At 56.6% G+C, this 57671-nt stretch carries 48 protein-coding genes (1 of these 48 only partly in view); 34 read left to right on the forward strand and 14 right to left on the reverse strand.

Annotated elements, in window-relative coordinates:
* The 3 genes in view from O4G22_RS03570 to O4G22_RS03580 are tightly spaced (at most 37 nt apart) and all read left to right on the forward strand, a layout consistent with a single transcriptional unit that may run on beyond the window.
* Positions 1-337, forward strand: the 3' portion of a protein-coding gene (locus O4G22_RS03570) for a S1C family serine protease (protein ID WP_306702186.1). 1238 nt of this gene lie to the left of the window's left edge; 337 of the gene's 1575 nt are visible here — the last part of the coding sequence; its start codon lies beyond the left edge, outside the window; its stop codon occupies positions 335-337.
* Between the two features lie 5 nt (positions 338-342).
* Positions 343-1923, forward strand: a complete 1581-nt coding sequence (locus O4G22_RS03575; protein WP_031930419.1) for a S1C family serine protease — start codon at positions 343-345, stop codon at positions 1921-1923.
* A gap of 37 nt (positions 1924-1960) precedes the next feature.
* On the forward strand, positions 1961-3124 hold the full coding sequence (locus tag O4G22_RS03580) for a 3-dehydroquinate synthase (protein ID WP_287687027.1): 1164 nt from the start codon (positions 1961-1963) through the stop codon (positions 3122-3124).
* 530 nt (positions 3125-3654) lie between these two features.
* On the opposite strand, the gene O4G22_RS03585 is transcribed toward O4G22_RS03580, so the two are convergent.
* The 4 genes from O4G22_RS03585 to O4G22_RS03600 all read right to left on the reverse strand — a co-directional run bounded on the left by O4G22_RS03585 (position 3655) and on the right by O4G22_RS03600 (position 7535).
* Positions 3655-4440, reverse strand: a complete 786-nt coding sequence (locus O4G22_RS03585) for an ATP-binding cassette domain-containing protein (protein WP_306702187.1) — start codon at positions 4438-4440, stop codon at positions 3655-3657.
* Positions 4441-4973: 533 nt separating this feature from the next.
* Positions 4974-5852: a translation elongation factor Ts gene (tsf, locus tag O4G22_RS03590; protein WP_031930425.1), complete on the reverse strand. Its 879-nt coding sequence runs from the start codon at positions 5850-5852 to the stop codon at positions 4974-4976.
* A 29-nt stretch (positions 5853-5881) separates the two neighbouring features.
* On the reverse strand, positions 5882-6577 hold the full coding sequence (gene rpsB / locus O4G22_RS03595; protein ID WP_012419726.1) for a 30S ribosomal protein S2: 696 nt from the start codon (positions 6575-6577) through the stop codon (positions 5882-5884).
* A 238-nt stretch (positions 6578-6815) separates the two neighbouring features.
* Positions 6816-7535: a hypothetical protein gene (locus O4G22_RS03600; protein ID WP_306702188.1), complete on the reverse strand. Its 720-nt coding sequence runs from the start codon at positions 7533-7535 to the stop codon at positions 6816-6818.
* A gap of 323 nt (positions 7536-7858) precedes the next feature.
* On the opposite strand from O4G22_RS03600, the gene kdsA reads away from it, so the two are divergent.
* From kdsA to O4G22_RS03650, 10 genes are all read left to right on the forward strand, one after another.
* A complete protein-coding gene (kdsA, locus tag O4G22_RS03605; protein ID WP_249851591.1) occupies positions 7859-8674 on the forward strand; it encodes a 3-deoxy-8-phosphooctulonate synthase in 816 nt (271 codons plus the stop codon).
* Complete coding sequence (locus O4G22_RS03610) at positions 8671-9150, forward strand: hypothetical protein (protein ID WP_306702189.1); 480 nt, start codon at positions 8671-8673, stop codon at positions 9148-9150. Before kdsA ends, O4G22_RS03610 begins: the two co-directional genes overlap by 4 nt.
* Positions 9151-9162: 12 nt before the next feature.
* Complete coding sequence (locus O4G22_RS03615) at positions 9163-10122, forward strand: LptA/OstA family protein (RefSeq protein WP_306713935.1); 960 nt, start codon at positions 9163-9165, stop codon at positions 10120-10122.
* Positions 10119-10865, forward strand: coding sequence for an LPS export ABC transporter ATP-binding protein (lptB, locus tag O4G22_RS03620; protein WP_102739924.1), 747 nt, complete (start codon positions 10119-10121; stop codon positions 10863-10865). Before O4G22_RS03615 ends, lptB begins: the two co-directional genes overlap by 4 nt.
* Before the next feature lie 20 nt (positions 10866-10885).
* Positions 10886-11770 (forward strand): haloacid dehalogenase-like hydrolase, encoded by an 885-nt coding sequence (locus tag O4G22_RS03625; protein WP_012419732.1) that lies wholly within the window; start codon positions 10886-10888, stop codon positions 11768-11770.
* A gap of 25 nt (positions 11771-11795) precedes the next feature.
* Positions 11796-13178, forward strand: coding sequence for a UDP-N-acetylmuramate:L-alanyl-gamma-D-glutamyl-meso-diaminopimelate ligase (gene mpl / locus O4G22_RS03630; protein ID WP_306702191.1), 1383 nt, complete (start codon positions 11796-11798; stop codon positions 13176-13178).
* 24 nt (positions 13179-13202) lie between these two features.
* Entirely contained in the window at positions 13203-14522 is a 1320-nt protein-coding gene (locus O4G22_RS03635) for an OmpA family protein (protein WP_306702192.1), read from the forward strand.
* 84 nt (positions 14523-14606) lie between these two features.
* The gene (locus O4G22_RS03640; RefSeq protein WP_306702193.1) at positions 14607-16616 is read left to right on the forward strand and encodes an ATP-dependent helicase; all 2010 of its coding nucleotides are present in this window, start codon (positions 14607-14609) and stop codon (positions 16614-16616) included.
* Between the two features lie 838 nt (positions 16617-17454).
* Positions 17455-20589: an autotransporter outer membrane beta-barrel domain-containing protein gene (locus O4G22_RS03645; protein WP_306702194.1), complete on the forward strand. Its 3135-nt coding sequence runs from the start codon at positions 17455-17457 to the stop codon at positions 20587-20589.
* Between the two features lie 336 nt (positions 20590-20925).
* Positions 20926-21672, forward strand: a complete 747-nt coding sequence (locus O4G22_RS03650; RefSeq protein ID WP_290489514.1) for a PEP-CTERM sorting domain-containing protein — start codon at positions 20926-20928, stop codon at positions 21670-21672.
* A gap of 168 nt (positions 21673-21840) precedes the next feature.
* Here O4G22_RS03650 and asnS read toward each other — a convergent pair whose 3' ends face one another.
* The 4 genes from asnS to O4G22_RS03670 all read right to left on the reverse strand — a co-directional run bounded on the left by asnS (position 21841) and on the right by O4G22_RS03670 (position 25873).
* The gene (asnS, locus tag O4G22_RS03655) at positions 21841-23208 is read right to left on the reverse strand and encodes an asparagine--tRNA ligase (RefSeq protein ID WP_343125171.1); all 1368 of its coding nucleotides are present in this window, start codon (positions 23206-23208) and stop codon (positions 21841-21843) included.
* Between the two features lie 108 nt (positions 23209-23316).
* Entirely contained in the window at positions 23317-24597 is a 1281-nt protein-coding gene (locus tag O4G22_RS03660; protein ID WP_290489510.1) for a C39 family peptidase, read from the reverse strand.
* Positions 24598-24827: 230 nt separating this feature from the next.
* Entirely contained in the window at positions 24828-25145 is a 318-nt protein-coding gene (gene trxA, locus O4G22_RS03665; protein WP_012419743.1) for a thioredoxin, read from the reverse strand.
* Between the two features lie 38 nt (positions 25146-25183).
* Positions 25184-25873: a hypothetical protein gene (locus tag O4G22_RS03670; RefSeq protein ID WP_306702195.1), complete on the reverse strand. Its 690-nt coding sequence runs from the start codon at positions 25871-25873 to the stop codon at positions 25184-25186.
* A 188-nt stretch (positions 25874-26061) separates the two neighbouring features.
* On the opposite strand from O4G22_RS03670, the gene O4G22_RS03675 reads away from it, so the two are divergent.
* From O4G22_RS03675 to O4G22_RS03700, 6 genes are read left to right on the forward strand one after another with little or no spacing between them, the layout of a single operon-like run.
* On the forward strand, positions 26062-26742 hold the full coding sequence (locus tag O4G22_RS03675) for a hypothetical protein (protein WP_290489505.1): 681 nt from the start codon (positions 26062-26064) through the stop codon (positions 26740-26742).
* Positions 26743-26757: 15 nt separating this feature from the next.
* Positions 26758-27942: an HlyD family efflux transporter periplasmic adaptor subunit gene (locus O4G22_RS03680; protein WP_295980068.1), complete on the forward strand. Its 1185-nt coding sequence runs from the start codon at positions 26758-26760 to the stop codon at positions 27940-27942.
* A 19-nt stretch (positions 27943-27961) separates the two neighbouring features.
* Positions 27962-29188, forward strand: coding sequence for a prenyltransferase/squalene oxidase repeat-containing protein (locus tag O4G22_RS03685; RefSeq protein ID WP_297404657.1), 1227 nt, complete (start codon positions 27962-27964; stop codon positions 29186-29188).
* A gap of 3 nt (positions 29189-29191) precedes the next feature.
* Entirely contained in the window at positions 29192-30445 is a 1254-nt protein-coding gene (locus O4G22_RS03690) for a prenyltransferase/squalene oxidase repeat-containing protein (protein ID WP_306702196.1), read from the forward strand.
* Positions 30442-31587: a glycoside hydrolase family 43 protein gene (locus O4G22_RS03695; protein WP_306702197.1), complete on the forward strand. Its 1146-nt coding sequence runs from the start codon at positions 30442-30444 to the stop codon at positions 31585-31587. The genes O4G22_RS03690 and O4G22_RS03695 overlap by 4 nt, the downstream gene beginning before the upstream one ends.
* A gap of 20 nt (positions 31588-31607) precedes the next feature.
* Complete coding sequence (locus tag O4G22_RS03700) at positions 31608-32081, forward strand: hypothetical protein (protein WP_297667561.1); 474 nt, start codon at positions 31608-31610, stop codon at positions 32079-32081.
* On the opposite strand, the gene O4G22_RS03705 is transcribed toward O4G22_RS03700, so the two are convergent.
* Positions 32078-32497 carry a hypothetical protein gene (locus O4G22_RS03705; RefSeq protein ID WP_094136761.1) on the reverse strand — a complete coding sequence of 140 codons (420 nt, stop codon included), beginning with the start codon at positions 32495-32497 and terminating at the stop codon, positions 32078-32080. The two genes, O4G22_RS03700 and O4G22_RS03705, sit on opposite strands and share 4 nt — an antisense overlap.
* A gap of 151 nt (positions 32498-32648) precedes the next feature.
* On the opposite strand from O4G22_RS03705, the gene O4G22_RS03710 reads away from it, so the two are divergent.
* The 7 genes from O4G22_RS03710 (at position 32649) to O4G22_RS03740 (ending at position 41322) form a co-directional block, all read left to right on the forward strand.
* Positions 32649-33572 carry a LysR substrate-binding domain-containing protein gene (locus O4G22_RS03710; RefSeq protein ID WP_306713937.1) on the forward strand — a complete coding sequence of 308 codons (924 nt, stop codon included), beginning with the start codon at positions 32649-32651 and terminating at the stop codon, positions 33570-33572.
* Positions 33573-33690: 118 nt separating this feature from the next.
* On the forward strand, positions 33691-34713 hold the full coding sequence (locus tag O4G22_RS03715; protein WP_297404645.1) for a YeiH family protein: 1023 nt from the start codon (positions 33691-33693) through the stop codon (positions 34711-34713).
* A 377-nt stretch (positions 34714-35090) separates the two neighbouring features.
* On the forward strand, positions 35091-36164 hold the full coding sequence (locus O4G22_RS03720; protein WP_306702199.1) for a pyridoxal-phosphate-dependent aminotransferase family protein: 1074 nt from the start codon (positions 35091-35093) through the stop codon (positions 36162-36164).
* A gap of 329 nt (positions 36165-36493) precedes the next feature.
* On the forward strand, positions 36494-37747 hold the full coding sequence (locus tag O4G22_RS03725; protein ID WP_306702200.1) for a DUF1015 domain-containing protein: 1254 nt from the start codon (positions 36494-36496) through the stop codon (positions 37745-37747).
* A 19-nt stretch (positions 37748-37766) separates the two neighbouring features.
* A complete protein-coding gene (locus O4G22_RS03730; RefSeq protein ID WP_290489488.1) occupies positions 37767-39338 on the forward strand; it encodes a 3-phosphoglycerate dehydrogenase family protein in 1572 nt (523 codons plus the stop codon).
* A 144-nt stretch (positions 39339-39482) separates the two neighbouring features.
* Entirely contained in the window at positions 39483-40532 is a 1050-nt protein-coding gene (locus O4G22_RS03735; RefSeq protein WP_306713938.1) for a hypothetical protein, read from the forward strand.
* A gap of 106 nt (positions 40533-40638) precedes the next feature.
* Entirely contained in the window at positions 40639-41322 is a 684-nt protein-coding gene (locus O4G22_RS03740) for a 7-carboxy-7-deazaguanine synthase QueE (RefSeq protein ID WP_306702203.1), read from the forward strand.
* 93 nt (positions 41323-41415) lie between these two features.
* On the opposite strand, the gene rho is transcribed toward O4G22_RS03740, so the two are convergent.
* Together rho and O4G22_RS03750 are read right to left on the reverse strand one after the other, a co-directional pair.
* Positions 41416-43398 carry a transcription termination factor Rho gene (gene rho, locus O4G22_RS03745; protein WP_306702204.1) on the reverse strand — a complete coding sequence of 661 codons (1983 nt, stop codon included), beginning with the start codon at positions 43396-43398 and terminating at the stop codon, positions 41416-41418.
* 51 nt (positions 43399-43449) lie between these two features.
* Positions 43450-44205 (reverse strand): YebC/PmpR family DNA-binding transcriptional regulator, encoded by a 756-nt coding sequence (locus tag O4G22_RS03750; RefSeq protein ID WP_290489483.1) that lies wholly within the window; start codon positions 44203-44205, stop codon positions 43450-43452.
* 537 nt (positions 44206-44742) lie between these two features.
* On the opposite strand from O4G22_RS03750, the gene O4G22_RS03755 reads away from it, so the two are divergent.
* Complete coding sequence (locus tag O4G22_RS03755) at positions 44743-46161, forward strand: cation diffusion facilitator family transporter (protein ID WP_290489481.1); 1419 nt, start codon at positions 44743-44745, stop codon at positions 46159-46161.
* Between the two features lie 151 nt (positions 46162-46312).
* Here the strand turns inward: O4G22_RS03755 and O4G22_RS03760 are convergent, their stop codons facing one another.
* On the reverse strand, positions 46313-48058 hold the full coding sequence (locus tag O4G22_RS03760) for a cation:proton antiporter (protein WP_290489479.1): 1746 nt from the start codon (positions 48056-48058) through the stop codon (positions 46313-46315).
* 507 nt (positions 48059-48565) lie between these two features.
* Here O4G22_RS03760 and O4G22_RS03765 point away from each other — a divergent pair.
* Positions 48566-49228: a hypothetical protein gene (locus O4G22_RS03765; RefSeq protein ID WP_306702205.1), complete on the forward strand. Its 663-nt coding sequence runs from the start codon at positions 48566-48568 to the stop codon at positions 49226-49228.
* A gap of 60 nt (positions 49229-49288) precedes the next feature.
* On the opposite strand, the gene queA is transcribed toward O4G22_RS03765, so the two are convergent.
* Positions 49289-50278: a tRNA preQ1(34) S-adenosylmethionine ribosyltransferase-isomerase QueA gene (gene queA / locus O4G22_RS03770; RefSeq protein ID WP_306702422.1), complete on the reverse strand. Its 990-nt coding sequence runs from the start codon at positions 50276-50278 to the stop codon at positions 49289-49291.
* A 93-nt stretch (positions 50279-50371) separates the two neighbouring features.
* Between queA and floA the strand changes: the two genes are divergently transcribed.
* The 3 genes from floA to O4G22_RS03785 all read left to right on the forward strand — a co-directional run bounded on the left by floA (position 50372) and on the right by O4G22_RS03785 (position 53013).
* Positions 50372-51421, forward strand: coding sequence for a flotillin-like protein FloA (gene floA, locus O4G22_RS03775; RefSeq protein ID WP_022197821.1), 1050 nt, complete (start codon positions 50372-50374; stop codon positions 51419-51421).
* A gap of 51 nt (positions 51422-51472) precedes the next feature.
* On the forward strand, positions 51473-52123 hold the full coding sequence (locus O4G22_RS03780) for a hypothetical protein (protein WP_306702206.1): 651 nt from the start codon (positions 51473-51475) through the stop codon (positions 52121-52123).
* 107 nt (positions 52124-52230) lie between these two features.
* A complete protein-coding gene (locus O4G22_RS03785) occupies positions 52231-53013 on the forward strand; it encodes a thiazole synthase (RefSeq protein WP_306702207.1) in 783 nt (260 codons plus the stop codon).
* A gap of 42 nt (positions 53014-53055) precedes the next feature.
* On the opposite strand, the gene O4G22_RS03790 is transcribed toward O4G22_RS03785, so the two are convergent.
* Entirely contained in the window at positions 53056-54360 is a 1305-nt protein-coding gene (locus tag O4G22_RS03790) for an APC family permease (protein WP_179218449.1), read from the reverse strand.
* 141 nt (positions 54361-54501) lie between these two features.
* On the opposite strand from O4G22_RS03790, the gene O4G22_RS03795 reads away from it, so the two are divergent.
* The 3 genes from O4G22_RS03795 to lysA are packed head-to-tail and all read left to right on the forward strand — an operon-like array spanning position 54502 to position 57632.
* Complete coding sequence (locus O4G22_RS03795; RefSeq protein ID WP_094136743.1) at positions 54502-55167, forward strand: HAD family hydrolase; 666 nt, start codon at positions 54502-54504, stop codon at positions 55165-55167.
* 59 nt (positions 55168-55226) lie between these two features.
* Complete coding sequence (locus O4G22_RS03800) at positions 55227-56339, forward strand: AI-2E family transporter (protein ID WP_143245665.1); 1113 nt, start codon at positions 55227-55229, stop codon at positions 56337-56339.
* Between the two features lie 3 nt (positions 56340-56342).
* A complete protein-coding gene (lysA, locus tag O4G22_RS03805) occupies positions 56343-57632 on the forward strand; it encodes a diaminopimelate decarboxylase (protein WP_306702208.1) in 1290 nt (429 codons plus the stop codon).
* Positions 57633-57671 lie beyond the last annotated feature (39 nt).

The raw sequence follows: 57671 nt of genomic DNA on the forward strand, positions 1-57671 counted from the left end.
CGTGGACCATGAAGACATGGTCATCATCACCAAAGTGCTGGATGATGAGGTAAACGCGCGTCTGTCCGGCTCCATTTCCAATTCCATTGTGGAAAAAATCAACGGCGTAAAGGTTAAAGGCCTTACCCACGCCTACGAACTCCTTTACCCGGAGAACATGCCGGAATACGTCGTCATCGAACTGAAAAACGGAGAGCGCCCCCTCGTCTTTGAAGGCAAGGCCATGGAGACGGCCAACAAGCGCATCTCCAAAACCTACAATATCCCGAAAAACGCCCGCCTGGACAGCGCCATTCCCGGCCGCCAGCCTGGCCGCAACACTACTCCCGCCCGTTAACCGCCATGAAAATTCTTTCCACTTTTTTCCTTGGTTCCCTGATGTTGCTCGGCGGCTGCCAGCCGCGCGAAGCCGGACGAACCGCTCCCGAACCCCAGCCTGAACAACAGACGGAAACGCCTGCGGAACAGGTGGAGGAAACGCCCGCGCCGGCCCCGCTTCCCTCCCCCACCGGCTCCATGGTCGGCATTAACGCCACCAATCAGGGCTATGCCATGATTCAGCCGTGGAGCAAGGAAAACCCGGCGTACAGCCAGGGCTTCGGCATTTATCTGGGAGACGGCAATATCCTGACGGCAGCCAACATCGTTTATTCCGCCAGCTTCGTGGAAGTGACCTCCGCGGACGGCTCCCAGACGGTTCCCGTGACCGTAACCGCCTTTGACCCGGAAGCCAATCTTGCCCTTCTGCGCCTGAAAAACGGAAAAGATGCCGCTTTTCTGGACAAACTAGTTCCCGTTGCATTGGGGAAGGCTCCCCGCCTGGGCGACAAGGTAACCTTCTGGCAATTCAATGGCGACGGCCTTCCCATCACTACCTCCGGAACCCTTCTGGCGACGGAAAGCGCCTGCCCGTTCACGAACGGGGAACCGTTCGTCCTGTATAACGTCAAATCCTCCGTCACTCCCCTGAAAGGCGGCGCAGGCAACCCCGTCATGAGGGGCAATGAACTTGTGGGCCTCAGCGCCAGCTGCGATCCCTCCGCACAGAAAGTGCTGGCCGTAACCCATACCATGATTTCCCGGTTCCTGGAACAAGCCCGGGCCGGCAATTACACCGGTTTCCCGGCGGACGGCACCCAGGTCACGGAACTGACCGACCCCGTCTTCCGCAAATTCCTGGGCCTGCCTGAAACTGGCGGCGGCTTTTACGTGGTGAAACTGCCTGTTTACGGCTCCTTCTACAAAGCCGGAGTACGTCCCGGAGACGTGGTGGAAAGCGTCAACGGCATCCCTCTGGACAGCAAAGGTTTAATTAAGGATCCCGCCCTGGGCCCCGTTTCCGCCAACTTTCTGTTCCGAGACTCCGCCAAGCCGGGGGATACCATTACGCTGGGCATCCGCCGCAAGGGAAAGGACGGCTCCAGCCAGCCCATGACGCTGGACGTCAAACTGGACAGGAGCGCCCTTGAAGGGGACTTGGTCAATCCGGCCCCCTTCATCTCCAATCCGCCCTACCGCATTTACGGAGGTCTGGTATTTGTCCCGCTGACGGGAGCCCTGATGGGAGAAATCAACAAGCTCAGCAAGAACCATCCCCCCCTCAACCTGGTGGAAGCCACTCAAAAGAAAGAGGACATACGGAAAAAAGGCGTGGATGAAATCGTGGTCTTCCTGATGGCCCTGCCCACGCAGGCTACACTGGGATACGCCCAGATGAGCCCTTCCATTGTGGAAAAAGTCAACGGCGTGCAGGTGAAAAGCTTCAAGCACCTCAACCAGCTTCTGGACCTTCCCGCTCCCGGCGGCACGCACCGCATCGAAGTGACCCAGCAGCCGTACACCATGTACATGTCCCAGAAGGAAGCTGCCAAAGCGGACCGATTCATCCAGATGAGGGCCGTTCCCGTGCTCCGCAGGGACTAGGAATCCGCGAGCCATGTTCACTTGCAGCCCTCCTGGCATGTCACTTCACACGCTGAATATCCGGCTTGATTTTCCCTACAGGACAGGCTTTACCCATGGAGCCTTCCGCCCGGAAAACGATGCTCTGGCCAGCCTGATGGAACAGAGGCCCGGAAGCCGCGTTCTCGTTCTCCTGGAAAAAGGGCTGGAACAGTTTTATCCTCAGCTTCCGGCAAACATTGACCGCTATTTTGAAAAAAATGCCGGGGTGCTGGCCTATGCCGGCTGCCGTTCCGTTCCGGGCGGGGAGGAAGCCAAAACAGGTTTTTCCGCATGGGAAACGGCCCTGCGCCACATTGTGGAAGCAGGCATTGACCGCCATTCCTATATCATAGCCGTGGGCGGCGGAGCGTTTCTTGACGTAGCAGGCTTTGCCGCCACCACCGCCCATCGCGGCATCCGGCTGTTGCGCATCCCCACCACCACCCTCTCCCAGGCAGACTCCGGAGTAGGTGTCAAAAACGGGATCAATTTCATGGGCCGGAAAAACTATCTGGGCACCTTCGCCGTTGCGTGGGCCACGCTTGACGACTTCCTGTTCCTCCATTCCCAGCCCCTCCCCCTGAAAAGAGCCGGGCTGGCGGAAGTAGTGAAAGTGGCGGTGGTGAAAGACGCCTCTTTCTTCAACTGGCTGGAAACGAACGCTTCCGCGCTGGCTGTATGCGAACGGGATGCTCTGGAATATGCCGTGGAGCATTCCGCTCTGCTGCACGCCTCGCACATTGCATGCGGAGGAGACGCCTTTGAACTGGGTTCCAGCCGTCCCCTGGACTTCGGACATTGGGCCGCCCATTACATGGAAACCATGTCCGGTTACATACTGGGGCACGCGGAGGCCGTTTCCGTGGGCATGTGCCTGGATATCCTTTATTCCGTCCGGAAAGGATGGCTGCCTGCCGCGGAGGCGGAAAGAATCATCTCCGTGCTGAAAACCCTGGAACTGCCCGTATTCCACCCCCTGCTTTCCCGCAGGACAGAAAACGGCGCCTGCGAAGTGCTGAAAGGTCTGGAGGCCTTCCGCGAACACCTCGGCGGCCACCTGACGGTACTGATGCTTACCGGAATAGGCCGGGGAAAAGACGTCCATGAGATAGACGCCGCTCTGATGGAGGAATGCATCCGGGAAATGCAGGAAGCCGCCGGATATTCCGTTCAGGAATAACAGCCCTTTCCTTGCTGCCTCCCCGTCAGAAAACAGGCAGAAGCCATCTGGCGTATCACAGAGAAATACCAGCCGGACGGCAGTATGAAAAAAACAACGACGTTTTTCCTTCCCACAATCTCCATATCCTTCTGTTCCGGCAGTTTCCGCAAGGCGGCATTATTATGTGCTGCCGGGCAGCCCATGATGCAAGCCATTTTGCGACTCCCCCTTTTTTCATAACGCGCCGGATTTACTTCTCCTCTTTCAAAAAGAAGATGAAGGAAAAAGCATGAACAGCCTGCCGGATACCTCAAAGAGAAGATCATGCCGTCAACAATGCGGAGGCAGTGGACACGATGCCCCGCTGGAAACAAATCCATTCATCGTCTTTGCAAGGCACGGGAAAACCAAACTGCCGGGAACCGCGTTCCGTTGAAAATTCAGGGAGGTTCTTCCGGAAAACCGTCCCCTTTTAAACCTGTGCGGATAACTCCGCGGGAAACGGAACTTTCCCGTATTCGTCCAAACTGACGCCGGGCCATCCCCATTTACAGACGCGGTACGGCGGCGAGAAGCGCCTGCGTATATTCGTGGGAAGGGGAAGAAAATACTTTGTCCGCCTCCCCGTATTCCACAATGCGGCCTTTGCGCATCACGGCAATGCGGTCCGCGATGTAATGGACCACGGACAAATCATGGGAAATGAATATCATGGTCAGGCTCAAGTCGCGGGCCAGGGCAATAAGAAGGTTCAGAATCTGGGACTGGATGGAAACGTCCAGCGCGGAAACGGGTTCATCCGCGATAACCAGCCTGGGTTCCGGCGCCAATGCGCGCGCAATGGCGACGCGCTGGCGCTGGCCTCCGGAAAATTCATGGGGATACTTGCGCATCAGGGAGGGGCTCAGCCCTACCTTTTCCATCAGTTCCGCCACATCATCCCTCGTCTGGGCAAAAGTTCTTTTACGGCGGCTCTGCAACGCCTCCTTTAATGTTGCATATACCGTAAAACGGGGGTTCAGGGAAGCATAAGGGTCCTGGAAAACCATCTGGAAATCCGGACGACGCTTCCTGACTTCGGATGCGGAAAGAGCCGTCAACTCTTCCCCTTCCAGAAAAATGCGGCCCTCCGTAGGCTTCTGGAGCAGCATCACCGTGCGAGACAGCGTGGATTTGCCGCAACCGGATTCACCCACCAGCCCCAGGATTTCTCCCTTTTCCACGGACAGCGACACCCCGTCCACCGCCACTACGGGGGCAAATTTGCGGGCAGAGAGCAGCCCCTGCACCGCAGGAAAGACAACGCTCACATGATCCAGTTCCAGAAAAGCCATGCCGCCACCCTAACAAGCCTTCCGATGCAAGACAAGACCCCAGCCGCGCCAGTTCCTCCAATATCAGGACATCCATGCGCACCTCCCATGCCGTTTCCCCCACAGAAAAACCAGGACCGGCAATGAACGCCAGCCCCGGCTGGGCATTTCGCATGTCTTCCGGAGCCACCCGGAGCCAGAAGAGTTCATCATCACACACGAGGCTGATAACAGCAAAAGAGGCTGTTCCCCCATTTCCACCGTCCATTGGCCTTTTTGAAGAACCACAATACCGCCAGGAAATATCAGGGATCGCACACAAGGAAAAAACATGCTCCAGCCCAAAAGCGCTCCAAAAACGGCTGCCAGGATGAAGGCCGCAACCAGCAGCAGGGCCGGAGCTTTTCTATCCCGCATATTTTGATAATCCCCTATCCGGATTTCCGGATCCTCCCTGAATCAAATTTATGGATAAATACCCCCATGGAGCCATATCAAACAAAAGAACCGTTCCCCGCAAAGGGAACGGTTCCAGAGATACTCTGACTCAGAGCTTACGCACCGAGCTGGTAGCGGACGAAGGAGGCGACGGAGATATCGTCGCCGAGTTCCTTGCCGGCCTGGTTGAGGAGGGCCTCCACCGTCATCTTTCCGGCAGGGTCCTTCACAAATACCTGGTTCAGCAGGCAGGACTGGGCGTACAGAGCCTTCAGCTTGCCGGGAAGAATCTTTTCCAGCAGGTGTTCGGGCTTGCCTTCCTGAATGAGCTGCTGCTTGGCGATTTCCTGTTCCTCGGCCACGAAGGCGGGATCCAGGCTATCGGAGCTGACGCTCTTGGGAGCGGCGGCGGCGATGTGCAAGGTCAAATCCTTGGCGAGGGCTTTGAACGCATCAGACTTGACGGTTTCTTCCTTGCCGGCCTTGATGGACAGCAGAACGCCCACTTTGCCGCCCATGTGGATGTAGGAGACCACGGCACCGATGCCGTCCGCCGTCAGGCGGGCGAATTTGCGCAGAGCCATGTTTTCGCCAATGGAGCTGCACATGGCCTTGATATATTCTTCCGTGGAGCCTTCCGCCATGGGGACTTGGAGAGCCTCTTCCAGCGTGGAGGCCTTGGAATCCATGAGAGCGTTGGCAACGTCATTCACCAGACCCTGGAACTTGTCCCCCTTGGCGCAGAAGTCCGTTTCACAGTTGAGTTCAAGGATAATGCCGGAGCAGCCGCAGGGAGCCACAGCGGCGCGGATCACGCCTTCCTTGGCGTCACGGTCGGCCTTGGCCGCAGCCTTGGCAATTCCCTTCTCACGAAGATACTTTACGGCGGCATCCATGTCGCCGTTGCATTCGTTGAGGGCTTTCTTGCAATCCATCATGCCGGCGTCCGTTTTGTCACGGAGGGCCTTGACGAGAGCTGCAGTAATTTCTGCCATAGTGTTTCTGTTCTTTCTAAATGGTTGGTTTAGGCTTCGGCGGATGCGCCCTTGCCTTCGTTGATGGCCTTGACAATGCAGTCAAGAATCAGGCGGATGGAACGGACGGCGTCGTCGTTGCCGGGAATCGGGAAGTCGATTTCCTTCGGGTCGGCGTTGGTATCAACCAGAACGCAGACGGGAATGTTCAGGCGGTGGGCCTCGCGGATGGCGATGTCTTCATGGTCGGCGCCGATGGCCACCATGGCGTCCGGAGCGCCGCCCATGTTGCGGATGCCCTGAAGGTTGCGTTCCAGCTTCTGGCGTTCGCGGTCCAGAGCGGCCAGTTCCTTCTTGGACATGCTCTTAAATTCCGGGCTCTTTTCAATCCCTTCCAGATAGACAAGGCGTTCAATGCTCTTGCGGATTGTGCTCATGTTGGTGAGCATGCCGCCCAGCCAGCGGTGGTTGACATAGTACTGACCAGTGGCTTCCGCAGCTTCGCGGACGGCTTCCTGAGCCTGGCGCTTGCAGCCGACGAAGAGGATTTTCTTATTGCGGCGGGCCAGATCAGCCAGGAAGGAGCAGGCCTTGTCCAGGCATTTTTCCGTTTCCTCAAGGTTGATGATATGGATACCGGCCTTGTCCTTGAGAAGGTACTTTTTCATGCTGGGGTGCCATTTGCGGGTTTGGTGGCCCAAATGAACACCGGCTTCAACCATCTGGTTAATCAGATCATTAATCATATATGTATGTAGGTGGCTTTCCTTGCGGCAGGAAAAGCAGTTTTTGGGGACTTCGACGCTTTTTACCCCTCCGATCCCCGTTGTTTAGTTGCGCCGAATCACGCGAGGGACGGGCAATATACTTCCCGCCCCCTCTCTTGTCAAAGCATAAATCATTGATTTACGAAACTATTCCGCCGTTCGCGGAACCTTGTCGCAAGCAAGCTCATGGAGAACTTTGCCATTTCAGCAAAATATCTTATCGCGCAGGCCCGTCAAAACCGTTCCCGGCAGGCTCTCCCATGCCCGTTTTCCAGTATTCCCGTTCCGCTTGCAAATAAAACGCACCGAACGGAGGCAGGATTTTTAACGTTTTCCCATGCCTTGCGGCCAGTTCCGGAGAGGGCATGTCCTCCCGCATATGCTTCCCTTTTCCAATCAGGAACGGCAGCACTACCACCTTTTGCCCCTTTAATCCGGGTAATACCTTTTCCACAGAAGGAAATGCGCCAAAGTATGCAAGCGCCATGTCCGTTCCTTCCGGAAGCAGGAATTTCAACTGCCGGAGGAATTGCGCCGGCTCCGGGGCAGCCTCCCTTCCCGTTACCCCGTGGGCTACCACCAGCAGGGAAGCCTCCCCCTCCAATTCCTTTTGCAAGGCGGCGGCCCTAAAACCAACACCGCCGCATCCCGCTCCCCATACGGGTTTAAAAACAAGTTCCGGATGCTGCCCGCTCCCGGCATACAGCGCACGAAGCAATTCCGGCAATGTCTCCGTCACCGTCACGCCGCTCTGCATGAAGACAGGGTAAACCCAGACTACACCATCGCCCGGAGGCAAATCCGCCGCCGTCAGGCTGCGGAAAGACCCCTGCCAGACACAGTCGCTTGAATATTGAAACTGCTCCGCCACATGCTGCCGCAATTCAGCCCCTGCTTCATCATAGGAAATAAAGAGTTTGTAAATCTTCCTGGGCATTTCGGTAAGACCACTGCGGGGGAACGGCGTTCGGAACATCCTGTCATTTATTCATGCGGAAGTAACGCATGATGGCCGTTTGTAACAAAAAGTCCGGAGGGCGGCAACTCCATACGCTTTTTTCCAATCCATGCTCCCCTCCATTTACACGCACCTATCTAAAAAATATTTACCATATTTATAACAAAATCATTATATCGAATATGAAAAGATACTTCCGGAAAAATAAACCTTCGCCTCCGAATCTCCGCGCGGAGGCAGGATAGCGGCTTGACCGAAAGGCCTGAAACCGTCATGATACAAGGACATACAGGTTTTGTTTTATGTCGTTTTACATTCAATCCGTTGAAATCGGCGGCCCTCGGCCGTTCTACCTTCTGGGCCCCTGCTCTCTGGAATGCGAATCCTTTGTATGGGAGATGGCCCGCTCCATCAAGGCCATCACGGAAAACCTGGATGTCCCGCTGATTTTCAAAGCTTCCTACGACAAGGCGAACCGCACTTCCGTCACCTCTTTTCGCGGTCCCGGCGTGCGGGAAGGCTGCCGCATTCTGTCGGAAATCGGCAGGGAGCTGAAACTGCCCGTCGTTACGGATGTGCATACGGCCCAGGAAGCGGAAATTGCCGCCGAATACGTGGATCTGCTCCAGGTTCCCGCTTTTTTGTGCCGCCAGACGGATCTTCTGGAAGCCTGCGCCAAGAGCGGCCGGCCCGTGAATATCAAAAAAGGGCAGTTCCTGGCTCCGTGGGATACCGTGAACATCGGGGAAAAAATGCGCGCCTTCGGCTGTGACGAATTCATGATGTGCGAACGCGGCACCACCTTTGGTTATAACAATCTGGTGGTGGACATGCGCTCCCTGTACTGGATGAAACAGGAAGGCTTTCCCGTCGTATTCGACGCCACTCACGCAGTTCAGAAACCCGGGGGATTGGGAGGAACCACGGGAGGAGACAGCGAGCTGGCCCCCGTGCTGGCATCCGCCGCCATGGCGACGGGCAGCATTGACGGCGTGTTCATGGAGGTGCACAAAGACCCGTCCAAAGCGCTTTCCGACGGCCCCAACCAAATTCCTCTCCACCTGCTTGAAGGAGTGCTGAAACGCCTTCAGTCCATCCACCAGGCGGTTCAGTCATGATGAAATTATTGTCCACATGCTTTTTGACGGCCGCCCTGTACGGCACGGAGGCGCAAGCGGACACCAGCCTGCCTGCGGCCACGCCTTTTGCCGGCGTAGATAAAAAATTACCTATGCTGGAGCTTCTGCCCGTAGGCCAGGTACTCCCAAAAGTCAGCCTGTCACGATATGAAGGGCCGCGCCTTTCCATGCTGCTGACGGCTTCAAGCGTGACCGTGGCCGCCCCGCAGGAAATTGCCGCGAATATCCTGAACGTGTACTTGTACGGAAAAAACAACCAGACCTCCCACCTTTTCACGAAGGCCGCCTCTTATTTTCTGGATAAAAAACTGGCCGTCTCCCATACGGAAACCACCCTCAGGGAAGAGAATCTTTCCGCCAAAGGGACCGGCCTTTACCTGAACACCAATATCAAGAGGGGCATCATTCTGGGTCCCGTTCAAACCACCATCCGCATGGCTCAACGCAACAAGTAACCATTCCTTTTTATGAAAAAACTTTCCTCCCTGCTGCTGGCCCTGGCCGGAAGCCTTGCCTGCAGCGGCGCCAACGGCGTTCCCTCCCACATTGTCCAGCCCCTGCCCAGGGAACTGGATCCCCGCCTGGAACAACCCCTCACCCCGCCTTCCCATATTGTACGCCCCCTGACGGCGGAAGAGACAGCCCGGAGGGAACGGGAACTGGCCCCTGTTCCGACCGCAGGCTTGAAGGAAGACGGGGAAAAGGCGATTCAAACATACAGCGCGCAGGAAAAAACTGTGGACGGGCGGATTCAGGAATTCCGCCAGCAGCATCAGGTTGCCGGAAATACCCCCGCCCCGGCTGCGGAAACTACTCCCTCTTCCGCAGCATCCGGCCCGGAGGAAGGCTTCCTGCAGGCCAATTCCCCAAAAGACCTGTACACCGTAGATTGTGACGGAGACTTGTACTTCGATATGGAAGAAGGCGTTCTGGTGTTCATGAAAAATGTCCGGGTGCGCAACCCCGGCCTTTCCATGGATTGTGCGGATCATCTGAAAATTTATGCGGAATTCGTGCCGAAGAAACCGGGCGACAAAAAACCCTCCGACGTCAAGAAGGAAAAGGGGAAAGAGGAAAATCAGACTCAGGTGGCTCTCCCCAACGGAGGCAATTTCGACTACAATTCCATTAAAACGGTTGCGGCTTCCGGAAATGTGAAAGCCAGTTACACCAACAAACAGGGAGAAACAAGCAACGCCCAGGCTGAAAAAATCACCTACAACGCCAAAACCGGAGAAATCATCCTGACGGGTGCCCCGGTCATCGTCACTCCGGACGTCATCGTGAAAAATCCGAACAAGGATGCTTTCATTCGGGTGTATTCCAACGGAAACATGTACGGCAGTCGCGGAACCAAGACTACGTTCCGCCACGTAGACAAAAAACTTTCCGACCGGGAAAACCAGAAAACCAGCCGCAAACCGTGAGTTCGTTCCACTCTTCTCCTTTGCTAAGCGCCGAAGGCATCTGCAAAACCTACAAAACGCGGACCGTTGTGGACCAGGTCAGCCTGAAGGTAGGCCATGGCGAAATTGTGGGCCTGCTGGGACCGAACGGCGCCGGAAAAACCACTTCCTTTTACATGGTAGCGGGTCTCGTACGCCCGGATGAAGGCCGCGTGATTTTTGCGAACGAAGATATTACGGAATTGCCGATGAACCTGCGAGCCAGGCGCGGCATGGGTTATCTGCCGCAGGAAGAATCTATTTTCCGTAAGCTTTCCGTGGAGGATAATCTTCTGGCCATTCTTCAGACCCGCAAAGACATGACTTCCCGCCAGCAAAAGGACCGCGCCGTAGAGCTGATGGACCGCTTCGGCATCACCAAGCTGCGCCGCTCCATGGCCATCCAGCTTTCCGGCGGCGAAAAGAGAAGGCTGACCATCGCCCGTGCCCTGGCTACCAGCCCCAAACTGCTGATGCTGGACGAACCGTTCAGCGGCGTGGATCCCATCGCCGTTTCAGACATTCAGAAAATCGTTATGGAACTGCGCGATACGGACGGCCTTTCCATCCTGATTACGGACCATAATGTGCGGGAAACCCTCCACATCGTGGACCGCGCCTACATTTTGTTTGAAGGGAAGGTGATCAAGCACGGTACTTCCGAGGAAATCGCCAACGACCCCATCGCCCGCAAGCAGTATCTGGGCGACCAGTTCCGCATGTAACTTTATTTTCCGTCTTTCCCATGTCCTCCCCGCAGAATACGATCGCCCTGGTTTTCGACTACGACCAGACCTTGAGTCCCTTCTACATGCAGGATCAGGCCATCTTCCCGGAATTCGGCATTTCTCCGCAGGAATTCTGGACCAGGTGCAACGCCACCGGAGAAAGAGAAGGCTGGGACGGAGAACTGATTTATATGAAAAGCCTGCTGGACGCCCTTTCCCTGGACCGCGTCAGCAACGCCCGGCTTACCCAGCTTGGAGAGCGCCTCACCTTTTACCCCGGTTTGCCGGACTTTTTTAACGCGTTCCCGTCCATGACCCTCTCCTCCCTTCATACGGATCTGGGCATCAGCATTGAATACTATATCATCTCCTCCGGTTTGAAAGCCCTGATTGACGGTTCCGCCCTGCGCCCTTATTTCAAGGCCGTATTCGGATGCGAATTCAGCGAGGAGAACGGCTACATCAATTTTCCCAAGAGAGTCATTTCCCACACCACGAAAACCCAGTACCTTTTCCGCATCAACAAGGGAATGCTGGATTACGACCAGGACGTAAACGACCACATGCCGGAAGACATGCGCCCCATTCCTTTCGCCAACATGATTTACATCGGCGACGGCCCTACGGACGTTCCCTGCTTCACCGTCATGCGCCGGAACGGAGGCCACGCCGTAGCCGTATATAATCCGGAAGATGAAACCGGCCGCAGTTTCCGCAAATGCTATAACCTGGCCTCCAATTCCGACCGCGTGAATTTCATCGCCCCGGCGGATTACACGCCCGGCAGCCATCTCACCCGCCTGCTGTCCGGCATGGTCACGGATATCGCCAACGGCATTGTGCGCCGCCGGGACCGGGCTCTGGCGGATTCCTGTATTGCGGCTCCTTCCTTTTCCAAATAAAACCCGCTCCATTCCTCTCCCCGTCATGAACAGCCATTTCCACTTTCTCGGCATCTGCGGCACCGCCATGGGCGCGGTAGCCGCCGCCATGGCCCGCCGCGGCTTTACCGTCACCGGTTCCGACGCCAACGTCTATCCCCCCATGTCCACTTTTCTGGAGGAGGAAGGCATCACCCTGTTTGAAGGCTACAAGGCTTCCAACATCCCGCCGGATGCGGACGTCATCGTCATCGGTAATGCCATGAGCCGCGGCAATGAGGAGGTGGAAGCCGTGCTCCAACGGCGCCTGCGTTACCTTTCCCTCCCGGAGACGATGAAGGAATACTTCCTGCGCGGCAAGCGCAACTATGTGGTAACAGGCACCCACGGAAAAACCACCACCACATCCATGCTGGCGTGGCTGATGGAGGATTCCGGGCTGAACCCCAGCTTCATGATTGGCGGCATTGCCCGCAATCTCGGACGCGGGGGCCGTTTTACGGATTCCGATTTTTCCGTACTGGAGGGGGACGAGTACGACACGGCGTTTTTCGACAAACGTTCCAAATTCCTGCACTACCTCCCGGAACTGGTGGTCATCAACAACATTGAATTTGATCACGCGGATATTTACAATTCCCTGGAGGAAATCAAATTGAGTTTCCGTCGGCTGACCCAGATCATCCCCCGCAACGGCCTGGCCCTGGTCAACGCGGACGATCCCAACTGCCTGGACGTGGTTAAGGGGGCCCCGTGCCCCGTCAAGACGGTGGGCTTTTCCGACTCTTCCAACATCCGTATCCTGGATGTGGAGACCTCCACGGACGGCAGCCATTTCACACTGGAAGGAACCCGGTACTACGTACCGATGATTGGAGAGTTCAACATCCACAACGCCGCCATGGCAATTGCAGCCGCACAATTTGCGGGACTGAACGTCAAGCAGCTGGCGGATTCCATGAGCCGCTTTGAAGGCGTGGCCCGCCGCCAGGAAGTCAAGGGGGTGGTCAACGGCATTTCCGTAGTGGACGACTTCGCCCACCACCCAACAGCCATCAAACAGGCAATCCTGGGCCTGCGCCAGCGCTATCCGGAATCACGCATCTGGGCCATTTTCGAACCGCGCTCCAACACCACACGCAGAAATATCTTCCAGAATGAACTGGCGTTGTCCCTCGCTACGGCGGATTTCCCTGTGGTAGCCGCCGTGGATCATCCGGACAAGGTAGCTCTGGAGGAACGCCTGGACCTCACCAAACTTTCCAACGACCTTTCCGCGCTGGGCAAGGACGCTCTGATTGGCGGCCATGCCCAGGAAATCGTCTCTGCCGTCTGCAAGAAAGCCCAGCCGGGAGACGTTATTCTGGTAATGAGCAACGGCGGTTTTGAAGGCATTCACGCCAAATTGCTGGAAGCACTGAACGCCTGACCCTTCTTCATACATCCACTTCCAATGAAAAACGCATCCACCATCACCGCCTTCATCATCAGCTTCCTGGTCGTAGGCAGCCTGGCCCTGGTTTTCCTGTTCCTTGACAATAAGGAAGAGGAACCCGCCGCCGCTGAACCGGCGGCGCAAACGGAAGTGCCGGCACGCCAGACGGTAACGCCCCAACCCACCGTCGACCCGCTTACCAAGGAAGATATCAGCCGGCAGACGGCTACGCCGCCCTCCCTGATCAATCTCAGCTCCCCCCAGACACTGGCGCAGGCAATTGCCAAAGTCATTCAGGACCGGGATGAGGACATCCTGAAATCCCTGGAAATCCAGCAGGCCGTGACGGAGAACCAGAGCCGCCTCATCCGGGAGCTCATGGCAGCCCGCCATGTACGCCTTTCCTCCCCCGGCATCACCAGCATCGGCGCGAATAACCAGGGAGCCAATCCCACAGCCAGATACACGCTCAATTTCAGCAGCGGCGCGCGCGGCTATCTGGATATGAAGCGCAATGACAAGCAACAGTGGGCGCTGGATACCCTCACTCTGCCCAGCAAGCAGGATCTGGCCAAGGACAAGGCCGCCCCCATGGCGATGAACGACCCCATGGGCGTCGTCAGCTCCTTCATGGATGCCGTCGCCAAGGCGGATTTCCGCGGGGCGCGGAAGTTCGTGGACGGGGCCAAGGTGCAGGATGCCACGGTAGCCGGGCTGTGCATTCTGTTTGAGGAAGGAGCTTTCCGCCTCCGGGAAGACGCTCCCATCAAAACAGCTTACGAAGCGCCCACCAACGCGGGGTTCTTCGTTCATCTTCAGGACGCCCAGGGCAGGAAAGCCGGCAATGTGGGTCTGACCGTGGCTAAAACGGACGGACAATGGCTGGTTGCGGAAGCTTCTCTGGACAGCATGCTGGAAGCCTATACGAAACGGCAGGGAGCCGGGGACGACATCTTCATCCCTATTGTAAAAAATCCCCAGGGCGGCGATTCCCTGGCCCTGTTCTTCGGCTTCAATGAAGATACCCTTTCCAAACGTTCCGAACGCCAGCTTCAAATCGTAGCGGAAGCGATCAAGATGGACGGCGGCAAAAAGCTGGAAATCAGCGGCCACACGGATGACGTGGGGAGCGAACGCTACAACCAGGGACTCTCCGAACGCCGCGCGGCCGCCGTGAAAGCCCAGCTCGTCCAGTTCGGCGTTCCTGCGGAAAGAATCGTCACCAGGGGATTCGGCAAATCACAACCACGCCGGACCTATTCCCCCACGGCAGATGAAGGAACAAGGGATGAAGTCCGCAAGGAAAACCGCCGTGCGGAAATGTACCTGGACTTTTAAAAAAGTAATCAAAAAGCGGAGAAGGGAGGAAGCCCCTTCCACCTTCTCTATTAACTGTTTCCCGTCAATTATCAACTAACCCTCATGGCTCGCCGATACGTCATCAGGCAGGATGCCGAGCCGGTCGCCCCCGTCTCCGGGATCGACTACCGTACGGCCCTCAACGAGGAACAGTACGCCGCCGTTTCTTCAGAACCGGGGCCGGCTCTTGTCATCGCAGGAGCCGGATCGGGAAAAACGCGCACGCTGACCTATCGCGTGGCCTGGCTTCTGGATCACGGTACGGACCCATGGAACATTCTGCTGCTCACCTTCACCAACAAGGCGGCGCGGGAAATGACGGAACGGGTGCGTTCCCTGATTCCCCTGGACTTGTCCCGCCTGTGGAGCGGCACGTTCCATTCCATTGCCAACCGCATCCTGCGCCAGCACGCGGAATACCTGGGATATACCCCGGCTTTCACGATCATGGACTCCGACGACCGCAAGTCCATGATCAAAAGCGTGGTCAAGTCCCTCAAGCTGGATGAAAAATCCGCCCGCTTCCCCAAGCCGGAAGTCCTTTCCTCCCTGTTCAGTCTGGCAGACAATGAGGGAGCCAACATCCGGGAAACGCTGGAAAACGCCTATCCCTACCTTTCCAGCCATCTGGACGCCATCCTGGAGGTGCATGGCCAATACGTAGCCCGCAAGCAGGAAACCAACAGCATGGATTTTGACGACCTGCTTCTCAACGTCGTAAGGCTCTTTCAGGAACAGGAGCACCTGCGCGCCCTGTACGGCTCCCGCTTCCGGCATATCCTGGTGGATGAATACCAGGACACCAATTACCTCCAGAGCCGCCTCATCGACATGCTGGCCCGGGAACACGGCCAGCTGATGGTGGTGGGAGACGATGCCCAGAGCATCTACTCCTGGCGCGGCGCGGACATGGAAAACATTCTCAGCTTTACTACCCGCTATCCGGCGGCAAAGACTTTCAAGATAGAAACCAATTACCGCAGCGTGCCGGAGATCCTGGAGCTTTCCAACGCGGCTATCGCCGCCAACGAAGTTCAAATTGAAAAGCAGCTCCGCTCCGTGCGCCCCACCGGGGAAATGCCTCCCGCCCTCGTCCCGCTCAATGACGACCGGATGCAGGCCAAATTTGTCGTCCAGCGCATCAGGGACCTTATTGAAGAAGGCACGGACCCCAGTGAAATAGCCGTGCTTTATCGCGCCCATTTCCACAGCATGGAATTGCAAATGGAACTGACCCGCGGAGAAATACCTTTCCGCATCACCAGCGGCATCAGGTTTTTCGAACAGGCCCATATTAAAGACGTGGTGGCATTCATGCGTTTTGTGGTCAATCCCAGGGACGAACTTTCCTTCCGCCGCATGGCGATGCTGCTGCCCGGCATCGGCCCCGGCATGGCCCAGAAACTTTGGATGCGCTGGACCGCCTGCCCGGAAAGCCGGCAGGAAACCCCTCCGGAATCCTTTTCCGCCCTGATGCTGGATTTTCCGGTCCCCGCCAAATCCAGAACGGCCTGGACGCAGCTCTGCTACACCCTGGATGAACTGGCCCCCGCCGGAAAACTGGCCGGGCCTGCCTCCATGCTCCTTTCCATCAATGAGGCCGTGTATGACGAGTACATGCAGGCCGCTTTTGACAATTACGACCAGCGCAGGCAGGACCTTCTGCATCTGGCCGGATTTTCCGAACGCTTTGAATCCACGGAGGATTTTCTCTCCCAGCTTTCCCTTCTGGGCAACACGGATGATGAAAGCGCCGCAGCGGACCTCTCCGGAGGCGCCGTCACCCTGTCCACCATCCACCAGGCCAAGGGACTGGAATGGTCTGTCGTTTTTCTGATCGGCCTGTGCGACGGCATGTTTCCACACCAGCGGGTAATTGACGACGGGGACCTGTCCGGGCTGGAAGAGGAACGCCGCCTCTTTTACGTAGGAATTACCCGCGCCAAGGATCAGCTTTACCTGACCTACCCCCGTTGGAACTGCCGCGCCCAGGGAGGAACCTTCATGCAAATGCCCTCCCGCTTTCTGGATGAATTTCCAGCCGGCCTGGTGGAGGAATGGGAGGTGGAATAATCCTGCTCTCTTCTCCCTGGCCATATCCGGGAAACGCCGGACTCTCCGTCTTCTTCCGGCGGGCCGGGAACACGCGGCGCGAAGCCTCCGAAAAGTTCTCCTTCCACCCACTTGAATTCTTACGCCTACCCCTCATCCGGGGATGTTTCCTCCTTTCCCGTAAAAAGGAATTCCCCGGTGGCCCCGCCATATTCCGAACACCCTGACGCCGCGGCTCTTACCGCCATACCCGGCAAAGCCCATAGGGGAAGGTCTCTTCCGGCTGGAATTCCCCGCCCGCATATGCGGGCCGCTTCAAAAAACAGCCTGGCCAGATTTTTATTCGCAGGGCTTCACAAGCCGCTCTCTTCATCCGGGAGATGCCCTGGCCTCCATCCTTCCCGGATTTCCTAATTAATTATATAATCTATTAGAAACAACGTATTTACCTGTCCGGCCAGCGTTGAATACGTCTCTTCCTATGGAACCGTTACCTCAGCTCCTCCTGCGCCGGCGGGAAAACGTTGCGACCGGACCATGTTAACATATTATAACAATTTTATTATCAATGGAAACAGATTAATCTTTCCAGTAAAAATGAATTGACCTGAATGTTCTTGAAATTCCTTTCCGGCCCAAGACCGCAGAATCCTGTCATGATTGAACCCTTTGAATAATAATCATAAGCAATTCATAACGAGCCATTTTAATTATTATTCTCATTAAAATTTCTCATGTCATCCCGGTGAACAGCTCGGAATGGGAATCATCTAAAACCTCGGGCGCCGTGATTGTCACGAACGCATAACCACCTAATCATTAAACAAATAAAAAAAGCATGAAATTAAGACTCCCACATATGCTGCTGGCAGCTGTCATCGCCTGCCTTGGCAGTTTTTCCATTACTACGGCAGCCGACTATACAGTCAACAGCGCCGATGAATTCGTTACTGCCTGGAACCAGGCTGCCGCTTCCAATGAAGCTTCAACCATCACGATTACGGTACCTTCCGGCTCCGACAACATCACGCTGACCCAGGAGCAACGAGCCCAGTTGAACGCTATCTCCGGAACGGGGAATGTCACCGTCCAAATGGCGGACGCCAGCAACAAACTGGTTAATTTCAATTACGATCTGGTTAACAACCAGGTCAGCTTCAACGACATCACCTTGAGCGAACCTCTGGGAAGCGACAATGACATTGTGGTGACGAATGCTTCAGCTACCACCACTATTGACGGCAGGAATATTGCCATCGAAGGTACGAATGACGCCGCCAATCCCAGGACGGTGGGAGCAACCGTCACCTCCACGAACGGACAGGTAGGCATCGGCGACAATGTTTCCATGGAAAAAGCCGTTACCGTCACTGGCCAGGCAGTTCAAACCGCAGACCCGGCAACGCCGCCGGCGGGACAAGCCTATACCAGGACGACGTACAATACTTACAATAAATCCAATGAGCGGGCCGTGGTCCTGGGCAATAACGTCACGATGCAGGATGCCGTAACGGCGACAGGCCAGATCGTAAGCGATCCGGCGTCCAAAGTTGCCCTGAACGGAGATGTGACTTCCACGGCGGGCATTGGCGCCGTAACTACGGAACAGTTTGACGCATCCGGCGCTCAGACCGGCAAAACCGTCATCGACTCCATGGATGACAGCGTTTCCGGAGGCATCATCCTTGGAGAAACCGCAGCCGGCGCCGTCACCCTTAAAACCGAGGGCGGCAATATTTCCCTGGGAGACAATTCCGTCCTGGACGGCACTGCTGTTTCCGCGGAATCCATCGACCTCAATAAAACCGTTTACAGCAATGACGACGGCAGCTGGAACACCGTCGCAAGCACGGAAAAGCTGGGCTCCATCGAAGGCAGCGTCACGCTTGGCGAAAACACGACCGTCAAGGGAAATTCCACCCTGGCGGCGGATGACAATATCGCCATTGGCAACAACAGCGTCATCACCGGCAATACCGCTGCTGACGGCGTGATTTCCGCAGGCGGCCAGATCTCCATCGGGGACGGCGTCCAGGTCCTGGACAACACCGCCTCCACCGCCGGCAAAGCCGCCATCAACCTGGCGGACGGGCAGACCCTGTACATCGGCTCCGGCGCAATTCTTTCCGGCAATACGTCCAACGGAGTTTCCGGTTCCGTGCAGGCGGGCCAGAACACCCAGATCAACGTTTATACGGACGCCACCGCCTACACGTTCATCAATGACGGCATCTCCACCGCGGCCCCCGCTCCCACGGCTGACGCCGCCCCGCTGGCTGCCGACCAGACCGTGATGACGAAGACCGGAGCGGGCACTCTCGTTTACGGCGGCGCTGAAGCCGCCGATACGTTCGGAGGAACCTACCAGCAGCTTGAAGGCAACCTGATCATCGGCCATGCCGCCTTCGGCGCCGCTGACTCCGCCACCGGAAAAGCCGGTCCCCTCCAGTCCATGGACGGCGCCGTGATGGGAACGGACGATACGGTTTACGACATTCGGACGGGACAGGTGACCCTGGCGAAGAATTCCACCATGAAGGGAGCTTCCGCCACCTTCGGAGGCGACTCCACCCTGTTGCTGAGCGACGGTTCCGTGCTGGACTTAGGCGCTCCCGCCACGTTCCAGGATAATTCCCGCGTAGGCATCCAGGTATCCGACGCCAGCGGCAACCCCGTTCCGCTCGCCCAGCTCCACAAGGGCACGGAAAGCGTGACGGCCACGCTGAACGGCACGGACATTTCCGGCCGCCTGCTGAACAACGTATTCCTGAGCACCACCATGGCTCCGGGAACGGCGGAAGGCACCACTATCATCACCCAGGACATGAAGGGCATTGACGGCCCCATGTCCGGCTACAACGGCAACGTTTACACCGTAGCGGCCGCCCTGGAAAACAACCGTTTGAACGTGGCCGCCGGTTCTCCCGCCTCCCAGTTCTACGAAAACCTGTTCCGGGCCGCGAGCGCGGATGAAGCTGCCCGCATCATCCAGTCCGTCAGCGGTGAACATGTGGTGAACTTCACCTGGGCGGCCAGCCGCACCGTGCGGAACTTCGCCGACCTGGGACGCATTCAATCCGCCGCCTCCATGGCGCGCCAGACGGAAGACACCGTTGAAGTAGTGGACGCCAAAGGTTCTCCCATCGCCCGCAAGACAATCGCCAGGGGCAACGGCAATATCTGGGTAGGCGGCATGGGCATCTGGGATGACCAGGACGCCCGCGACGGAGTTTCCGGTTACAAGTACAATGCCGGCGGTTATGCCGTAGGCATTGACTACAAGGCTGCGCAGGGTTCCCTGATCGGCATCGCCGCCGGCCAGAGCTTCGGCGACTTCAAGGACAAAACGGGCATCGGCGCCGACTATGACGTGGACTCCTTCCTGGCCATGATCTACGGACGCATGCATCCCTTCAAGGACAGCAAGTTCACGCTGGACGGCTACGGCGCTTACGGCCGCTCCCGTTTCAAGGGCGATTCTTACATGATGGGTTCCGCCGCCAACGGCAGAGCGGATGCGGACACCTTCAGCGGCGCCCTTTACGGCACCTGGACGGAACGTTTCGCGCTCGGAAAAGCCTTTGTGACGCCCTACACGGGTATTGAATTCATGACGTCCGAACTCAAGGGTTTCTCTGAAAGCGGGCCTTACGGACGCACCTTCGGCCACGCCCGGGCCCAGAACTGGACCATTCCCGTCGGCATTACGATCGCCCGCTCCTACCAGACGGACGGAGGCACCACCATCACCCCGGCCCTGACAGTAGCAGTATCCCAGGATGTGAGCCGCATGAATCCCAAATCCAATGTCTCCGGACCTCTTGGGACCTGGAATGCCCGCGGCGTCAACGTTGGCCGCACCGCATTCCGCCTGAACGCCGGCGTTGACATGATCTTCTCCAACAAGTGGGGAGCCCGCGTCTGCTACCAGTTCGAGACCCGCAACCAGCTGACCGCCCACGGCATCAACGGCGCCATCAGCTATACGTTCTAAGTAGGCAGAGCGCTTCAGCGCATGCTTTTACTTGGTTATGGTAGGCCCTTTCCCGCCCCGCGCGGGAAAGGGTTTTCCGTATATTTCCGCATCCGTTCTTTGAAATAACATTTCCTGACAAACAGGAAATTCCTTTGCGGATTCTCAATCCGGCATCTTTCTATCAGGAGTAAATATTTAGACAATGAAAAATATTATGATTAGCTCCACTCTCATATTCTCTTCTCATTCAAGTGATCATGAAATATTTCCGGCGATATGCTCCCTTCTCAGATATTTACATTGACAACGGATTGAGAATCCGTTATGTGCTCTTTTCTAAAGTATCTGCTGAATATGAAGTTATCTACATTCTGCATCTTATGCTGCCTTTCCGCGGGTCTTTCCCAAGCTGCCGTCTATGTCTGGAGCGGAGCGGCAGGAAACGGAATTTATGGAGACGCCAACAACTGGACGGTAAATGGCACGCCGAACGGCTATTTCCCGCAAAGCAGCCGGGATGAAGCCATCATCGGAGAAAATGCCGGAACGATCACCTGGTCCCCCGCCCAATCCTATTTCGGGGAAACCAGCATAGTTGGAATAGGGTCTGGAAGCACCCTGCTTTGTACCACGGGGACAGGAACGGGAGATATCAATGTTGATCTGTTCAAAGTGGAAGAGAATGCCCAATTGGTGTTTGAATCCAGCAACGCCCTCGGACTGCAACGCGACTTTACAATGGACTTCGGCGTTTTTACGGCGGAAGAACACGGTTCCTGGATTGCCACGAATCTCGCCAACTTCTGGACCAATGGAAGAACCGTCACCTTCTTCGGCACATTGGATATGCGTAAGCTTTCCGGGAGCGGAACCATTGAACTTGCTTCCCTTAAATCTTCCCAAGAGGGAGGCAATATCAACCTGGACTTGAGTAATCTGCAATTCGTCGGCAACAAGAAAATACAAGCGACCGCTGAACAGGTTACGGAGAACGACGTCACCAAGGTAGTGATCAGCTATGAAATGATTCCGGAACCCGCAACGGCCACGCTGAGCCTTCTGGGACTGGGCGGCCTGCTGCTGAGAAGAAAGAGACAGTAGCCCTTTCCGCACGTTAATTCCACCCCGGCTTATTCCCAAAGGAAAGCCGGGGTTTTCTTTTGCCGCCGCCCCGGTTCGCACGCTCCTTCCTTCTCCATTACCGCAACATTATCCTGCGGAACCGGGCAACGCCCTTCCAGACGGGGAAAATCCGTGTTCCGGGCAAGGTCAGAACTCGCAGTTCCGCGGGGTACGGGCAAAAGGCAGGACGTCGCGGATGTTGGTCACTCCGGTCACGAACATCAGCAGACGTTCAAACCCGGCCCCGAATCCGGCGTGCGGCACCGTGCCGTAACGGCGCAGATCCGCATACCAGCGGTACGCTTCCGCATTCATGCCCATGCGGCGCATGTTTTCCTCCAGAATGTCCAGCCGCTCTTCACGCTGGCTGCCGCCCACGATCTCACCGATGCCGGGCACCAGCACATCCATGGCGGTGACGGTCTTCCCGTCTTCGTTCAGGCGCATGTAGAAGGGTTTAATCTCCTTCGGGTAGTTATAAACGATGACGGGGCATTTAAAATGTTCCTCCGTCAGGAAACGTTCGTGCTCGCTCTGCAGATTGATGCCCCAGGAAACGGGGTAATCAAATGTTTTGCCGCTCTTGAGCAGGATATCAACGGCTTCCGTATAGGAACAGCGCACAAACGGCGTTTCCTTCACATGCTCCAGGCGTTCCCGCAGCCCCTTGTCCACAAAACGGGTCAGGAATTCCACTTCTTCCGCGCTGTTCGCCAAGGCGTCCCCGACGAGAAAACGGACAAACTCTTCCGCCATGTCCATGTCTCCATACAGATCGCAGAAAGCCATTTCAGGCTCCACCATCCAGAATTCCGCCGCATGGCGCGTGGTGTTGGAGTTCTCCGCCCGAAATGTGGGGCCAAAGGTATAAATGTTGCTCAGGGCGCATGCGAACGCTTCCCCTTCCAGCTGGCCGCTTACCGTGAGGTAGGCCGCCTTGCCGAAGAAATCCCGGGAGGCGTCACGGGAGGCGGCGTCTCCCACATCCAGCGTCGTCACACGGAACATTTCTCCGGCTCCCTCACAGTCACTGGCGGTGATGATGGGAGTGCTGACCCAGGAAAAATCCCTTTCCTGGAAAAAGCGGTGAATGGCGAAGGCCAGCCTGCTGCGCATGCGGAACACGGCTCCAAACAGGTTGGTGCGGGGGCGCAAATGAGCGATGGAACGCAGGAACTCCGGCGTATGCCCTTTTTTCTGCAGGGGATAGGAATCCGGAACAGCCCCCACCAGCTCCAGGGAGGCGGCGCGCAATTCCCACCGCTGCCTCCCCTGCCCGGCAACCAGAGCGCCGCGGATGCTCACGGCAGACCCCGTAGCCATTTCCCCAATCCGTTCATAGCCGGGAATGCCTGCATCCGCCACCACCTGGAGAGAGGCGACGGAGGAACCGTCATTTACCTCCAAAAAGGAAAAAGCCCTGGAATCACGGCGCGTACGCACCCATCCCTGAATCAGGACGTCCGGCATTTCCGCCTCGCTGGCCAGGACATGTTTCACCAATGTTCTGTTCATCATGGCGCAAGTATAATACAGCGCCCTGCCCATGCCAGAAGAATTGCTCTACCACAGAGAGAATATTCCGTATCTTCCGGCAGAGAAGGAGAAATACGCCGCACTCTGTTACTTGGAAGGCTGCATGACCTGCCGCCCCGTCGTAATGGCGATGGCATCCGCCAGCGGCATTTCCTTTTCCGTGTGGGCAGCCCCCCAGGAATCTGAAAAGATAAGCGTTTTCTTTTCCTCGTCAAAACCGGTGATCAGCCTCAAATGGCCTCCGCGCGTCTGGGACAAACGCAGCGGTTCCGGAACAATGCCAAGCTGTACGGACCAGAACACGGGGATGCCCGCCATGATATAGGGTTTAATGGTATTGAGCCACCTGTCCACCTGGGACGGTGACCCCGCGCGCGCCAGCTTCAGGACTTCCCCGTCCGCATTGTCCCAGAAGCCGGACCAGTCATGTTCATTTTCCACCTTCTCTTTTTTCAGCTTGGAGGCGGCGCGGTTATAGGCTTTCAACAGATTCTTGAAATCACGGGAATTCGCCAGGGAATCCAGCACTTTAATCCGTATCTGGAAGCGGGTCCCGATTTTTTTCAGGTTTTCCGCCATTGCCGCCGTATTAGTGCCTCCGCCCGCAGAGGTATTGGCCAGGGAAGCCAGTTCATGCTGATCCACATAATCCATTCCATAATAGGCAAAAATGCGGGCGGCCGTAGCCACCACGCAATAACCTTTCTGGCCCTGGTCCACCATGGGAATATCCTGAATCACCACCCGCTTTCCTTCTTTCCTGACGTGCTGTTTGATATCCGCCTTTCTGGCCCGGGAAGAAGCATCGCTCCTTGCGATGGAATCTTCCGTGGGACCGGCCTTCATCCGGATAAATTCCGCTTCAAATTCCCTGCCCTCCCGCGATGTATTGATTTCCAGGGTAATGGCCCCGTTATCCCAAATCCAGGACCAGCCGTTGACCTTGACCACCGCCTCCTTGCGGGAGGCCCGGTACTCCCTGGGCTGAATTCCGGTAAGAGCCGTCAGGGATTCCTTGATGAGCTCCAGGCGTTTGTCAAATTCATCCTTGCCAATAGCCCCGTTGTCCCCCTTGTTGTACATCATGATCGTCATTGACTGGGGGGCTCCTTCCTTCCAGTTCACCAGCATTTCCCCCAGGGACATGTCCCCTATCTTGATGGAGGGCTTCGCAATCCGGAGCTGGGTCTTGCCTTTGTCCACCCAGCCGCCGGACTCTCCGTTAAAATATTTTCCGAACAAATCCGGCTGAGGCAGCTTCCAGAACGCGCCAGACTTCAAATCCGGCGCCATGTCGCCCGCGCCCCAGGCGGAGGGAAGAAAGCAGCAGACTGAAAGGAAAGGCAGAATGGAAGAGATAAGTCGCATAACGGCAAAGAAGGCGGAGAATGATCCCGCTGCACGGAATCTACGCTGATCATGTTATTCTCCCATGATGGTTCTGCCAAGAAAAAATGAACCTTCCTCCGGCAAACTATCCCTTCTTTCCCTTTGCCCCAATTTGCCTTATTCCCATAATCCTTCCCGGTAAAAAAACCGGCCTGCCGCAGTGAATTCCGCAGCAGGCCGGCCTGAATAAATCAACCCCGGTCCAGTATTTACATGAACGGACGCAAACGCTGCATGATGGCATCCTTGGAAGAGGCGCCCACCATCGTATCCATGATTTCCCCGTCCTTGATGATCAGAAGGGTAGGAATAGTGCGCACGCCATAGGTGGCAGCCAGTCCGTTGTTGGCGTCCACATCCACTTTGCCCACCTTGATCTTGCCTGCCAATTCCGTAGAAAGCTGGTCGATAATCGGGGCGATCATGCGGCAGGGACCGCACCATGTAGCCCAGAAATCGACAAGCACAGGAATGTCGGACTTCAGAACTTCATCCTCAAAATTTGCTTCGGAAAATACGTTTGCCATAGTACCGCTTAGAGTATTTCAACAGTTATTACGTTCACTTATTCTTCCGCATCGGCGCCATCATCGGAAGGCTCGTCGGCAGAAGTTTCGGAAGAATCGTCATCCTCCATCTCTTCATCGGCCGCCGCCGCGGGGGCAGGCTTGGAGTCCCCGCCCAGCCAGCCGGTCATGCTGCGGGCTTCCAGGGTATCCGTAGCATATTGATAACCGACGAAAATAAGCGCAAAGGCAAGGGCTACAAAGGAAAGGACATTCAGCAGCGTACTGGGAGCCGCTTCCGTATCTTCCTGAAACTTCCTGGCCGTAAAGGAGGTGGAAGAAACCGGGGCGGCAGCGGGTGCGGTCTTCAGCCCGATGGTAGCCTGCGGAAGCTGGGCCGTCGCCATGCCTGCTCCGGGAGGAGTCAGGGGAACGGTAGGAGCGACAGCGGCGGGCGCAGCGCCAGCAGGCGGAACCACGGGAGCCACGGGCGCCGTGGCGGAACCGAGGGCAACCGTCTTCAAACCGCCGCCAAGCTTGATGCCTCCGCCGAGGCCGGCGGGACGAAGGGGAATGGTGGGCGCAGCAGCGGCGGGCGGAGTAGCAGGCGCAGGGGCCGGCGCGACGGCTACCGGCGGAACAGCGGGAGCGGCGGGCGCCTTGGGCACGGCAGGAGCGGCCGGCGGAGTAGGAATGCTGGGCGGAGGCGGAGTACCGCCCGGAATGGGGGGGGGAGGTGGATTACTCATATCGGAAAAATAACTGTGCTGAACGATAGCTCTCGCTTATTTCAGCCCGTAAATCAAGAAAAAGAATGCGCAAAACCTGAATTCCGCGCAATTTTTTTTAATTTGAAGCGTATTCCATCTCAAACACGCTGTCCAGACTTGCCCTGAAAAGCGTTCTTTCCTACGCTGTGTATCCGGCATTATTTCATATGAAACCCATTACCAAACTAGCTTCCTCCACGCTGCCCGACGGCTCCGTTCTCGACCTATGGGAACGGGACGGTTTCCATTTTCTTCTGCGCGACGGCGTACAAACGGCGTCCAGTTTTTCCCACGGAAGCAATGAAGCGGCGGCGGCCATGGCGGCGGCGCCGGTCAAAAGGGCCAACCAGCCTTCCTTCCTTCTCGATGGCCTTGGCCTGGGATTCACCCTGTTTGCCCTGATGGATCAGATCCGCAGGGAAAAAGCCCGCTTCATCGTGGCGGAACCCTGCAAACCGCTCCTCGACTGGCACAAGGAACTGATGGACCAGGAACGGCCCGGCTTCCTGCACGATCCCCGCGTCAGCGTGGAATTTGCCCCGGCGCTCCAGATCGCACGCAAGAATCCGAAGAGCTTCCACGCCATTCTGTCCCATTCCACGCACGAGCGCATGAATCTGAGCGTCGCCGAGGCTTCCGACTATTTTGCCGCGCTCAAGCAGGGCGGCCTGCTGGTCATCACGGTAGCGCGCCCGGACGCCCGGCTTTCCCGGACACTGCAAAAAGCGGGGTTCGAAGTAAGCACGGAAGCCGTTCCTGCCTCACATAAAGGAAAGAAAACCGCTTTTCACACCGTTATTCTTGGAAAGAAGGGCCGCTTCGTCCCCTTCTCCGCTCATCAGTCCTGATCCCATTTTATTTTTATGAACCGCACCTCCCTCACCATGGCCGGATTTCTGGCCGCCCTGTTCATGGGAATTCCCTCCCTGGCGGATTCCATTGCCCCGGGCATCCTTCTTCCCAAAAAAAATACCAAATCCATTTCCTTCTCCCCCCAGGGAAGCTCGAACATTTTCCTGCTCGGCATCATGCCGCAGGGAAGCTCCGTCAAGAAAGGGGAATCCGTAGCCCAGGCGGACTTCCGCATACTGGACAGGAGCATTGAGGATTATGAACGCGCCATTAAGAGCAAAAACCTGGAAGTGCTGAAGCTCCGGTACGCCCTGGACCAGCAGAAGGAACGTTCCGCCCTGGCCCTGCAAAAATACCAGACGGCCCTGGCCCGGACGGAAGAGGATCAAAAGGATTTCCTGGAAAAACGGAAGGCCCGCATGCTGGCGGAAGAAGAAGAACGCGTCAACAAGGCCCTGCGCCACATGTCCTACAAGCAGGAAGAACTGAACCAGCTTACCAAGATGTACAAGGACGACCAGGTGGCGGAGGAAACGGAAGAGATTATTCTGAAGCGCCTAAAAAATGAACTTGGGGAAAGCGAATTCGCCGTTCAGGGGGCCAGGCTCGTTGCGGAGCTGGCCAAACTGCGCAATATCCACCGCCTGGGGGAAGACTACGCGACGGCGGTCAGGGAAAAGCAGATGGATCTGGAACAGGCCCGGAAGCAGGCGGATGTTGACCTGGAACAGAAAAAAATAGCCCTGACGGAGGCGGAAGTGTCCCTGCGGCGCCTTCAGGACAAGTACAATGAACTGAAAGCGGACCGGGAAATGGCCTCTTTCAAGGCTCCGGAAAACGGCATCCTGCTGTACGGCGGATATGTGGCGGACAAATGGGTGGCCATCCCGGTGGCGGAAAAGCTGAAACCCGGCGGCAAACTGGAAGCCTTTGACAAAATCGCCACCATCGTTCCGCCGGATTCGGAACTGATTGTCCAGGCCACTCTTCCGGACTCCACCGCTACGCCCAAGGTGGGGGAACCCGTCGTCATCAAAATAACGAACATGCAGATTCCCGGCATTATTACGGAAGCCAGCCCCATTCCGGGAGCAGACGGCAAGCGCCGGATTATCATCACGCCCAAGGTTCCCGCCAGCCAGATTTTCGCGCCCGGACTTCCCGTCCAGGTGACCATCAAGGACCAGCAGACCTGATTTCCCTTAACGGATACTCATGAATAAAGCCGTCCTTTTCCTTGCCGCTCTTGGAGCCAGTACGGCGCTCTGCGCTCCTGTCCCGGCGAAAAAAACGGAAAAAAGAGATACCATTCCCATTGCCAGGGTTCCGGACGTTCCGCCTCCCTCCCGGGAAACGCTGGACGCTTCTATCCGGAAGGCGGCTGACTTTCTGTTGAAGGAACAGAACAGGGATGGTTCCTGGGGAAACCATACGCGCACCAAGGGCCTGAACGTTCTCTGCCCCTATCCGGAAGGCCCCAGGTCGTTCAGAGCGGCTTCCACCTCCCTGTGCGTCATCGGCCTCCTGACCAGCCCCCTGAAAGAAGACCCCGCCGTCAAGGCAGCCCTGGACAAAGCGGTGCAATACCTGCTGACCACGCTGCCCACCCTGAAACGGGGAGACACCCGTACCGTGCTTGGCGTATGGGGCCACGCCTACGGCCTTTCCGCCCTGAGCCGGGCGGCGCTAAACCTTCCCGCGGATGCCCCTCTGCGCGAAGAACTCAAAAAGACAGCCTCCCTTCAAATCAACGCGCTGGACCAGATGGCGGACGTCCAGGGCGGCTGGGGCTATTACACATTTAAAACTTTTTCCAAACGCCCCATTGGGGAACCCACGTCCTTCCTGACGGCCACCGTCCTGCTTGCCTACAAGGACGCGGAACTGGCCTTCGGCCTCAAGCCGGAAAACCGCGTCGTCAAACGCGCCGTCGCCTGTCTGGAAAAGCTGAGGACGCCCGCCGGCAGCTACGTTTATTCCCTTTCCCATTCCTTCTATCCCGGCAGGCCCATCAACCGCCACACCGGTAGCCTGGCCCGAACCCCCGCCGGGGATCTGGCCCTGATGCGGTATGACCCGTCCTTTATTTCCAGGAGGCAGCTGGAAGACGGCCTGGAACGCATCTGGAGCCGCGGCGGCTGGCTTTCTCTGGCCGTCAAGAAACCCATTCCCCATGAAAGCTTTGCCCAGAACGCAGGCTATTTCTTCTATTACGGGTATTATTACGCCGCCCGCTGCCTGGAGGAAGTGGCGCCGGAACATCTGGCGCGCCATGCGGCCCATCTGGCAAGCGACCTCCTGCCCATGCAGGAAAAAGACGGGTCCTGGTGGGACTACCCCCTGTACAACTACCATCAATTCTACGGCACCGGATACGCCCTGTATGCCGTCTCCCGCGTCAGGGAATCCCTGTATCCCTCCGATACTGCAACAACTTCATGACCCATGTTCCGCCTGCTGACGACCAGTTTTTTCGCCGCCTTGTGCCTGCATCTTTCCGCAGCGCAGGGGGAATCCGCGCCGGAGGAAAAGGCGGATGTCATTCCGATTGCCAAAACCCCGGATATCCCCCCCGCGAAACCCGGACAATTTGACAGGGCATTCCGCCGCGGCGTGGATTTCCTGCTGAAAACGCAAAATAAGGACGGCTCCTGGGGCGACCACCGGGTAATCGGCACCTGGAACATCCTCTGCCCCTACCCGGACGGGCCGCTCACTTTCAAAACGGCCAGCACCGCCCTGTGCATTGCAGGGCTCAACGCCAGCCCCCTGCATCATGAACCCGCCGTGCAGGAAGCCATGACCCGTGCGGAAGACTACCTCATCCGCACAATGCCCCATCTGAAACGCGGCGACGCCCTGTGCGTCTACAACACCTGGGCGCATACCTATGTGCTGGACGCCATGAGCATGAGGGCCGCAAGACTGGCCCCGGACAGCCTGCGCTACCGGGAATTGAAGGAATGCGCCCGCTCCCAGGTGAAAAAACTCAATGATCTGGCTTCCGCCATGGGGGGCTGGGGCTACCTCACTTATTCCGGCTTCAGCAAACGCCCCGCGGCCCAGCCCACCTCTTTTCTGACGGGAACCGTCCTCATCTCCGCCTGGATGGCAGGAAAATCATTCGGCCTTTCCCTTGACGACAAAATATTCGCCCGCGCGCTGAAATTTCTTAAATCCCAGAGAACGCCCGCGGGGACCTACGTTTATTCCCTTTCCCATGCCTTCTATCCCGGCAGGCCCATCAACCGCCATACCGGCAGCCTGGCCCGCACGCCCGCCTGCGATTACGCCATCAGGCTCTGGGAACCGGAGGGCATCTCCCTGCGCCAGCTTGTGGACGGCCTGGACCGCCTGTGGAGCCGCAGGGGATGGCTGACGATGGCCCTGCACAAACCCACTCCCCACGAGAGTTTCGCCCAGAATTCCGGCTATTTTTTCTATTACGGATACTATTATTCGGGAATGTGCCTGGGCATGCTGGCTCCAAACCAGGCAAAACGGCACGCGTCCCTATTGGCCAACGATATCCTCACCCGCCAGGGAACAGACGGGGCGTGGTGGGACTACCCCCTGTACAATTACCATAAATTCTACGGCACCGGATATGCCCTGTACGCTCTTTCCCGCGCCTGGGACAGGCTGTACGGACAACCGGAACCGCTTCCAGCCTCTGTTTCCACACTATCCCGGCCATGACAAACACCATGAAATCGCTTCTGGCGCTCTGCCTGTTTTGCAGCGCGTCTTCCGTCTCCACCGCGGAAACTCCGGTTAAACACACCTCCTTCAGGCCCAGGGAAATCTGGACGGACAACAACGGCGCGCACATCAACGCCCACGGCGGCGGCATCCTGTACGACAAAGGCACCTATTACTGGTATGGAGAGCACAAGGTGGAGGGGGACGCGGGAAACTATGCCCAGGTGGGGGTTCACTGCTATTCCTCCAAAGACCTCTATAACTGGAAGGACGAAGGAATCGCCCTGAAGGTGGCGGAAGGGGACAATTCCCACCCCATCGCCAGGGGCTGCATCCTGGAACGCCCCAAAGTGGTTTACAACAGGAAGACCGGAAAGTATGTGATGTGGTTCCATCTGGAACTCAAGGGGAAAGGATACGGTTCCGCTTACGCCGGGGTGGCAACGGCCGCAACACCCACGGGGCCATTCAAGTTCCTGAAGGCCGGGCGCGTCAATCCGGGCAAATGGCCCCTGAACATGGATCAAAAGAACCAAACCATGGAGACGTTCAAGGGAGTCCCCGGCCTGACTTCCAGCGCGCTGCCCGAAGGCGTACGTTCCGAGGATATGTTCAAGAAGGACTTTGAAAAAGGACAGATGAGCCGGGACATGACCATCTTTGTGGACGACGACGGCAAAGCCTACCACATCTATTCTTCCGAAGAAAACAGCACCACCCACATTGCGGAGCTGACGCCGGACTACACGGGGCATACGGGAAAATTCGTCCGGGTATTTCCCGGACGCTTCATGGAAGCTCCCGCCATCTTCAAACACAAGGGCAAATATTATTTCATCGCCTCCGGATGCACGGGCTGGGCTCCCAACGCCGCCCGCAGCGCCATGGCCAGAAACATCACCGGCCCATGGACGGAACTGAAAAATCCCTGCGTGGGGCCCAGGGCCGGCATCACGTTCGGCGGCCAGAGCGCCTTCATCCTGCCCGTGCAGGGCAAACCCGGCAAATTCATCTTCATGGCGGACATCTGGCGGCCCAAAAACGCCATTGACGGCCGCTATATGTGGCTTCCCATCCAGTTTGACGGAGACCAGATCAAACTGGAATGGAAGGACGAATGGACGCTGGATGACCTGTAAATTCACCTCTTCCCCCTTCCATGCGGAATACGGTTTATTGTTTCCATCTTCTTGCCGGAAGGCAGAAGCGAAGCTTTCTGTATGCCTTGTGCTCCGCTCTCCTTGTCGCGGCAGTCTGGCTGTTTCATCCGGAATGGCCTTTCTGGGCGGGTTATATTGCCTGGGCGCTCGCTTACGCGGCAACGCTGATTGTCCAACACACCGTCCCCCTTCCCATCCGCTGCCCGCACTGCGGAAACGCCGGGCTTCACTCCGCCCAGCAAACTCCGGAAGAACAAAGCAAGCCGGATACGGGAATCATGCTGGAATGCCGGGGCTGCGGTTCCACCTTTTACACGGACGCCTATTTGCCCTGGCCGGGAAAAATTATCCGCCGGCGTCCCATTTCCCCGGAAGAATGGGAAGAAAAGTCTGTCCGTAAACAAGCCGGGCCCGCTTCCTCCGAAGAGGAAAGCAGGCCGGAAAGGTCTTTCGCCAACGGAGGAAAAATCTAACGGGCTTTTTTGGAAGCCATCACATAATTCCTCATGCGCTGGTCTGCGGGGGTGGTGGGGCGCACGCTGGTAACCCAGTTGCCGTCTTTATCCTTCTTCTTGATTTCCGTTCTGTCGCGGTACAATTTCGCGGAGAAATCGCTGGAATCAAGAACAACCGGACCCGGGCCTTGCGCGGCGATGGGAGCGGGCGGCACCTCCGCAACCACCGTCATCGGCGCGGCAAGGGAATTATACCAGTACACCAGTTCCTGCTGGCCGACAGGGTTGTCCGGATAAGGGGCATAAGCTCCGTTGTTGGTGGAAACCTTCACATAGGCCGGTTCCGGAAATGTGGTTTGATAGGAAGAAGGGGAACAGGCCCCCAATAACAAAAGGCCGGCTCCGCCGGCAATAATCATGGAATGCAGTTTCATATAAACGTTGGACTCTTTTCCGCCCGCGGCCGTTCAGAGGATGTACGGCTCCGGCCTATTACGGGCAGTCACGGGCCTCACGCTTTAGCGCCCTGTCCAGCGCCGCATACTATCATACGGAGGAAAGGAGCTTGCCGTCCCCCCTGGAGGCATGGTTGAATATTATTTTCTCTCCATGATTACGGATTTCCGGCTGAAAGTGTTTGAAACCGTCGCACGGCGCCTGAATTTTACCCGCGCGGCGGAAGAATTGTTCATCACGCAGCCAGCCGTCACCCGGCATATCAAGGAACTGGAACGCCTGCTGGACGCCCGTCTGTTCAAAAGGGAGGGACGGGGGATTGCCCTGACGGCGGAAGGGGCGCGCCTGCTGGCCCATTCCCGCCGCATCCTTAAGGAATATGAAACGCTGGCGGAAGAAATATCCTTTGGCCGGGATGCCCCTGTTTCCGGAGAATTGAGCCTGGGAGCCAGCTCCACCATGTCCCAGTATGTGCTGCCTCCGCTGCTGGCCCTGTTCAACCGCCATTACCCGGAAATACGCATATGGCTGAAAAGCGGCAATACGGAAGAAATAGAACAGGCCGTTCAGGACGAATCCGTGCAGCTTGGCATTGTGGAGGGCACGGCAACGCGTGCGGACCTGCATTACCAGCCATTTATGGAGGACGAGATTATTCTGGCGGGCAGCATGCAGGCCGCTGTGCCCAGTGAAGGGCTTTCCCTCACGCAGCTCTCCCATGTTCCCCTGATTATGCGTGAACCGGGGTCCGGCACGCGCCGGGTGGTGGAGGAGGCGTTGAAAAAACACGGAATCTCCGTTTCCGACCTCCATATTCTGATGACGCTGGGCAATACGGAAAGCATTAAAATGTACCTGGAGCATTCTACGGCGTGCTCTTTTCTTTCTTCCCTTGCCGCCCGGGGAGAATTCAAACGCGGGAATTTGAAGAAAATACATCTTCGCCACCTGGAAATCCGCCGCACCTTCCACTTCGTCTCAGGACATGGAGACCATAGCAGAATCAATGAACTGTTCATCAAGTTCTGCCGCCATTACTATAACAAAATCTAATTGGCTATAATATTTTTTAATTAGATTTAATGATAATTGCGTCGTATATCATTCAGCAGCCGCCCCGGTACGCTCCCGGCCAGGTACCACGGGCGGACGTAACCATCACTCACCGATCATGTCTCCCAAACATCTAGCCAATCCCCTCCACGGCATCCTGCTTATTGTTCTGTTTTCCTTTTCCGCGTTTTACATTGCGGACTTTGAATGGGTGAAGCATCTTTCCCTCAGCCCGCTGATCGTCGGCATCGTGCTGGGGATGCTTTACGCCAACAGTCTGCGCAACCACCTTCCGGAAACATGGGTTCCCGGCATTCAGTTCTGCACCAAGCAGGTTCTGAGAACGGGCATTGTCCTGTACGGGTTCAAACTGACTTTTCAAAGCGTCATCGACATCGGCGGCTCCGCCCTGGCGCTCGACCTTATTGTGGTCACTCTCACCATTCTTCTGGGAGCCGGGCTGGGACGCCTGCTGAAAATGGACAGGGACACGGCCCTGCTGACTTCCATCGGCAGTTCCATTTGCGGGGCCGCAGCTGTCCTGGGAGCGGAACCCGTCGTCAAAAGCAAACCTTACAAAGCCGCTGTGGCCGTTTCCACCGTGGTCATCTTCGGCACGCTCTCCATGTTTCTGTATCCAGCCCTGCACCGGGCCGGAATACTGGATCTGACGCCGGAACAAATGGGGCTTTTTACCGGAGCCACCCTTCATGAAGTGGCGCATGTGGTGGGCGCCGGCAACGCCATGGGGCAGGCTATTTCCGATCCGGCCATTATCGTCAAGATGATCCGGGTGATGATGCTGGCCCCGGTGCTGGTCGTCCTGAGCATTGTCCTGGCCCGGAGGGACTCCTCTTCCGGCGCAAACGGGGAAAAACGGAACATTACCATTCCCTGGTTCGCCTTCCTGTTTCTCGCCGTCATTGGCTTCAATTCCCTGCACCTGCTGCCTGCCGGACTTGTAGACGCCATCAACGCCCTGGACACATTCCTGCTGACCATGGCGATGACGGCCCTGGGCGCGGAATCCAGCTTTGAGAAGTTTAAGAAAGCCGGAGCGCGGCCTTTCCTGCTTGCAGGCTTCCTGTATATCTGGCTTTTCTTTGGAGGCTACTGGCTGGTCAAGCTGATCAGCTTCTAAACTCCAAAACACTCCTTCTGAGGAAAGGGAGCAGGACCCCCGCCTTCCCTTTCCGAACGGGAAAAAGCCGTCTCGCCGGCAGGACGTGAAAACCGTTTCAGCGCAGGTTCACCGTACCGCTCCATCCCGGTTCCCTGCCAGAAAATCCGGTTGAAAAGAATCAACGAAGGAACCATGCCGCCAGGAATGAGGGAACATGCGATGCGCCGCATGCTGCCCGCATCACTCCCGACTGGCCGTCCGGACCGCCCCATACAGACATCCCCTCTTTACTTTCTCCGCTGCTGCTGCGGATTTTCCCGGCAAGACTCAACAAAAATTCATAGTCAAACCGTTTGGAGACGCTTATAGTATGCGTACCCAGTTCTTAAAAACAAATGGCAACCAAATTATTCATTCCCGGACCCACTGAAGTAGCACCTGAAGTACTTGCCGCCATGAGCGGCCCGATGATGGGGCACCGATCCAAAGCGGCCTCCGCCCTGCAGCGCCGCATTTCCAACAATCTGCGCCGCATCCTGCTGACGGAACAGGAAATTCTGCTTTCCACTTCCTCCGGGACGGGCCTGATGGAAGGCGCCGTGCGTTCCTGCACCGCCAAACGCGCCGCCATTTTTTCCGTGGGCGCCTTCGGCGACAAATGGTACAAGATCGCCACGGGCAACGGCGTTCCCTCCGATATTTTCAAGAGCGAACTGGGGCAGCCCACCACCTCGGAAATGGTGGACGCCGCCCTCTCCACCGGCAAATACGACACCATTTGCATCACGCACAATGAGACGTCCACCGGCATCCAGAACCCGGTGGAGGAAATTGCGGAAGTGCTTAAAAAATACCCGGATGTCGTGTGGTGCATGGATGCCGTGAGTTCCGCCGCCGGCTCCCGGATTGAAACGGACAAGCTGGGCGTGGACGTACTGGTAACTTCCACCCAGAAGGCGCTTGCCCTGCCCCCCGGCATGGCTGTCTGCACGCTGTCCCAAAAAGCGTACGAACGCACCGCCTCCGTTCCCAACCGCGGCTGTTACTTTGACCTGCGTTCCATTTACGACACCATCCAGAAGAAGGACTACCAGTACACGAACACCCCCTGCGTCTCCATCATGTACGCCATGGACCTCCAGCTCCAGCGCATCATGCAGGAAGGCGTGGAAAACCGCTTCGCGCGTCATGAAGCCATGGCGGAATTCGTGCGCTCCTGGGCGGATGAATATTTCAGCGTCTTCGCCAACCGGGACCACCTTTCCCGCACCCTGACGGTGATCAGCAACACGAGGGACATCGACATCGCCGCCCTGAACAACGCCCTGATCGAACGCGGCATGCAGCTCGGCAACGGTTACGGGGACTTGAAGAACAAAACGTTCCGCATTGCCCACATGGGTGAACTGACGATGGATGACATGCGCTCCATCACATCCAACATCGTGGATATCCTGAAACTCAAATAAGCGGGTATCCTTTCCTCTTTTCCGGCTCCGTCCGGAAAAGAGGGAAGAACGCCTCCGCCGGAACATAAACGGAACCATCGCCGGGAACAGGAGACTTCGCGAACATCCCAGAGTTTGTTCATCTTTGGTCTCTTCCGCATCCCGGCGGCATTCAGCATCGTCCAAGCCTTCAATCAGGCAGGAGCTTTCCGGGGCAACCGGTTCTTTCAGGATTCCATTTCACGTTATTTGCTGCTGTTCATTGCGGCATGCATTTTGGCCGGGCTTGTTTGCAGCATTCGTGCGCTATATCATCCTCCCCATTACTGACTTTCCGAACTTCTCCTACCATGTCCATTCTCCATCCCTTCCCCGCCCTGCGCCCTCCCCGGGAACTGGCCGCGCGGGTCTCCTCCCTCCCCTATGATGTCATGAACCACCGGGAGGCCAAGGAAATGGCCGCCGGAAACGACGCCTCCTTCCTCCATATCTGCCGTTCCGACATCGACACGGGCGAAGCCGCCATTCATGCCCCGGAAACCTACGCCAAAGCCAGGGAAAACCTGGAAAGGTTCGTCCGCGAAGGTTACCTCCTCCGGGATGAACGGCCGTCTTTCTACATCTACCGCCAAATCATGTGGGGGCGCGTACAGACGGGCATCGTCGGCTGCGCCTCCGTGGATGAATACGCCAGCGGCGCCATTAAAAAGCACGAACTGACCCGCAGGGAAAAGGAACTTGACCGGATCGAGCACTTTGACGCCTGTTCCGCTCAGACGGAACCGGTATTCCTGGCCTACCGCAAACATGAGGGTCTTTCCGCCATCATCCGGGAATGGATTAAATTCCACAAACCCGAATATGATTTTACCACGGAGGACGGCGTCACCCATATCCTGTGGCCCGTTTCCGAACCCGGCACGGTGGAAGACATCCGCAAAAGCTTTGAAGAAGTGGACGCCCTTTACATTGCGGACGGGCACCACCGCACGGCTTCCAGCGCCGCCGTTTCCGCCAGACGCCGCCAGGAACACCCGGACTACACGGGGCAGGAAGAATTCAATTACCTGATGGCTGTCGTCTTCTGTGATGAAGACCTTTTCATCATGGACTACAACCGCGTCGTGCGCGACCTGAACGGCCTGACTGAAGAGGAATTCATGGAAAAACTCCGTGCCTCCTTTGACGTAAATCCTGTGGATGCCATTCCCGGAGAAGGCTATGCCCCCCGCGCCAAACACGAATTCGGCATGTACCTGAATGGACGCTGGTATTCCGTCACGGCCAAACCGGGAACCTTCCCGTCCGACCATCCTATCGAAAGCCTGGACTGCGCCATTCTCCAGGCGAATATGCTGGCTCCCATTCTGGGCATTGATGATCCGCGCACGAGCGACCGCATCGACTTCGTAGGAGGAATCCGCGGCCTGGGAGAACTGGAACGCCGCTGTTCCGGAGAAATGGCGCTCGCCTTCTCCCTGTACCCCGTCACCATGGCCGACCTTTTCCGCGTAGCGGACGCCGGGGAAATCATGCCTCCCAAATCCACCTGGTTTGAACCCAAGCTTCGCAGTGGTCTTTTCATCCATACCATTGAACAATAATCTCTTTCACCGCACCAACATGAACAAGGTCCTTATTCCCACCAAACTCTCCGACGTAGCGGCCAACACGCTTAAAACGGCCGGCTATGAAGTCATCCAGGACGCTGATACGCCTCTGGAAAAACAGGTAGCCGCCCATCCGGATGCCGTGGCTCTGATCGTCCGCAGCGAAAAAGTCACTCCGGAAATCATGGACGCCCTTCCTTCCCTGAAGCTGGTCGTCCGCGCCGGAGCCGGTTACGACAACATCGACATTGTGTACGCCCGTAAAAAAAACGTGGATGTCATGAATACCCCCGGAGCCAATTCCAATGCCGTGGCGGAAGAGGTCATGGCCATGATTCTGGCCTACTACCGCCACATCGTCCAGGCGGACGCCACCACCCGGGAAGGCCTGTGGGAAAAGAAAAAATACATGGGCAGCGAGCTGACCAAAAAGACGGTGGGCATCATCGGCCTGGGCAACATCGGCCGCAACCTCGTCAAGCGCCTTCAGGGATTTGAACCCATTCTGCTGGGCTACGACCACTTTCTGGCACGCCAGCGCGCCCTGAACATCGGCGTCACCCCCACCAGCATTGAAGATATCTTCTCCCAGTGCGACATTATTACCCTGCACGTTCCGGGCGGTCCCTCCACCCACCACATGGTGAACGCGGAACTCATCGGCAAAATGAAAGACGGCGCAGTGCTCATCAACTGCTCCCGCTACGGCGTGGTGGATGAAGAGGCGCTGGCCGCCGCCAAGGCCGCAGGCAAAAACATCGGCTACCTGACGGACGTCCACCCCAAGGACGCGCCCGGAGAGAAGCCTTCCGCCCCCATTGCGGACCTGATTCTTCCCCACCTGGGAGCCAACACCCGGGAGGCCAATACGAAAGCGGCCAAACGCGCCGCGGAACAGATGATCGCCTACTTTTCCGACGGCGACACCTCCTGCGTGGTGAACGGGGAATCCCCCAGCGGCCTCAATCCGGCCCATCTTCAACTGGCGTTCCTGCTCGCCTCCCTGGCGCGCAAGGCCGGCGGCAACAAGCCCATCCGCCGCGTGGAATGCACCTTTTACGGCAACCTGCGCATTTTCCGCAAATGGTTTACGGCCCCCATTCTGGAAGGCCTTCTGCCGCATGCGGAAAAAGGGCTCATGCCTGCCGCCGCGGAAGAATCCCTGCGGGAGCACGGCATCGTTTTCAAAGCGCGGGAACCCAAAGACGACAAACCTTATGAAGATTCCATCACGCTGGACGTGGCCATGGAAGAGGAAGAGGAATATTTCCACACCAGCGTGCGCGGCGTGGTGACGGAAGGCATCCCCATGATCTCCCGCCTGAACAATTTCAACGGATTGTACGCGGACCTGCGCGGCACGACATTATGCCTGCGCTACAAGGACCGTCCGGGTGTTATCGCTCGCATCGGCTCCGCCCTGTCTTCCCATGGAATCAACATTGACAACATCGCCGCCCCGGCCGACCACGCCACCAGGGAGGCCCTGACCGTGATCAAGACGAACCAGCCGGTTTCCGATGAGCTGCTGGATAAAATCGCGAAAGAGATAGATGCTATCTCCGCGTTCTCCCTGAATCTTTAACAGGGAAAAACGCGTTTCCGGAAACCTGCTTTCCAGACAGCCCGCTTCCTCCATCTCCGGAGGGAAGCGGGCAATTCTTATTGATGCCACATTGACAGGGCTCACCCATTTTTATACCGTTATCCGAATCGCCGGAACATGTTCATGCGTTACGTACTGCTTCTCCTGACCCTGTTAACCGCCGGATTTTCCGTCTGGTATTATCAACACCGCATTTCCCCGGAAGGAAAGGAACTGGCCGCCCAAAAAACTGCCCTGGAACAGAAGGCCGCAATATTGGAAAAAGCCGTTATCCAATCCCGAAAAAAACTGGATGCTGCCCAGGAAGCCTCCCGGGCGGCGGAAGAAGACATAGAAAAATTCCAGCAAGCTTATCTCGAACAAAAAAGGCAGCAGCATCAGGAAATCCAGGAGGCCGCCTACCAGAAAAGCGTGGCGGACCAGCAGGAAGAAGTGAAGGAACACGACCAGAAAATTGACCGGCTGCGCCGCCGCATGAAAAGGCAAAGGGAAAGCGCCAGATCCGCCAGGGAGGAGCTGCTCCGGAAGAGGGAAGGAATGAGAAACCAGCTTGACAGGCTGACCGACCAGCAGAGGAGCATTCAGACGGAACTGGAACAGGCGGAACGCGAACTGGCCCAAAAACGGGAAGAGGCCAAAAGCAGGAAAAAATTGTCCGGGACTGCCCCCCAGAAGGGGAATATCTCTAAACTTCAGGCACAAATGAACCTTATCCGCCAGAAAACCGCAGCTGCTAAGGAAAAAATGAGGGCCGCAGATGCTGCGCTGGAAACTCTGGAAGAGAAATCAGGCAAACAGGAACGCCTGATGCAGAAAGCGGAGGAAAAACTCACCGAACAGAAAAACAAGGTTCTGACGGACGATGGCTGGGACGAACCTGCCGTCCCGGAACCGGGCGACGAAGACTTGCTGGCTGCGGCCGAATACAGGGAACTGTCCAGAGACGTGCGGAAAACTCTGCAACAGGCCCGTGAAAAAGAAGAACAGGCATCCCGGGCCTATGACGAAGCCCGCGCGGCCATGCGGAAAGCCTCCAGGGAAGAAGTGAACAAGCTGGCAAAGAAGGAAAAAGACCATGCCTCCTTTCAAAAGCTGTTCACGGGCGCAGCCTCCGTCGCGGGATTCATCCTGCTCCTGTTCACGGGTGCGGCCTTCCGCAGCAGCAACAGTTGAACGCGCGCCGGAAAATAAAATGCGCGGAGAAAAAAGAAGCCCTCGCCTTCCTGCAGGGAGCCGTTGACGGGAGACGGGGATATGATAGTCTCAGGCCAGCCCGATCATGCTCACACTGGCCCAGATTCACGGACAACCGGAAATTTTTCATTCCATCCAGGGGGAAGGAGTCTCCCAGGGAACACCCTGCGTTTTCCTGCGCCTGGCGGGCTGCAATCTGGCCTGTTCCTGGTGTGACACAGCGTATTCCTGGAACGGAACGGCTCCCGTAGTGCGGCTCACGCCTGAAAAAGCGGCAGAGCTGGTGCTCCATTATCCCTGCCGCCGCCTGGTCCTGACCGGAGGGGAACCGCTTATTCAGCAAAAAGCGCTTCCCGCCCTGCTGCGCCTGCTGCCGGAGCATGCCGTGGAGATGGAAACCAACGGAACCATTATGCCGGATACGGCGCTGTTGAAACGCGTCACGCAATTCAACGTGTCTCCCAAACTGCCCCATTCAGGCAATAATGCCGTTAAAACGTGGAAACCGGATATCCTGCGCCGTCTGGCGGGTACGGAAAAAGCCTGGTTCAAATTCGTCGTGGCGTGTGAGGACGATGTCAGAGCCGTTCTGCGGCAGGCTTCCGAAACAGGCATCCCCCCGGAACGAATTCTGATCATGCCCCTGGCCTCCACACGGGATGAATTGGACGCCATGCGTGCGCAGGCGGTGGAATGGTGCCTCCGCTACAGTCTTCGTTTTTCAGACCGTCTGCACATCGCCATCTGGGACAGCAAAAAGGGCGTTTGAAGACGCGCCTGATTCAATCGGGAAAGACCATGCTTCCCGCTTTTCCGAACGGAATTCCGCAAGCCTCCCAAAGCTCCGCGTCATTTGGGAAGCTTACGCTTTCTGTTTCAAATCCAGCAGCATCTGGGCATTGCTGGGGTACTTGTTCAGGAAGAACAGGAAACGCTCCATGGCTTCTACAGGTTTATGCCCGGCTAAAGCGCGGCGGATCAGGTTCATCTTGTACAGCCATGCTTCCGGCATAATCAACTCTTCCCTCCGCGTTCCCGATTTCAGAATATCCACGGCCGGGAAGATATATTGCTCCGCAATGCGGCGGTTCAGCACCAGTTCCATATTGCCCGTCCCCTTGAATTCCTGGAAAATCAGGTCATCCATGCGGCTGTTGGTTTCCACCAGGGCGGTGGCAATAATCGTCAGGGAACCGGCCTGGCGCGTATTGCGGGCGGCGGCAAAAAGGCGCCGGGGCATTTCCAGAGCGCGGGCGTCAATACCGCCGGACATCGTGCGGCCGCTTCCCTTGTCAGCGTTATTGTAGGCGCGGGCCAGGCGCGTAATGGAATCCATCAGCAGGAAGACATGCTGTCCCGCCTCTACAAGCCGCTTGGCGCGTTCAATGCAAAGTTCCGCCATGCGGCAGTGATCGCGCACCCTTCCATCATTGGAAGAGGCGTACACTTCGGCTCCGGGGAGGGAACGTTTGAACTCCGTCACTTCTTCCGGACGTTCGTCCACCAGAAGCACCATCAGGTGAATGGAATCCCTGTAATTCTCCAGAATGGCTTCCGCCATGTGCTGGAGCAGCGTCGTCTTCCCTGCGCGGGGCGGAGAAACAATCAGACCGCGCTGGCCGCGCCCGATTGGAGCAATCAGATCCAATGTGCGGGTGGTATAGCGCTCCGGCCGGGTTTCAAAGGAAATGCGCTTGTTAGGATTGACCGCCTTGAGTTCTTCAAAGTGCGGGTTTTTGCGCGCCTTTTCCGGAGCGACCCCGTTAACGGAGGCAATTTCCGTCAGAAGAATGCCGCGGTCATGGCGGCAGGCCTGCCCATGCACCCACACGGCAGGGCGCAAACCGAACTTGCGGATCATATCCTGCGGCACATAGACGGCTTCCGCAAAAGCGTCAAAATCATTATCCGGCTTCCTTAAAAAGCCGAACCCCTTATTCGTAATTTCCAGCAGCCCGTCCACCGGTTCCGGCGGAGCCAGCTCACGGGGGGCGCTGTTCTGAGGGGTTCCGCCCTCCTGGTGATTATTATTCCAACGGTTTTTAACCCGGTCATTGCCGTTTCTGCCATTGCGGCCATCCTGGCGGTTATTCCGGTTTTTGTTGAAACGGTCGTTGTTATTCCGGCGGTTCTGCCTGTCAAAACGCTGCCTTTGAGGCTCATTCGTCCGGCGCGGTTCCCGGGCGGCATCTTCGGAAAAATCCGCCGCACCTTCCTGCACCACCTTGATGGACGGAGCGGAAGCATCCGCCTCCGGCTCCTGTTCCCTTGGTTTCCTCACAAATCTCTGGCGAATAACCTTCGGTCTGCCTTCCGCGGGCTGCTCCGGAACAGAATCGGAAGAATCGGAAGCCGGCTCGGCAGGAGCTACATGGGCGGCCATTTCCGCCTCGGGGCCTGCCGAAGCGCCTTTCTCCGGCGCAACAGCCTTGACAGCACGCCTGCGCACCGGTTTGACGGGGGCCTCCGTCCCGGAGACGACCGGAGAACCGTCAGTTTCCGAGACCTCCTCCACAGGCTTCTTGCGCGGGCGTCCGCGCCGGGGCCTGGCAGGGGCATCCTGCGCCTCTTCCACCGGGATTTCAGCACTGTTTTTACGGGCAGTCTTCTTCCTTGGCACATCAACACTTTCCACCCCGCCATCCGCCAATTCAGCGGCCTTCTTCCTTACCGCCCGCTTGCGGGGCGCCGGGGAAGAATCCTGTTCCGTCCCGGGCGCTTCCGCAACGGATTGGGACTTTGCCGGAGCTTCCGCCGCAGACCTGGCTTTGCGGACAATGCGTTTTTTAGGCGCCGGCTCCGGAGAAACCTGTTCCGGAGTCAAATCTGGGGGGGTATCAGACATGGAAAAGAAAATTGAACTGCAACAACAGGCGTCTTCTGAAAGACAACAGCGTTAATCAAGCTGCTCAAGGATTTCTTCCGCCACATCGAAATTGGAGAAGACATTCAGCGCGTCATCATAGTCGTCCAGCGCTTCATACAGGCGCAGGGCGGCTTTCGCCGTTTCCAGATCATTAATCACGGAAGCATTCTGCGCCACGGAAATCAGCTTCATGGAAATCACCGTATGTCCGGCTTCCCGCAGGGCGGCGCACACGTTATTCAACTCCGTTGGGCTCGTAACAAACACCCATTCATTGTCGGAATCACCCTGTTCCACATCATCCGCGCCGCATTCCAGCGCCAGATCCATTGCGGAATCCTCCGTAAGGCCTTCCGCCATAATGCGGGCCTCTCCCTTGCGTTCAAACTGGTAAGCCACGGAACCGGGGGTGCCGATGCTGCCTCCGTTTTTGGTGAACAGGGTGCGCAGCTCGGAAGCGGAACGGTTCGTGTTGTCCGTTGCCACTTCAATCAGGAAAGCCGTACCAGAGGGGCCGTAGCCTTCATAAGTAATCTCCTGGATAGTAGCTCCCCCCAGTTCCCCGGTGCCCTTCTTGATGGCGCGTTCGATATTTTCCTTGGGGGTGGACACGGCCTTGGCCCCGTCAATGGCGGCGCGCAGGCGCGGATTCAGATCAGGATCTCCGCCGCCGCTCTTGGCAGCCAGCATGATTTCATGGGCAAAGCGGGCAAAAACCTTACCCTTCTTGGCATCTTCCTTAGCCTTAACGTACTTGATCTTAGACCATTTATTATGTCCTGACATAGAATTGGGAATAATAGTAAGTGTAGGTGAAAAGAGAAAAACTAACAAGTGGAACTGTTCTTCAACCCGGGCAACACATTGTCATTTGCAAATACCACGCAGGAAGGGAATCAGGGTGCGGCCATCCGTAAATACGCTACAGGTACCGGATACTCTGCCGGGGAACATGCCGCGTGCTCTCAGGAGCTCCGGCTACCGCTTGGCAGTCACTCTCAACACACGCAAAATAACGTATTCCCCAGCATTGGCAATACTTTTTTAGGTCACGGCGACCGGCTGCTTTCAGAACTATCTCCTTCTGCCTTCAATGAATTTTTAATATATTTTGATTATTTAAAATAATAACTGCTATTTTTTTAATAGTGGAAATAAAAAAATATATCCGCGCAGCAGGCTCTTATTATGCCGTCCTGCCCCGATGATGAAGGGGGTGATTCCGTCATGGGTCAGAGCCTAAGTTTTAACGCCGCCTCTGTTATCATTGACTAAGAAAGGGAGGCGGGCTTAGATGTGCTCTTCTTTCTTTTCCCCTGTCTTATGGAACAAGCAGCGCACCAGGAAAAATCACATGCGGCCCTTTCCTCCGTCCTGTGGTCCGCCTTTTTGACGGTCATCAAGCTCTGGGCCGGCATTGTAACCGGCAGCCTCGGCATTATTTCCGAGGCGCTGCACAGCGGGTTGGACCTGATGGCGGCGGCCATGACTTTTTACGCCGTAAAAGTGGCGTCCCGCCCTGCGGATGAAAGCCACCCCTACGGGCACGAGAAGGTGGAGAATCTGTCCGCCCTGGCTGAAACAGCCCTCCTTTTAGTCACTTGCGCCTGGATTGTCTGGGAGGCCGTGGACCGGCTGTTTTACAACGAGACGGAGATTACCCTCACCTGGTGGGCTTTTGCCGTCGTGGCCGTTTCCCTGCTGGTGGACGTGAACCGTTCCGCCATGCTCCGCCGGGTAGCCAAAAAGCACAAGAGCCAGGCCCTGGAAGCGGATGCACTTCATTTCACCACGGACATCTGGTCTTCCGCAGTCGTGCTCCTGGGTCTTTTCTGCATATGGCTGTCTCATCTGATTCCCGCAGAATCAGCTTGGCACGGCCTGCTGGAGAAGGCGGACGCCATTGCGGCCCTGTTTGTGGCGGCTCTGGTTTGTTCCGTGGCTTTCGGCCTTGCCAAACGCTCCATTCACGCCCTGATGGACGGAGGTTCTTCCTCCCTGACGCAGCAGGTGCTGGACGCCATGAAAAAGAATGCCCCGGATTATCCGGTCAAACGCATCCGCCTGCGCGACGGCGGCGCGCGCATCTTCGTAGAGCTGGACGTAGAAGCGCCTGCGGAACTGCACGTGGACGACGCCCATGACGTGGCGGAATCCATTGAAAACATTGTAAAGCATGAATTGCCGGAAGCGGATGTCATCGTTCATATCGAACCGGCGCGGGGGAATCCTTCCCATATGGAACCGGATATGATTATCCACCGGCTGGCCTTGCGCCACCACGTCCGCATTCACGGTTTTTATGCAAGCCACGGCAAACATGCCCCCTGTTATTTCATGGATGTGGAAATTCCTGCGGATTGGCCTCTGGAACGCGGTTACCAGGTGGTGGAGGCTTTCAGGAATTCCGTTCTGCATGAGCTCAAGCCGGAGAAAGTAATTTGCCGCATTGAACCGGATTGCCGCGACATGGAAACAAACGCCATTACGGAACAAGTTTCTCCGGAGGAAGTATGCCTGAAGGTAAATCTCATTCTCCAGCAGCACGGGAACATCCGCAAGGTTCTCAAGCTGGACCTGACTAGGGAGGACAATTTCCCGACCTTGATCTGCGTATGTTCCGTGGATGCCGCCCTGACTATTAGGAAATGCCACCAGATCGCCTCACAGCTGGAAAACCAGATAGAAAACGCACTGCACCACCTGGGACGCGTTACCGTCATTCTTAAACCGTCCAAATAGAACAGCAGTGGAATGACTGTTACCGGATTCCCGTAAAAACATATTCCGAATCCGGAGGAAGGCGGGTTCAGCAAACGCTGCCGGCATGCGGAAGGAGCACGGGAGCGCTCCGGGCATGGACGTCTCCGCCCGAACAAAGCGGAGCCAACAGTTATGAATGACCCGCAACGGAAACTCCGAGCCTTTCCCTGTCCAGCTCCGCACGAATGCGCAGGCGCTCGGAAACGATCTGTTCGTCGTCCGCGCCGCCTTCCCGCAGGAAATATTCCGCCATGGACAGGGCAACTTCCGATTCCGAGGAAAAAACCTGGGAAGCGCCGGCTTCCTTCAGAATATCCACATCCCTCATGTACTTGGTATGAATCATCACATCAATATGAGGGTTGAGATCCAGAGCCACGCCTACTATTTCCTTGGCATTCGGAATGGAAGCGGAGAGAATCAGGCTTTCCGCATATTCAATGCCCGCATGGCGCAGAATTTCCCGCTGGCTGGCATCCCCGTAAACAATGTCCCCTCCCTGTTCCCGTATAGCGGTAACCGTGTCTATGTTCATTTCCACGATGACGACTTCCACCCCGTTGTCATTCAGTATCCTTTTAAGGATGCGCCCCGTGGGGCCAAACCCTACCAGCACTACGCGCCGCGCATCCGTTGACGGGAGCGCCAGGCTGTTCACGCCTCCCAGGTCCGCAAGGCCGACGCCGCGCTTTTGCAGCCATTTGACTGCAGGCCCAATCTGCCGGTACAGGATGGGATTTAAGGAAATGGAGACAACCGCCGCCAGAATGATGGCCTGATTGGCATCCGGAGGCAGGATGTTGTACATGAGGCCTATTCCGGCGAGAATGAAGGAAAATTCACCCACTTGCGCCAGGGCCACGGATACGCTCAGCGCCAGCGGCACCGGCCGTCTCAGACAGCGGACAACCACATAAGCCGCCAGCGGCTTGCCGATCATCACCACCCCCAACGTTGCCAAGGCCAGAGGCCAGCAATCCCCCACGGACATCGGGTCAAACATCATCCCCACGGAAACAAAGAAGAGAACCGCAAAAGCATCCCTCATCAACATGGCTTCCGCCGCCGCGCGCGCGCAGAAGTCCGACTGCCCTACAACCATCCCCGCCAAAAACGCCCCCAAAACCATGGAAGCGCCAAAAAATTCCGCGGAGCATACCGCCACGCCCAGCGCAATGACCAGCACAGCCAGCGTAAACAAGTCGCGCGCGCCCGTCCGCGCCACGTACCGCAGCACCAGCGGAATGACTTTTTTCCCGGCAAACAGCGTCAGGGCCACCAGCAGCGCCAGCTTAACGAACATCCAGCCAAGCCCGGAAAGAATGCCGCCCCAGTCTCCGGCGCCGCTCTGGCGCGCTTCCATCACGGCGGGGATAAGAACCAGAAGCAGAATGGTAAACAGGTCTTCCACCACCAGCCATCCCAAGGCCACATGACCGCCGGGCGTATGGAGGTTCTGGTTGTCTTCCAGCACCCGCGTCAGCACCACGGTACTCGCCACGGAAATCGCCATGCCAAACACCAGCCCGGAAATCGTGGACCATCCGAACATCCACCCGACCAGCACACCCAGCACGGTAGCCACGGATATCTGGACAACCGCTCCCGGCACGGCCACTTTTTGCACGGCAATCAAATCCTTCAAATGGAAATGGAGCCCCACCCCGAACATCAGCAGAATAACGCCCAGCTCCGCGAATTGTTCCACCGTGTGGGAATCCGCAACAAATCCCGGCGAGTACGGACCAACCACCACTCCGGCCAGCAGATAGCCCACCAGCGGGGATAAATGCAGTTTTCTGGCAATAAGGCCGAAAAGAAGGGCAGCGGTCAATCCGCCGACAAAAGTGAGAATGAGACTGAAATCGTGATCCATACGCGCGTGACAGGGATAAGGGGTATCTTTAACCGTCGAGTCGTTTTTACGCTATCGCGTTTTATTTGCCCTCACAAGAACGCATTACGCCGCATGGAAATGCAGTCGCACTTTTTACATGAAAAAATGACCCCGGCAAATTTTCACCATATTCTATTTGCGACCGCTCCCAATTGCATTTTCCCACACGGGATTCCTATCAAACGTGTTCATAAATTTTCGTCCTGTTCACCCTCGTGAATCTGTCGGGCCATTGTCCTGCACTGGAGGCCGGACAAACGGCCATGCATCGCCATCGGAAACCTTTACATCCCGTTTCCGGATAACGGAAATGATCCGGCGGCCCGGAAAAAATCAAACCAGGAACGGCGGCCGGCCAGATGCCTTCGTTCTTGTATTCGGATATGCTCTACGCCCGCATGACGGAATTGGGAAGAATTTGCAAAATTATATCTGGATTTTCCATGAATTAATTTATTTTATATTGGAAATAATTGTTTTTAATCTATGCCTGAAGATGCCATATTCAAGGAGCTGTGGAACCTTCTCAAGAAGGAAATGGCCATAGGAGACGCCCCACTCCAGCAAAAACTGGAACAGTTCATTTTCCGCCAATACGGCCGGGCGGTCCTGGCGCATTATATCAAAGCCCTTTCAGCCCTGGAACTCAGCCGCCATTTCTACCTGCGGTTCCGCAGGAGGAGCCGTTCCGTCACGGAGCCCATTCTCTACTGGACCGTGCTTGCGGAAACAACCATCCACATGACGCTGGAAGGGGTAAAAGACATGCACCCCTTCATCTCCCTTCCGGCATGCGCCGGCGCACCCTTCCAGCTCGACATGTTGAAAGACTGCTACCTTCTTTATTTGAGGGACCGGGAATATCCCTGCTGGCCGCGGGCCTCCCGCAGAAGACGCATCATCCGGAATAAATGGAACGCTCCGGAGCTGGAAGCCTCCTATTTCCCCCGGTTGTGCCGGAACAGCACGGACCGCCATTATGCCAACATGATGCATATTCTGCTGGAAGAAATACTGCATGCCTTGATTACCCTCCGCCAACTCAGGAACCACGGAAGGAGCCTGCTGGAATTCAGAAGAAGACAGCACCCCCATTCTTCTCCGGGCGGCGTTCCGCCGCCATCCCTCCGTCCGCAGCGCCCTTCGTAAAACAGGCTTTAACAAACATCCGCACTTTTTCCAAAAGATATTTGAAAAACCGCCGGGATGTTACAGAATCAGCATGCAGTCTCCGTAGGAAAAAAATCTGTACCGTTCCCGGATAGCTTCCAGATAGGCTTTCATGATCAGTTCCTTGCCCGCGAAAGCGCTGACAAGCATCAGCAGCGTGCTCTGCGGCAAATGGAAATTCGTGATCAGGGCGTCCACCACCTTGTAGTTGTAGGGAGGATAGATGAAGATGTTCGTTGAACCGGCGCACTCCCTCAACGGCAGACCCTCTGCCGCCGCCACATGTTCCAGCACCCGCACGCTGGTGGTGCCCACGGCAATGACCCTTCTGGCGTTATTGACCGCCCGGGCGGCGGCTTCAGGAAGAAAAAAATGCTCCGTGTGCATCTGATGGTCTTCAATCCTGTCCGCCTTGACGGGACGGAATGTTCCCACGCCCACATGCAGGGTCAAAAAATCATGAGGGACGGACGCCAGCAGCTCCGGCGTGAAATGCAGCCCGGCCGTAGGGGCGGCAATGGCCCCTTCATGTCTGGCGTAAACGGTCTGATAACGCTCCTTGTCGGAGGGGTCGCTTTCCCGGTTCATGTAATGGGGAAGAGCCAGGCGGCCGTATTTTTCCTCATCCACTTCCCGGTCAAACCGGATGAGGCGGTATCCCTCCCCATCAATGTCTTCCACGATGCCTACCGCCTCCCCGATGGCAACCGTACGCCCGAGCTTCATTTTGCGGCCGGGACGCACCATGCACTTCCATAAGAGGGGATTAAGCGCCTCTGCGCGCACTACTTCAATGGAACCGTCGTTGGAAAAATATCTTGCCGGAACCACCCTGGTGTCATTCAGGATAAAATGATCCCCTTCCCGCACATACTCCGGCAAATCGCAAAAATGCCTGTGCTCAATCATGCCCGTATCCCGATGAATGACCATCATCCGGGACGCGGCGCGATCCGGAAGGGGACGGTCCGCTATCAGTTCTTCCGGCAGCGGATAATCAAAATCAATGGTGCGCACGGCCAAGTGCATTGCCACGAATCCACTGAAAGGTCAATACCTTTAACCGCAGGTAACACAATTATATCTTTACCCCGCTTCGGCTCATATGGTATGGAAGGACACATGAACAACTTGCTGTCAGCAAACATTTCCAACGCGACCGCCTGGGGAACAATTCTGGTCGTCGTCCTCGTCATCTTTCTGGTCATTTTCTTCGCCATCATCGCCAAATTCTTCAAAACATGGCTGCGCGCCCGTCTGGCAAAAGCGCCCGTCTCCATGAGCAACATGCTGGGGATGTGGCTCCGGAAAGTGCCCTACCCTCTGGTGGTGGACACCCGCATTACGGCCGCCAAAGCAGGTCTGGACATCAGTACGGATGAACTGGAAGCCCATTTTCTGGCCGGCGGTGACATTGTGGACTGCGTGCTCGCCCTGATTGCGGCGGAGAAGGCCGGCATCCCGCTGAGCTACGACCGCGCCTGCGCCATTGACTTGGCCGTGAAGGGCACCTCCAAAACCGTGCTGGAAGCCGTGCGCACCTCCATTAATCCCCGGGTCATCGACTGCCCGAATCCCAGCTCCGGCCAAACGCGCCTGACGGCGGTGGCCCGTGACGGCATCGCGGTGGCGGTGCGCGCCCGCGTAACGGTGCGCACCAACCTGGATCTCTTCGTAGGGGGCGCCACGGAAGAAACGGTAGTCGCCCGCGTTGGGGAAGGCATCGTTTCCGCCGTAGGTTCCGCCCCCTCCTACAAGGATGTTCTGGAAAAGCCGGAAGTGATCTCCCGCACCGTAAGCGACAAGGGGGTGGATGCCGCCACGGCGTTTGAAGTGCTTTCCATTGATATTGCGGATGTGGACGTAGCCGGCAACGTGGGCGCACGCCTCCAGGCCGAGCAGGCGGAAGCGGACAAACAAATCGCCCAGGCCAAAGCGGAAGTCCGCCGCGCCGCCGCCGTAGCCACGGAACAGGAAATGGCTGCAAAAACGCAGGAAATGCGCGCCAAGGTGGTGGAAGCGGAAGCACAGATTCCCATGGCCATGGCGGAAGCTTTCCGCAACGGCAATCTGGGAGTGCTGGACTACGCCCGTTACCAAAATGTGGTGGCTGATACTAAAATGAGAGATTCCATCGCCCAACCGGATACTTCCCCCTCTTCCATCAAATAAATTCCCCGGCTTCCGGAAAGGCAGGTTCTTTTTCGGAAGCCTTTATTCTTTATGGATTTACCGGCATACATGCTCGCCTCCGGAGGTGACGACAATAGCTTGAAACTCTGGTTCTGGCTGATTGTCGGGGTGATTTTTCTCATCAAAAAAGTAATCGAATTGTTGAAACCGGATGAAAAGGATGAGGAACCGCCTGTTCCGAATACGGAGGACCATCATGAAAAACGCGTCAAGGAAGTTATTGCGGAAATGCGCCGGACCAAGCCGCAGCCGCGGCAAATCCAGCCGAATCAATCTGCTGCACCTTCCCGCGCACCGCGCCCCTCAGCCCCTTCTGTAGAGCTTCCCTCCCCCGCCGTGACCCGCAAAACACGGCAGACCCCGGCGCCAGAAGCCGCGCAACCTGTGGGAGCTGCCCGGCAGGCGGAGCAAAATGTACTGGAACGCTATGTGAAAGCTACGGAAGAAGCCCGGCAGTCCATCCACTCCCTTTCCGATGCGGAACAGGAAGCTCTGCAACGTTTGCAAAAGAGGGGGATGAAGGAATCTCAGCCTGGTTTTCTTCCGCCATCAGCCGCAGTGGAATCTCTTTCCCTGAAAAATTCCCTGCACCACTCCAACTCCCTGAAAGCGGCTGTTCTTTATCGGGAAATCCTTGGGAAACCCAGAGCCTTACGAAGCGCTTCCTTCAGCGGCGAATAAAGCATGGCCTTTCTTCCCGGATTATGTGCCGGCCAGCCGTCATGCGCTCCCTTTCTATCCATTCTCCCTTGCCTGGAGAGGCAAGCAGAGGTACTTTCCATTCCGCAATGACAGACACACCTTTGCAGATAGCCGGACGCCAGTTTACCTCCCGCCTGATGATGGGAACGGGGAAATTTTCTTCCAATGAGAGCATGAGAGAAGCTCTGGAAGCCTCCGGCTCCCAAATTGTGACGGTGGCTCTGCGCCGGGCGGATCTGACGGGATCCCACGATCCCGCCGCCAATATTCTGGATTTCATTGATCCGGAAAAATACCTCCTGCTCCCCAACACCAGCGGAGCGACTACGGCAGAAGAAGCCGTGCGCCTGGCGCGTCTGGCGGCAACAGCCGGACTGCCCAACTGGATCAAGCTGGAGATCCACCCGGACGCCCAGTATCTGATGCCGGATCCCATTGAAACGCTGAAAGCAGCGGAAATTCTGGTCAGGGAAGGCTTCACCGTGCTTCCCTACATTAATGCGGACCCCGTGCTGGCCAAACGCCTCCAGGAAGCCGGAGCGGCGGCCGTCATGCCTCTTGGCGCCCCCATCGGCACCAATAAGGGAGTTCTGACCCGGGAATTGATTAACATCATCATTGAACAGGCTGTTGTCCCCGTGGTGGTGGACGCCGGGCTGGGAGCGCCCAGCCACGCGGCGGAAGCTCTGGAAATGGGCGCGGATGCCGTGCTCATCAATACGGCTATCGCCGCCTCCGGCTCTCCCTCCGCCATGGCGGAGGCATTCGCCCTGGCATGCCGGGCCGGACGCATGGCTTATCTGGCCGGCCTTCCCGCCGTTTCCTCCAAAGCCGCACCCACCAGCCCCCTGACGTCCTTCCTGCATTAAAAAGGCCGGAAAAGGGCCCCGGTTTTCTCCCTCACCTGCGGCTCAAGAAACTTTAGGAGCATTTTTCGCAATCTTTCTGCGTATCAGGAATTCCAGAATAAAACAGGCGGCTACAAACAGCACAATCAGCGGAATCAGGTAAGGCTGGCTGAAGAACATCTGGTAAAAGAACGCCCCCAGAATAAACAGCATCAGAAGAAAGCCCAGGATGATAAGCAACACATTTCCCCGCGTCTCTTTCCGGAGCCGCCAATGGGCGACAAACACCGCCAGGTAGCTGATCAGGAAACAGGCCCCCGCCAGATTGGCGATGGCTACCAGATTAAAGGCATTCGTCATCACCAGAATCCCCAGCAGGAGATAGAAAAACCCCTCCGTCCCGTGTCCCCAGAAAGGCTGTTTAAAAATAGCTCCCAGCTGGCCGTTGCGCGCCAGCGCCCGGGAAATGTCCAGCATGCTGAACATGGTGGCATTAATGGCTGATGCCGTGGCAATGAGCGCCGCTACGGATACGGCCATGAAGCCCCACATGCCTAAAACCGGATAAGCGGCCTGAGCCACGGCTGTTTCCGTATGGCTCTCCAGGGAAGTGGCCGGAACGTTGGACAGTACTACATAGGAAAGGATCAAATACAGGACCAGCACAAGGCCAATAGCCAGAAAAATGGCTCTTGGCAGCGTTTTGGAAGGATTTTTCAGATTGCCCGCCGTATTGGCCATCATTCCGTAGCCGGCAAACGCGAAAAATGTCAATCCCACGCTGCCCAGCAAACCATCCAGCCCTTTCACCGGAATGGAATCCGCTCCCACTGGCACGGAAGAACCGAAGCTGGCAAGCATTAAAACAGTCAAAATCAACAACTTGAACGCGACCATGATCACTTCTGACTTTCCGACGGCCCTGGCTCCCCCCATATTCAATGCTCCCAGCAGCAAAATAGCCACACTGGCAAAAAGGGCCGTGGAATAAATGGTGACTGCCCTGTCCGGCAAAAACAGGCGGGACGCATAAGCCCCGAAGGACTTGGCCACCAGGGCCACGGTAATGACCAATGTCCCCAGATAAATAAGAGTCAATGCGCCGGACAGGGTTTTATGGGAAAAAGCTTCGTTGAAATAATCCATAATTCCTCCGGAACCGGGATAACGGGACCCCAGTTTGGCGTAAGTGTACCCGGAAAGCAGGGCAGCAACGCCTCCCAGAAAAAAGGACCAGTACACGTTTTTTCCCGCCATCAGGGTTGCCTGCCCCATGAGGGCGAAAATCCCCGCTCCCACCATGGACCCTATTCCCAGCGCGATGACGCTCCACAGGGACAGATATTCTTTTGGGGTCTTCCCGTACATAAGGGATTTAGAAAGACTACGGGAATGAAACGTTGACCTTTCCGCACGGGATGACACGTCCTGCCGATTCAGTTTCATCATGACTATTCCGGCACGGCTTTCCCCTTGAACCGGCCGTTGTCGGCATGTAGGGTACGTCTGATGATCAAAACCGCCATTTTTGATTTTGACGGAACTCTTGCGGACACCATACCCCTGTGCCGGGAGGCTTTCCGCCGCGCTATCCGGAAGCTGGACGGCAGAATATTGACGGATGAAGAAATTGAACTCCAATTCGGCCCGGACGATCTGGGAGTTATCCGGAAATTGATTCCCGGGAAGCCGGAACTGCATGAACGCGGCAGGGAATTATTTATTCACTATTACCGCAAGCTGCACGCAGACCTGGCGCCCGTCCCCTTCCCCGGAGCAGCCGAACTGCTGAACACTCTCCGCAACCTCGGCATTCGGCTGGCCATGGTCACAGGCAAACGTCTGGAAAGCGCGGAAATATCCCTCCAGTTCTTCCATCTGTCCGAATTCTTTCCCATTCTGGAAACAGGTTCCCCGGAGGGAGGCGTAAAACCGGATCGCATCAAACGGGCTTTGGCCCGTTTGAATTCCGTTGCCTCGGAAGCCATCTATATTGGAGACGCCCCCACAGACGTGGACGCATGCCGATCTGTCCCTATCCGCATTCTCGCCGCAGGATGGGCTGCGGAGGCGGACATCAACGGCCTCAGGGAAAAAAAGCCGGACTTTCTCCTGACCCGTTTTGAAGACCTGGAACGTTTCTTCCGGGAACATCATGGGAATAAAGGCCTTTAAGATTGCAATCCCACAGAAAACAGGCTATTGCTATCCACCCCGTTCACATCAATCCTTCCATGACTTCCCAGAAAGAATCCGGAAAAGAGGGCCTGAAAGTTCTGCTCATGCTCGCCAGTGTCATTGTTATCACGGCCGGGTTGCAGGCGGGGAAACCGGTGCTCCTGCCCATTGTTCTGTCCAGCTTTCTGGCAATCGTCAGTTATCCGCTGACAACCTTTTTCAAGGGCCGACTTTGCTTCCCGCACTGGCTGGCGGTGACTTTCACGGTCATCATGGATTTTGGAATTCTGGTGGGCCTGGGCTATCTGGCCCAATATCTTGGGCAGGATTTAGCCAAAACGGCCACGGTCAAATACCAGCCCCTCATGATGGAGAAAATTCATGAACTTCGCGCTTTCCTGATTGAACGGGACTGGAACAACCTGGCTGACCAGATGCTTCAGGAACTTCCGGATCTGCTCAACGGGCAGCGCATCGTGGCGTTTTCCACAGGGGTGATGGGGCAGTTGGCTTCCATGCTGACCTTCACTACCCTGATTCTGATCCTGATGACCTTCTTTCTGGGGGAAGCTCCCCGCTTCCGTGCGAACATCAACAAGCTTGGGCATAACAGCGACACTGGCATCCGCAAATTTTCCAAAGCTCTGGCCGGAGTTCAGAAATATCTGATTATCAAAACATTCATCAGCGCAGTTACAGGGCTTCTGGCATTCCTGCTTTGCTATTACATGAACGTGGACTTTCCGCTGCTGTGGGGCATCGTGGCCTTCGCCCTCAACTTCATTCCCACCTTCGGCTCCATCATCGCGGCTATTCCCCCCACGCTTCTTGCCATGCTTCTGATCAGCCCTACTGCGGGCATCATTGTAGCCGGCGGCTACCTGGTGATCAACACAGCTCTGGGGAGCTGCCTGGAACCCATGCTTCTGGGACGGCAATTCGGCATTGTGACCAGTATGGTTTTGCTCTCCGTCATCTTCTGGGGCTGGGTATGGGGCCCCATCGGCATGTTGCTGGCCGTACCCATTACCATGTTGATTAAACTAGGGCTGGAAAGCTCCAAGGATCTCGCCTGGATCGCCCAGCTCATCGACAACCCTCCCACTCCCAGATTCCCTCTCCCTCCTCTCCATTCCGGGAAAACCAACGAAAGCACAACCAAGGAATAATCCATGCATTCATTCGCTTACAAAAACGGCACGCTCTACTGTGAAAACGTCAACCTTCAGGAACTGGCGGACAAGGAAAGCACACCCTTGTACGTTTATAGCAAACAAACCATTCTAAACCACTTTCACCGTCTCAGGGAAGCTCTGGCGCCGCTTAACGCGGAAGTGGCCTACGCCGTCAAGGCCTGCTCCAACATCGCCATCCTGAGCCTCATGGCCCGCAACGGGGCGGGATTCGACATCGTCTCCGGCGGAGAACTCTTCCGCGTTCTCAAAGCCGGCGGGGATCCGTCCAAATGCACTTATGCCGGCGTGGGAAAAACCGAGCAGGAAATCCGTTATGCCCTGGACCAGGGCATTTATTGCTTCAATGTAGAATCCGAAGCGGAACTGCGCGCCATTAACGCCATTGCCGCCTCCATGGGAGTCAAAGCCCCGGTAGCCGTGCGCGTCAATCCCAACGTAGAGGCGGGAACGCATAAATACATTACTACCGGCAAGGCTGAAAATAAATTCGGCGTGGATTTCGAACGCATTGAATCCCTCTATGAAATGGCGGCGCGCGAGCTTTCGAACCTGCATCTGAAAGGGCTGCAAATGCACATCGGCTCCCAGCTCACCCAGGCGACCCCCTTCCTGGAAGCCGTCAGGAAAGTTGCCCCCCTGGCTGCTTCCCTGAAAGAAAAATACGGCATTGAATTCTTATCCATCGGCGGAGGCATTGGCATCGTTTACCAGGGCACGCTGAATTCCGGCGTTCAGGAATGGTGGAATGAAGACTGCGCTCAGCTCACGCTGAGCACGTACGCCCAGGCCGTCGTCCCCACACTGCAACCGCTGGGATTACACATTATTGTGGAACCGGGCCGTCTTATCGTAGGAAATGCAGGAGCGCTCATCACGCGTTGCCTGTATGAGAAAACCGGGAAAGCCAAAACCTTTAAAATTGTGGATGCAGGGATGAACGACCTTATCCGCCCCGCCCTCTACCAGGGATATCATGAAATTATTCCGGTCAAAGAACATCCCTCAGCCCCCTGCGTCACAGCGGATGTCGTGGGTCCCATCTGTGAATCAGGAGACTTCCTTGCCCAGAACAGGGACATGGCGGATGTGCGCCAGGGAGAGCTTCTGGCCGTACTGTCCGCCGGAGCCTATGGTTTTTCCATGTCTTCCAACTACAATTCACGGCCCATGGCGGAAGAAGTCCTGGTGGACGGGGACCAATGGAACGTCATTCGCAACCGCCAAAGCTGGGAAGACCTCATCCGGGGAGAATCCATTCCGGAATAATATCTCCCATCCCTCCCCCATCTTTACTACGGGATGCCC

The sequence above is a fragment of the Akkermansia muciniphila genome, from assembly GCF_030848305.1.
In the GTDB taxonomy this organism is placed as follows: domain Bacteria; phylum Verrucomicrobiota; class Verrucomicrobiia; order Verrucomicrobiales; family Akkermansiaceae; genus Akkermansia; species Akkermansia muciniphila_A.

Bases quoted from the DNA above. Each gene is read 5' to 3' on its own strand.
- O4G22_RS03670 (WP_306702195.1), bottom strand. From the start codon at position 25,873: ATGAGTAATCCACCTCCCCCCCCCATTCCGGGCGGTACTCCGCCTCCG.
- tsf (WP_031930425.1), bottom strand. From the start codon at position 5,852: ATGGCAGAAATTACTGCAGCTCTCGTCAAGGCCCTCCGTGACAAAACG.
- O4G22_RS03715 (WP_297404645.1), top strand. From the start codon at position 33,691: ATGTCTCCCAAACATCTAGCCAATCCCCTCCACGGCATCCTGCTTATT.
- lysA (WP_306702208.1), top strand. From the start codon at position 56,343: ATGCATTCATTCGCTTACAAAAACGGCACGCTCTACTGTGAAAACGTC.
- O4G22_RS03785 (WP_306702207.1), top strand. From the start codon at position 52,231: ATGACAGACACACCTTTGCAGATAGCCGGACGCCAGTTTACCTCCCGC.
- O4G22_RS03580 (WP_287687027.1), top strand. From the start codon at position 1,961: ATGTCACTTCACACGCTGAATATCCGGCTTGATTTTCCCTACAGGACA.
- O4G22_RS03650 (WP_290489514.1), top strand. From the start codon at position 20,926: ATGAAGTTATCTACATTCTGCATCTTATGCTGCCTTTCCGCGGGTCTT.
- O4G22_RS03585 (WP_306702187.1), bottom strand. From the start codon at position 4,440: ATGGCTTTTCTGGAACTGGATCATGTGAGCGTTGTCTTTCCTGCGGTG.
- O4G22_RS03790 (WP_179218449.1), bottom strand. From the start codon at position 54,360: ATGTACGGGAAGACCCCAAAAGAATATCTGTCCCTGTGGAGCGTCATC.
- O4G22_RS03710 (WP_306713937.1), top strand. From the start codon at position 32,649: ATGGTTGAATATTATTTTCTCTCCATGATTACGGATTTCCGGCTGAAA.
- O4G22_RS03675 (WP_290489505.1), top strand. From the start codon at position 26,062: ATGAAACCCATTACCAAACTAGCTTCCTCCACGCTGCCCGACGGCTCC.
- O4G22_RS03645 (WP_306702194.1), top strand. From the start codon at position 17,455: ATGCTGCTGGCAGCTGTCATCGCCTGCCTTGGCAGTTTTTCCATTACT.
- O4G22_RS03765 (WP_306702205.1), top strand. From the start codon at position 48,566: ATGCCTGAAGATGCCATATTCAAGGAGCTGTGGAACCTTCTCAAGAAG.
- O4G22_RS03695 (WP_306702197.1), top strand. From the start codon at position 30,442: ATGACAAACACCATGAAATCGCTTCTGGCGCTCTGCCTGTTTTGCAGC.
- O4G22_RS03735 (WP_306713938.1), top strand. From the start codon at position 39,483: ATGCGTTACGTACTGCTTCTCCTGACCCTGTTAACCGCCGGATTTTCC.
- trxA (WP_012419743.1), bottom strand. From the start codon at position 25,145: ATGGCAAACGTATTTTCCGAAGCAAATTTTGAGGATGAAGTTCTGAAG.
- O4G22_RS03680 (WP_295980068.1), top strand. From the start codon at position 26,758: ATGAACCGCACCTCCCTCACCATGGCCGGATTTCTGGCCGCCCTGTTC.
- O4G22_RS03635 (WP_306702192.1), top strand. From the start codon at position 13,203: ATGAAAAACGCATCCACCATCACCGCCTTCATCATCAGCTTCCTGGTC.
- O4G22_RS03690 (WP_306702196.1), top strand. From the start codon at position 29,192: ATGTTCCGCCTGCTGACGACCAGTTTTTTCGCCGCCTTGTGCCTGCAT.
- queA (WP_306702422.1), bottom strand. From the start codon at position 50,278: ATGCACTTGGCCGTGCGCACCATTGATTTTGATTATCCGCTGCCGGAA.
- O4G22_RS03705 (WP_094136761.1), bottom strand. From the start codon at position 32,497: ATGAAACTGCATTCCATGATTATTGCCGGCGGAGCCGGCCTTTTGTTA.
- O4G22_RS03795 (WP_094136743.1), top strand. From the start codon at position 54,502: ATGATCAAAACCGCCATTTTTGATTTTGACGGAACTCTTGCGGACACC.
- floA (WP_022197821.1), top strand. From the start codon at position 50,372: ATGAACAACTTGCTGTCAGCAAACATTTCCAACGCGACCGCCTGGGGA.
- rho (WP_306702204.1), bottom strand. From the start codon at position 43,398: ATGTCTGATACCCCCCCAGATTTGACTCCGGAACAGGTTTCTCCGGAG.
- rpsB (WP_012419726.1), bottom strand. From the start codon at position 6,577: ATGATTAATGATCTGATTAACCAGATGGTTGAAGCCGGTGTTCATTTG.
- O4G22_RS03600 (WP_306702188.1), bottom strand. From the start codon at position 7,535: ATGCCCAGGAAGATTTACAAACTCTTTATTTCCTATGATGAAGCAGGG.
- O4G22_RS03615 (WP_306713935.1), top strand. From the start codon at position 9,163: ATGAAAAAACTTTCCTCCCTGCTGCTGGCCCTGGCCGGAAGCCTTGCC.
- O4G22_RS03780 (WP_306702206.1), top strand. From the start codon at position 51,473: ATGGATTTACCGGCATACATGCTCGCCTCCGGAGGTGACGACAATAGC.
- O4G22_RS03755 (WP_290489481.1), top strand. From the start codon at position 44,743: ATGGAACAAGCAGCGCACCAGGAAAAATCACATGCGGCCCTTTCCTCC.
- O4G22_RS03730 (WP_290489488.1), top strand. From the start codon at position 37,767: ATGAACAAGGTCCTTATTCCCACCAAACTCTCCGACGTAGCGGCCAAC.
- O4G22_RS03700 (WP_297667561.1), top strand. From the start codon at position 31,608: ATGCGGAATACGGTTTATTGTTTCCATCTTCTTGCCGGAAGGCAGAAG.
- O4G22_RS03725 (WP_306702200.1), top strand. From the start codon at position 36,494: ATGTCCATTCTCCATCCCTTCCCCGCCCTGCGCCCTCCCCGGGAACTG.
- O4G22_RS03640 (WP_306702193.1), top strand. From the start codon at position 14,607: ATGGCTCGCCGATACGTCATCAGGCAGGATGCCGAGCCGGTCGCCCCC.
- O4G22_RS03720 (WP_306702199.1), top strand. From the start codon at position 35,091: ATGGCAACCAAATTATTCATTCCCGGACCCACTGAAGTAGCACCTGAA.
- O4G22_RS03740 (WP_306702203.1), top strand. From the start codon at position 40,639: ATGCTCACACTGGCCCAGATTCACGGACAACCGGAAATTTTTCATTCC.
- O4G22_RS03800 (WP_143245665.1), top strand. From the start codon at position 55,227: ATGACTTCCCAGAAAGAATCCGGAAAAGAGGGCCTGAAAGTTCTGCTC.
- O4G22_RS03575 (WP_031930419.1), top strand. From the start codon at position 343: ATGAAAATTCTTTCCACTTTTTTCCTTGGTTCCCTGATGTTGCTCGGC.
- O4G22_RS03685 (WP_297404657.1), top strand. From the start codon at position 27,962: ATGAATAAAGCCGTCCTTTTCCTTGCCGCTCTTGGAGCCAGTACGGCG.
- kdsA (WP_249851591.1), top strand. From the start codon at position 7,859: ATGTCGTTTTACATTCAATCCGTTGAAATCGGCGGCCCTCGGCCGTTC.
- O4G22_RS03760 (WP_290489479.1), bottom strand. From the start codon at position 48,058: ATGGATCACGATTTCAGTCTCATTCTCACTTTTGTCGGCGGATTGACC.
- O4G22_RS03625 (WP_012419732.1), top strand. From the start codon at position 10,886: ATGTCCTCCCCGCAGAATACGATCGCCCTGGTTTTCGACTACGACCAG.
- O4G22_RS03610 (WP_306702189.1), top strand. From the start codon at position 8,671: ATGATGAAATTATTGTCCACATGCTTTTTGACGGCCGCCCTGTACGGC.
- asnS (WP_343125171.1), bottom strand. From the start codon at position 23,208: ATGAACAGAACATTGGTGAAACATGTCCTGGCCAGCGAGGCGGAAATG.
- O4G22_RS03750 (WP_290489483.1), bottom strand. From the start codon at position 44,205: ATGTCAGGACATAATAAATGGTCTAAGATCAAGTACGTTAAGGCTAAG.
- mpl (WP_306702191.1), top strand. From the start codon at position 11,796: ATGAACAGCCATTTCCACTTTCTCGGCATCTGCGGCACCGCCATGGGC.
- O4G22_RS03660 (WP_290489510.1), bottom strand. From the start codon at position 24,597: ATGCGACTTATCTCTTCCATTCTGCCTTTCCTTTCAGTCTGCTGCTTT.